The organism is Thalassotalea ganghwensis (assembly GCF_053485795.1).
Map to the genome: position 1 here is coordinate 1 of NZ_JBQRUM010000020.1, position 57671 is coordinate 57671.

At 40.3% G+C, this 57671-nt stretch carries 51 protein-coding genes and 1 other RNA gene (1 of these 52 running past the window's edge); 12 read left to right on the forward strand and 40 right to left on the reverse strand.

The window, feature by feature from the left end; genetic code table 11:
• Positions 1–223 precede the first annotated feature (223 nt).
• The 25 genes from ACSLUH_RS16710 to ACSLUH_RS16830 form a co-directional block, all read right to left on the reverse strand.
• Positions 224–592 carry a hypothetical protein gene (locus ACSLUH_RS16710; RefSeq protein ID WP_448569090.1) on the reverse strand — a complete coding sequence of 123 codons (369 nt, stop codon included), beginning with the start codon at positions 590–592 and terminating at the stop codon, positions 224–226.
• Between the two features lie 112 nt (positions 593–704).
• Entirely contained in the window at positions 705–1133 is a 429-nt protein-coding gene (locus ACSLUH_RS16715) for a hypothetical protein (protein WP_448569091.1), read from the reverse strand.
• Positions 1134–1252: 119 nt separating this feature from the next.
• Complete coding sequence (locus tag ACSLUH_RS16720) at positions 1253–1567, reverse strand: hypothetical protein (RefSeq protein ID WP_448569093.1); 315 nt, start codon at positions 1565–1567, stop codon at positions 1253–1255.
• A 117-nt stretch (positions 1568–1684) separates the two neighbouring features.
• On the reverse strand, positions 1685–2182 hold the full coding sequence (locus ACSLUH_RS16725; protein WP_448569095.1) for a hypothetical protein: 498 nt from the start codon (positions 2180–2182) through the stop codon (positions 1685–1687).
• Positions 2183–2260: 78 nt separating this feature from the next.
• A complete protein-coding gene (locus tag ACSLUH_RS16730) occupies positions 2261–2563 on the reverse strand; it encodes a hypothetical protein (protein ID WP_448569097.1) in 303 nt (100 codons plus the stop codon).
• A 616-nt stretch (positions 2564–3179) separates the two neighbouring features.
• On the reverse strand, positions 3180–3923 hold the full coding sequence (locus ACSLUH_RS16735; protein WP_448569099.1) for a PepSY domain-containing protein: 744 nt from the start codon (positions 3921–3923) through the stop codon (positions 3180–3182).
• Complete coding sequence (locus ACSLUH_RS16740; RefSeq protein ID WP_448569101.1) at positions 3923–4630, reverse strand: PepSY domain-containing protein; 708 nt, start codon at positions 4628–4630, stop codon at positions 3923–3925. The genes ACSLUH_RS16735 and ACSLUH_RS16740 overlap by 1 nt, the downstream gene beginning before the upstream one ends.
• Positions 4631–4690: 60 nt before the next feature.
• Positions 4691–7852 (reverse strand): efflux RND transporter permease subunit, encoded by a 3162-nt coding sequence (locus ACSLUH_RS16745; protein WP_448569103.1) that lies wholly within the window; start codon positions 7850–7852, stop codon positions 4691–4693.
• Positions 7853–7866: 14 nt separating this feature from the next.
• The gene (locus tag ACSLUH_RS16750) at positions 7867–9621 is read right to left on the reverse strand and encodes an efflux RND transporter periplasmic adaptor subunit (RefSeq protein WP_448569105.1); all 1755 of its coding nucleotides are present in this window, start codon (positions 9619–9621) and stop codon (positions 7867–7869) included.
• Positions 9621–10994 carry a TolC family protein gene (locus ACSLUH_RS16755; RefSeq protein ID WP_448569107.1) on the reverse strand — a complete coding sequence of 458 codons (1374 nt, stop codon included), beginning with the start codon at positions 10992–10994 and terminating at the stop codon, positions 9621–9623. The genes ACSLUH_RS16750 and ACSLUH_RS16755 overlap by 1 nt, the downstream gene beginning before the upstream one ends.
• The gene (locus tag ACSLUH_RS16760) at positions 10994–11479 is read right to left on the reverse strand and encodes a DUF411 domain-containing protein (RefSeq protein WP_448569109.1); all 486 of its coding nucleotides are present in this window, start codon (positions 11477–11479) and stop codon (positions 10994–10996) included. Before ACSLUH_RS16760 ends, ACSLUH_RS16755 begins: the two co-directional genes overlap by 1 nt.
• A 102-nt stretch (positions 11480–11581) precedes the next feature.
• Complete coding sequence (locus tag ACSLUH_RS16765) at positions 11582–12028, reverse strand: hypothetical protein (protein WP_448569111.1); 447 nt, start codon at positions 12026–12028, stop codon at positions 11582–11584.
• Between the two features lie 125 nt (positions 12029–12153).
• Entirely contained in the window at positions 12154–12981 is an 828-nt protein-coding gene (locus tag ACSLUH_RS16770; protein ID WP_448569113.1) for a class II glutamine amidotransferase, read from the reverse strand.
• Between the two features lie 181 nt (positions 12982–13162).
• Complete coding sequence (locus tag ACSLUH_RS16775) at positions 13163–13843, reverse strand: hypothetical protein (protein ID WP_448569115.1); 681 nt, start codon at positions 13841–13843, stop codon at positions 13163–13165.
• A 149-nt stretch (positions 13844–13992) separates the two neighbouring features.
• Positions 13993–14544: a hypothetical protein gene (locus ACSLUH_RS16780; RefSeq protein ID WP_448569117.1), complete on the reverse strand. Its 552-nt coding sequence runs from the start codon at positions 14542–14544 to the stop codon at positions 13993–13995.
• 186 nt (positions 14545–14730) lie between these two features.
• A complete protein-coding gene (locus ACSLUH_RS16785; RefSeq protein WP_448569119.1) occupies positions 14731–15516 on the reverse strand; it encodes a GNAT family N-acetyltransferase in 786 nt (261 codons plus the stop codon).
• A gap of 159 nt (positions 15517–15675) precedes the next feature.
• Complete coding sequence (locus tag ACSLUH_RS16790; protein WP_448569121.1) at positions 15676–16299, reverse strand: LysE family translocator; 624 nt, start codon at positions 16297–16299, stop codon at positions 15676–15678.
• A gap of 55 nt (positions 16300–16354) precedes the next feature.
• Positions 16355–16516, reverse strand: a complete 162-nt coding sequence (locus ACSLUH_RS16795) for a YceK/YidQ family lipoprotein (protein WP_448569248.1) — start codon at positions 16514–16516, stop codon at positions 16355–16357.
• Between the two features lie 89 nt (positions 16517–16605).
• On the reverse strand, positions 16606–19497 hold the full coding sequence (gcvP, locus tag ACSLUH_RS16800; protein ID WP_448569123.1) for an aminomethyl-transferring glycine dehydrogenase: 2892 nt from the start codon (positions 19495–19497) through the stop codon (positions 16606–16608).
• An 84-nt stretch (positions 19498–19581) separates the two neighbouring features.
• On the reverse strand, positions 19582–19971 hold the full coding sequence (gene gcvH / locus ACSLUH_RS16805; RefSeq protein WP_448569125.1) for a glycine cleavage system protein GcvH: 390 nt from the start codon (positions 19969–19971) through the stop codon (positions 19582–19584).
• A gap of 82 nt (positions 19972–20053) precedes the next feature.
• On the reverse strand, positions 20054–21142 hold the full coding sequence (gene gcvT, locus ACSLUH_RS16810; RefSeq protein ID WP_448569127.1) for a glycine cleavage system aminomethyltransferase GcvT: 1089 nt from the start codon (positions 21140–21142) through the stop codon (positions 20054–20056).
• A gap of 367 nt (positions 21143–21509) precedes the next feature.
• On the reverse strand, positions 21510–22727 hold the full coding sequence (locus ACSLUH_RS16815; RefSeq protein WP_448569129.1) for an FAD-dependent monooxygenase: 1218 nt from the start codon (positions 22725–22727) through the stop codon (positions 21510–21512).
• 39 nt (positions 22728–22766) lie between these two features.
• A complete protein-coding gene (gene ubiH / locus ACSLUH_RS16820; protein ID WP_448569131.1) occupies positions 22767–23981 on the reverse strand; it encodes a 2-octaprenyl-6-methoxyphenyl hydroxylase in 1215 nt (404 codons plus the stop codon).
• A 36-nt stretch (positions 23982–24017) separates the two neighbouring features.
• Positions 24018–25349, reverse strand: a complete 1332-nt coding sequence (pepP, locus tag ACSLUH_RS16825) for a Xaa-Pro aminopeptidase (RefSeq protein WP_448569133.1) — start codon at positions 25347–25349, stop codon at positions 24018–24020.
• A gap of 8 nt (positions 25350–25357) precedes the next feature.
• Positions 25358–25927, reverse strand: coding sequence for a UPF0149 family protein (locus tag ACSLUH_RS16830; RefSeq protein ID WP_448569135.1), 570 nt, complete (start codon positions 25925–25927; stop codon positions 25358–25360).
• A 232-nt stretch (positions 25928–26159) separates the two neighbouring features.
• Here ACSLUH_RS16830 and ACSLUH_RS16835 point away from each other — a divergent pair, with 232 nt between their 5' ends.
• The 4 genes from ACSLUH_RS16835 to metK all read left to right on the forward strand — a co-directional run bounded on the left by ACSLUH_RS16835 (position 26160) and on the right by metK (position 29346).
• Positions 26160–26468 (forward strand): cell division protein ZapA, encoded by a 309-nt coding sequence (locus tag ACSLUH_RS16835; protein WP_448569137.1) that lies wholly within the window; start codon positions 26160–26162, stop codon positions 26466–26468.
• Between the two features lie 133 nt (positions 26469–26601).
• A non-coding RNA gene (gene ssrS / locus ACSLUH_RS16840) (6S RNA) lies at positions 26602–26783 on the forward strand.
• Between the two features lie 389 nt (positions 26784–27172).
• Positions 27173–27970, forward strand: a complete 798-nt coding sequence (gene murI / locus ACSLUH_RS16845) for a glutamate racemase (RefSeq protein WP_448569139.1) — start codon at positions 27173–27175, stop codon at positions 27968–27970.
• A 188-nt stretch (positions 27971–28158) separates the two neighbouring features.
• Positions 28159–29346 carry a methionine adenosyltransferase gene (gene metK / locus ACSLUH_RS16850; RefSeq protein ID WP_448569141.1) on the forward strand — a complete coding sequence of 396 codons (1188 nt, stop codon included), beginning with the start codon at positions 28159–28161 and terminating at the stop codon, positions 29344–29346.
• Between the two features lie 123 nt (positions 29347–29469).
• On the opposite strand, the gene ACSLUH_RS16855 is transcribed toward metK, so the two are convergent.
• The 5 genes from ACSLUH_RS16855 to fabB form a co-directional block, all read right to left on the reverse strand.
• Positions 29470–30753 carry an APC family permease gene (locus tag ACSLUH_RS16855; protein ID WP_448569143.1) on the reverse strand — a complete coding sequence of 428 codons (1284 nt, stop codon included), beginning with the start codon at positions 30751–30753 and terminating at the stop codon, positions 29470–29472.
• A 124-nt stretch (positions 30754–30877) separates the two neighbouring features.
• Entirely contained in the window at positions 30878–34495 is a 3618-nt protein-coding gene (locus ACSLUH_RS16860; protein ID WP_448569145.1) for a FimV/HubP family polar landmark protein, read from the reverse strand.
• A 378-nt stretch (positions 34496–34873) separates the two neighbouring features.
• Complete coding sequence (locus tag ACSLUH_RS16865) at positions 34874–35893, reverse strand: aspartate-semialdehyde dehydrogenase (protein ID WP_448569148.1); 1020 nt, start codon at positions 35891–35893, stop codon at positions 34874–34876.
• A 12-nt stretch (positions 35894–35905) separates the two neighbouring features.
• Entirely contained in the window at positions 35906–37039 is a 1134-nt protein-coding gene (locus ACSLUH_RS16870; protein WP_448569150.1) for a 4-phosphoerythronate dehydrogenase, read from the reverse strand.
• 79 nt (positions 37040–37118) lie between these two features.
• Positions 37119–38330: a beta-ketoacyl-ACP synthase I gene (fabB, locus tag ACSLUH_RS16875; RefSeq protein ID WP_448569152.1), complete on the reverse strand. Its 1212-nt coding sequence runs from the start codon at positions 38328–38330 to the stop codon at positions 37119–37121.
• A gap of 442 nt (positions 38331–38772) precedes the next feature.
• Between fabB and mnmC the strand changes: the two genes are divergently transcribed.
• From mnmC to ACSLUH_RS16890, 3 genes are all read left to right on the forward strand, one after another.
• On the forward strand, positions 38773–40758 hold the full coding sequence (gene mnmC, locus ACSLUH_RS16880; RefSeq protein WP_448569154.1) for a bifunctional tRNA (5-methylaminomethyl-2-thiouridine)(34)-methyltransferase MnmC2/FAD-dependent 5-carboxymethylaminomethyl-2-thiouridine(34) oxidoreductase MnmC1: 1986 nt from the start codon (positions 38773–38775) through the stop codon (positions 40756–40758).
• A gap of 323 nt (positions 40759–41081) precedes the next feature.
• Entirely contained in the window at positions 41082–42137 is a 1056-nt protein-coding gene (locus ACSLUH_RS16885) for a hypothetical protein (RefSeq protein WP_448569156.1), read from the forward strand.
• 90 nt (positions 42138–42227) lie between these two features.
• Positions 42228–43058 carry a hypothetical protein gene (locus ACSLUH_RS16890; RefSeq protein WP_448569158.1) on the forward strand — a complete coding sequence of 277 codons (831 nt, stop codon included), beginning with the start codon at positions 42228–42230 and terminating at the stop codon, positions 43056–43058.
• A gap of 222 nt (positions 43059–43280) precedes the next feature.
• On the opposite strand, the gene ACSLUH_RS16895 is transcribed toward ACSLUH_RS16890, so the two are convergent.
• The 4 genes from ACSLUH_RS16895 to nhaA all read right to left on the reverse strand — a co-directional run bounded on the left by ACSLUH_RS16895 (position 43281) and on the right by nhaA (position 46489).
• Positions 43281–43550: a YfcL family protein gene (locus tag ACSLUH_RS16895; protein WP_448569160.1), complete on the reverse strand. Its 270-nt coding sequence runs from the start codon at positions 43548–43550 to the stop codon at positions 43281–43283.
• Positions 43551–43569: 19 nt separating this feature from the next.
• A complete protein-coding gene (locus ACSLUH_RS16900) occupies positions 43570–44697 on the reverse strand; it encodes an ATP-NAD kinase family protein (protein WP_448569162.1) in 1128 nt (375 codons plus the stop codon).
• Positions 44687–45238, reverse strand: coding sequence for an elongation factor P hydroxylase (locus ACSLUH_RS16905; RefSeq protein ID WP_448569164.1), 552 nt, complete (start codon positions 45236–45238; stop codon positions 44687–44689). Before ACSLUH_RS16905 ends, ACSLUH_RS16900 begins: the two co-directional genes overlap by 11 nt.
• 78 nt (positions 45239–45316) lie before the next feature.
• Positions 45317–46489 carry a Na+/H+ antiporter NhaA gene (nhaA, locus tag ACSLUH_RS16910; RefSeq protein WP_448569165.1) on the reverse strand — a complete coding sequence of 391 codons (1173 nt, stop codon included), beginning with the start codon at positions 46487–46489 and terminating at the stop codon, positions 45317–45319.
• Positions 46490–46708: 219 nt separating this feature from the next.
• Between nhaA and ACSLUH_RS16915 the strand changes: the two genes are divergently transcribed.
• Positions 46709–47179: an Lrp/AsnC family transcriptional regulator gene (locus ACSLUH_RS16915; protein WP_448569167.1), complete on the forward strand. Its 471-nt coding sequence runs from the start codon at positions 46709–46711 to the stop codon at positions 47177–47179.
• A 13-nt stretch (positions 47180–47192) separates the two neighbouring features.
• Here ACSLUH_RS16915 and ACSLUH_RS16920 read toward each other — a convergent pair whose 3' ends face one another.
• The 4 genes from ACSLUH_RS16920 to grpE form a co-directional block, all read right to left on the reverse strand.
• Positions 47193–47861 carry a hypothetical protein gene (locus tag ACSLUH_RS16920; protein ID WP_448569169.1) on the reverse strand — a complete coding sequence of 223 codons (669 nt, stop codon included), beginning with the start codon at positions 47859–47861 and terminating at the stop codon, positions 47193–47195.
• 206 nt (positions 47862–48067) lie between these two features.
• Positions 48068–49204: a molecular chaperone DnaJ gene (gene dnaJ, locus ACSLUH_RS16925; protein WP_448569171.1), complete on the reverse strand. Its 1137-nt coding sequence runs from the start codon at positions 49202–49204 to the stop codon at positions 48068–48070.
• A gap of 220 nt (positions 49205–49424) precedes the next feature.
• Positions 49425–51356 (reverse strand): molecular chaperone DnaK, encoded by a 1932-nt coding sequence (gene dnaK / locus ACSLUH_RS16930; RefSeq protein WP_448569173.1) that lies wholly within the window; start codon positions 51354–51356, stop codon positions 49425–49427.
• 187 nt (positions 51357–51543) lie between these two features.
• Positions 51544–52182 carry a nucleotide exchange factor GrpE gene (gene grpE / locus ACSLUH_RS16935; protein WP_448569176.1) on the reverse strand — a complete coding sequence of 213 codons (639 nt, stop codon included), beginning with the start codon at positions 52180–52182 and terminating at the stop codon, positions 51544–51546.
• A 161-nt stretch (positions 52183–52343) separates the two neighbouring features.
• Here grpE and nadK point away from each other — a divergent pair, with 161 nt between their 5' ends.
• From nadK to ACSLUH_RS16955, 4 genes are all read left to right on the forward strand, one after another.
• On the forward strand, positions 52344–53225 hold the full coding sequence (nadK, locus tag ACSLUH_RS16940; protein WP_448569178.1) for an NAD(+) kinase: 882 nt from the start codon (positions 52344–52346) through the stop codon (positions 53223–53225).
• A 110-nt stretch (positions 53226–53335) separates the two neighbouring features.
• Positions 53336–55000, forward strand: a complete 1665-nt coding sequence (recN, locus tag ACSLUH_RS16945) for a DNA repair protein RecN (RefSeq protein WP_448569180.1) — start codon at positions 53336–53338, stop codon at positions 54998–55000.
• Between the two features lie 81 nt (positions 55001–55081).
• Positions 55082–55429: an outer membrane protein assembly factor BamE gene (locus ACSLUH_RS16950; RefSeq protein WP_448569182.1), complete on the forward strand. Its 348-nt coding sequence runs from the start codon at positions 55082–55084 to the stop codon at positions 55427–55429.
• A 211-nt stretch (positions 55430–55640) separates the two neighbouring features.
• The gene (locus tag ACSLUH_RS16955; protein ID WP_448569184.1) at positions 55641–56150 is read left to right on the forward strand and encodes a cytochrome b; all 510 of its coding nucleotides are present in this window, start codon (positions 55641–55643) and stop codon (positions 56148–56150) included.
• Here ACSLUH_RS16955 and miaE read toward each other — a convergent pair whose 3' ends face one another.
• A complete protein-coding gene (gene miaE, locus ACSLUH_RS16960; RefSeq protein ID WP_448569186.1) occupies positions 56151–56915 on the reverse strand; it encodes a tRNA isopentenyl-2-thiomethyl-A-37 hydroxylase MiaE in 765 nt (254 codons plus the stop codon).
• 120 nt (positions 56916–57035) lie between these two features.
• Positions 57036–57671: the 3' end of an ABC transporter substrate binding protein gene (locus ACSLUH_RS16965; RefSeq protein ID WP_448569188.1), read on the reverse strand. The gene runs 1071 nt beyond the window's last position; 636 of the gene's 1707 nt are visible here — the last part of the coding sequence; its start codon lies beyond the right edge, outside the window; the stop codon is at positions 57036–57038.

Genomic DNA, 57671 nt, shown 5'->3' on the forward strand with positions numbered 1-57671 from the left:
CAATAGCATGACAATGTTTACAATAAACGACGCCCACAGGAACGCCCACATAACTCAGAATAAGGCGAGCTCTAGAAATACTATTTTCTTTGCAATGAGGACAATCCATAACTTAAACACATAACGCCCTGTTAATGGGCAAAATATAGTTGGCTAAAATTAAGCGACGAAGGAGCAAAAGCCAACTGTATTTTGTCCTTATTAAACAGCTTGTTAGCCAGATTTAACCAAACCTAATGGGGTCAGGTTTTTTATAGCTTTGACCTTTATATTTTGAATCACACTCATTGCATTCCCAAAAGTCATTTTTACCATTTTGTAATCTAATTAGCTTTTCATCAGCATCATAGCAACGCTGACAAAATGGACCATCACGAGTTTCGTTTTTAAGAACATAGTAATGTGGTTTTTCCCATTCAACGGACTGCTTAAAATTGATAGCTTCATTCAGCTTTTTTATTTGTTCTTTTAGAGCAAAGTTTTCTTCTTGAAGCTCTAATGCGCCTTCGCGTAACTCCATTATTTTTTCTTGTGCTTCAACAGTCGCGCCCTTTTTCATTAGGTCGACAATATCCTTGTACTTTGGAATCATGCTTTCTCCATCTGGCTAACGCCCCATTCAGGGGCTGATAATAGCTTGCTAAACTTGTGAAGCGAAGCGGAACCGAGCAAGCTGTTAGCAGTCCCGTCACTGTAATGGCTTGTTATAAGCACTGCTTCACGTTGGCTTCAATATACTTAACAATTGAAGGCACGCTGTAACTTTTTAAATAGTTTGTTCCACATTTACTAGTGCATTGGTATGTAATCAACACTGCTGCATCGCCGCCCGAATGAATAGTTTCATAAAACCCGAGAATTACAGTTGTTTTCTGCTCATTTATTTTTTCAAAATTGGTTTTTGTAATAAATATTGGATTTTCATTTAACCTGTACTCAACCATTGTTGAAACAGGAATCCACTTTCCTCCAATGACTTTCGGGAAATTTAAACCAACATATTCATCGGTTGGGCGATCTAAAGTGAAACCAAGGCAAAATGCACTTTCTGGTGTTAACTCAACATCTGGCGGAATCATATCTGCCAAAGAAGCAAATGAGAATAAACAAAATATTGTTAAAATATTACGCATTGATTTCCCTGTGCTTATAACGCCGCAATATGGGGCGCATAAATGCTTGGCTAAAATTAGCGAAGAATGAGCGCCAGCCAAGCTTTAGGCGTCCCACACATAATTGCCTTGTTATATGGCTACTTAGCTAAACCAAAACCAACAATTATTAGTAATGAAAATATTAAGCCGCCTAAGAGAATGTCCCATATTTTTGATAACACTCTAATATGAAAATACCTGAATTTCCGTATATCAGGTGACTTTTTACGCGCCATTGCTAATTCAATATAAGGCTTCAAACATTTGCTATATTCAACCTTATCTCTTTTAAATTGAGTAGCGGTAGTTTCATTATTTGATATGTAACGTTCAGGGTTACTAAAGTTAACCTTGATAGCTTCTACCTCTTCAAGCTCGACTTGATTGAGATATTTCTTCCATTCATCTTCCATCGACTACGTTCCCTGAAAGCCATATAACGCCGCAATATGGGGCGTATTAAGCTTGGCTAAAATCAGCGAAGAATGAGCGCCAGCCAAGCTTTAGACGTCCCATCCATGATTGCCTTGTTAGCAACGACCGAATTTAGCTAACTTAATTGTTTCTAATATTTCAGAATCTGTATATGGTGAAAGCTTAATGCTAAGAAGTATACTTGCTGTATCTACTGCCTTAGAGCCATTTCTTGATAACACATTTCTATTATATTTAACCTTTATTTTTAAAAACCTTCCATTTTTCAATCTAAACACGGAAGCATCTATGATATCCTCCCAAGGAATTAGGTTTTTAAACCCATACTTATCCAATCCTTTCTTAAATATTCCTTCTTCGTGGATTTCAACTCGTGCTGAAAGAAGAATTACAAAAACAAATAAAATACTTAATACATATGGAGCTAGAAATATCACAATGAGCGACTCCCCCATATTCAAAATATCTGTCATGTTTCCAGCACTATACAATAAAGCACCAAAGAAAAGTGCGTTTATCATCAAGCTTGGATATAAAATAAAATTTCTGATTGTAGTTTTTGTAGGCTTTAATTTAATAGGTAGCTTCATCATAAAGTTGCTAACGCCCAAATAATGGGCTAAAAATTGTTGGCTAAAATAAGCGACGCAGGAGCAAAAAGCCAACTGTTTTTAGTCCTGATTAATTTGCTTGTTATGTTTTCTCTGCACTAAGTAACTAATAAGAGCGAAGTTACCAGCTATTTGAAATATCCATAATTCAATTCCAAGCATTTTATCATCGTAACCAAGCAAAGATTTTAAGCCAAGATATAAAGATGCTGGCCACCAGAGAATACAACCTAAACCTAGCTCTATTTTTTGGTACAAAGTCATAGAGCTTGCTTGGTCGCTAGACATCCCTGCATCTAAAATTAGTAAATAACCAACAATAGAAATAAGAAAAATAAAGCCAAATATTTTGAGATAATACATGCGGCTTCCCTGAAACATAACGCTTATTATCGAGAAGTACACTTTTGCATTTTGTGTAAACCAAAATCAAAATTAAACGCATCGATAATAATATATTGATTTATATTGAAATATTCCATCACATTAATTCCATTCTTGCAAACTAATTGAAAAACAAAGCGAGACCTTATTTAACGAGACTTGGTTTACTTCCTATTAAATACTAAAGCAGCCTTAATTTATAATTATAAATCAACAAGTTGTTAATTTTCATAGAAACAAAGCGAGAACTAGAATATTTATTTAATAGGAAGGTAATTCTTGCTGTTTGTGAAACCCTTATTATACCTGTATGTCAGTACAGTGCGTTAAAAGGTCATCCCAGTCGCTAAATCACCTTTTTATTGAATCAATTCGAAAACACTTTTCGATAAGCGTTACGGTCTGCCAACTGAAAAAGCTTACTTTTATTGAATTAGGAATTTCATCTAAATTATTTGCCGTTATTTACAAATAAGAACAATATTTTCAATGCACTTACCCGAATCATCGCTGCTAATCAAAAACTAAGCTGTTTAAACTTCTCCCTTTTTACTTTTGTTCTGACCTATTCAATAAAAACTCTCAACCTAAATTCTTAGCGCAACTTTTTGTTTTTTCGACTTCGATTAAATGATAATAAACCGTGGCGATAATGTTGTATTAACCAAGTGATACCGGTTATCGACAACAATAGCGTTGCAATAGCAAACGCTATGATTAACCAATGATTAAAACCACCAGAGTCTGCATAATCCATAAAATGAAGTTTCAACATCAAATCTTTCAACCGAGCATCATCATTAACGTGGCGCAATACCTGGCCGGTAACACTATCTAAGTAGATGGTTGTCATGTTTTCATCTTCAACGTCTATTTTCCACATGGCATTTTGTTGTTTTACATCATCCGCAAATGGCGGCTGAGTGAGCTCTGTCGTCATTAATCGTCCAGTTCCTGAATAAGACTGTTGAGCTAAGGTCAATGCTTGCTGTTTTGACAAGCTAAATTCTTGCCCCGTTACAGCATTAAATAAAATTGAGCGGCGCTTTTGATAGCTATGCTCGCCTTGTTCAAAAATAAACTGATAGTATGGCTGTGCTTGAATCCATATAAGCTTTACTTCAATCGGCGAATCAACGTCAATGTCGCTTAACGCAATAAGTTCAACTTCAGCATTGCTGATAACCTGTTCAGCGTAAATTCTATTTGCATTGCCACTGGCTTTACTCTCATCCATCAGGTTGAAGTACAAGCCGGTAACTAACCAGATCAATAATTGCATACCGACAACTAAAGATAACCATTTGTGCACGGTAGTATTTAATTTAAACAATCGCATTACATCACCTTACGTTTTTTGGGTGAAATAACACGAAAATAGGTCAACATTGCACCCGATAACGCTGCCAGCAGTGCCAAACTTGCCACTAACAATAACAACCAGTTAGCAATGTTTTCACCATCATCGTAGTCCATAATGTGAAAACGCCACATCCAGTCAAACAAGCGCCAATAATCATGACGTTTGGCAACTAAGCTCCCGGTATGCTGACTGATATAAAATGTTGGTGTGATATAGCTATCAAAAGTAACACGCCACACAGGTAGGTGTCTTGGCGATAACTCAGCTGGCAGTTCGGATACGGCACTAATAAGCGATACGCTATCAATGCCGTGTGCATGGCTGTAATAAAAGTTAGCAATCTCTTTTGCTCTAGTTTCATCAATTAGCGGCTGAACTAAACCAGTGTTTGCATCGATAACGACTTTGCCGTTTTCGCTATCGATAAAGGTATATACTGGCACTCCCAATCGTTGACTGAGCGTAATACCTTTGGCTTTCGGATAGTTGGCAAGCAGATCAGCAAATGAGTAGCTTAATGATGTGACATCGACCTTAGCTTGCTCATCCGTAGCCAAAGACTCACCATGGATATAGTGAATATCCATACTCACCATATACACGCCCGTTATTGACCAAAACAGAAACTGTATGCCAATAAACGCCATCAACCATTTGTGATACTTTCTAACTTTATTACGCATTATTTGACCGTATTATTCGACTTTATTATTTGACCTTACTATTTGACCTTACTTTTTGACCTAGTCTATTGGTAAGGCACGGTTAAATCTATTTATTTCAGGCTTTTTAACGAGCGAATAAATCGCTGGAAGCACAATTAAAGTCAGCAATACCGCACTGGTCATTCCCCCAACCATTGGTGCAGCAATACGGCTCATCACCTCAGAGCCAGTGCCGGTACCATATAAAATCGGTAACAACCCGATAATGATGGTAGCAACGGTCATCATCACTGGACGAACCCGCAATCCCGCGCCATGCAGCAATGCTTCACGATATGCTTCATCTGATATCTGCGCTCGGTTCGCTTTAGCTTGTTCTTTAAGCTCGTTAAGTGCTTGATTTAAATAAACCAGCATGATCACACCAATTTCAACGGCGACACCCGCTAATGCGATAAAACCGACACCAACAGCAACAGAAAAATTAAACCCTTCCAAATACATCAGCCATAAACCACCGATCATCGCCATTGGTAATGTCACAATAATGATGGCTACTTCACTAAATGCTCGGAAATTAAGATAAAGTAAAATAACAATAATGGCGAGCGTTAACGGCAATACATAGTTGAGTTTATCTTTAGCTCTTTCCATATACTCGTATTGACCAGCCCAGTTAATCGAATACCCTACCGGCAAGGTTAGGTTTTCTGCTAAATACTGTTGAGCATTTTTCACATAAGTGCCTACGTCAACGCCATCAATGTCGATAAAGGTCCAACCGTTAATACGAGCATTTTCACTTTTGATCCCAGGAGGGCCACTTTCTACGCTAATCGACGCGACATCACCGAGTGCAATTCGCTGTCCGTTGGGTGTCACTACAGGTAACCTTGATAGCTGCTCAGGAGAGTCTCGGTAATCTTGTGGGTAACGCAAATTAACCGGATAACGCTCTTGTCCTTCAACCGTTTGCGTAACGTTCATGCCGCCAATTGCAGTAGACACCACTTGCTGAACATCTTCAATGTTTAAACCAAACCGACTCGCTTTTTCACGCAATATATCCACTTTAATATAACGTCCTCCGGCAACACGTTCAGAGTAAACCGATGCGGTACCTTCAACCTGAGGCAATAATTGCTCTATTTGCTGACCAATATCTTGAATGGTATCAAGATCAGCGCCAGCCACTTTGATACCAACAGGTGTTTTTATCCCTGTGGCGAGCATATCGATCCGCGTTTTTATTGGCATCACCCAAGCGTTGGTCACCCCTGGAAATTTGACCAATTTATCGAACTCGGCTTTTAATGATTCGGTGGTTACCCCTTCACGCCATTGCCCTTTCGGCTTTAACTGAATAAAGGTTTCAATCATGGTCAATGGTGCAGGATCCGTTGCTGTCTCAGCACGCCCCACTTTACCAAATACATTGTCAACTTCAGGCACAGTACGAATTAACTTATCGGTTTGTTGAAGTAGTTCTCTTGCTTTCCCAATTGATATACCAGGATACGTAGTTGGCATATACATTAAGTCACCTTCATCGAGCGGAGGAATAAACTCACTGCCAATCTTATCTACTGGCCAAAACCCGACAACCGTCACAAGAAGCGCTGCTAGAATTGTTGATTTAGGAAAACGCATCACCTGTCTTAGCACAGGTAAGTAGAGTGCTATCAGTAATCGGTTTAAGGGGTTTTTCTTTTCTGAAATTACCTTACCTCGAATAAAATATCCCATTAACACTGGAACTAAGGTAATTGCTAGACCCGCCGATGCCGCCATTGCATAGGTTTTGGTATAGGCTAGCGGCGAGAACATTCTGCCTTCTTGCGCTTCTAAAATAAACACCGGCAAAAATGAAACGGTAATAATTAACAAGCTGAAAAACAGTGCTGGCCCGACTTCACTGGCAGCCTTAGCGACCACTTGCCATCGGTTTTCATCATTAAACGGTATTCCCTTTTTATTAAGCGCTTCCATATGCTTATGCATATTTTCGATCATCACAATTGCGCCATCGGTCATCGCACCTATGGCAATCGCTATGCCTCCAAGCGACATGATGTTGGCATTGATACCTTGCATATACATGATGCTAAAAGACACCAAAATACCCAATGGTAGGGTTACTACAGCGACAATGGATGAACGAAGATGAAACAAAAACGCGACACAAACCAGCGCAACTATCGCAAGCTCTTCAACTAACTTACTCCACAGGTTATCGACGGCACTTTCGATCAACTTTGATCTATCGTAAACCGGAACAATCTCGACCCCCTCTGGTAACGACGATGTTAGCGATTCAATTTTCGCTTTAACGCCATTAATCGTTTGTTGTGCATTCTCACCAAAGCGCATTACAACAACGCCACCAACCACTTCTCCTTCACCATTGAGTTCGGCAATGCCTCGACGCATTTGTGGCCCAAGGTTGACGTTCGCAACATCGCCAATCCGTAGTGGTGTTCCTTGGTCATTAATACCCAGAGGAATTTTCTCGATATCTTGCACCGACTGAATATAACCTGTCGCGGTAACCATGTACTCGGCTTCAGCCATTTCAACCACCGATGCGCCGGTTTCTTTGTTTCCCCGTTTAAGCGCTGTTTGGATATGGCTTAATGGCACGTTAAACGCCCGTAATTTGTCAGGATCAACTTGTACTTGATACTGTTTAACCATACCGCCAACGGCTGCAACTTCAGAGACACCCTCTACCGTTTGAAGTTCGTACTTTAAAAACCAATCTTGAATACTTCTTAACTGGCTTAAGTCATGTTTTCCAGATTTATCGGTCAAAGCATAAATGTATACCCAGCCTACGCCTGTGGCATCTGGACCTAATTGTGGTTTTGCCGAATCGGGTAAGCTTGAGGCGACTTGACTTAAGTATTCGAGTACTCGACTTCTTGCCCAGTATAAATCAGTATCATCGTCAAAAATGATATAAACATAAGAATCGCCAAAAAACGAATACCCGCGAACCGTTTGTGCACCTGGCACGGACAGCATAGCGGTGGTTAATGGGAAGGTTACTTGGTCTTGAACTACCTGTGGAGCTTGCCCTGGATAACTGGTTTTTATGATTACCTGAACATCAGAAAGATCGGGTATCGCATCAACCGGAGTTTGTTTTAACGAATACATGCCACCAAAGGCAATAATCATGGTCACTAACAAGACAAAAAAGCGATTACCCACCGACCATCGAATAATTGATTCAATCATTACTTGTCTCCGCCTTAATGATTTGAATGGTCTGCGGCACTATCTTGACTGTGCTGCGTTTGTTGGCCAGATTCAGAGGAAATTTCGGTGATAATAAAATCGTCCCTCACTTCAAAGGTAAACGTCACCCTATCACCTATTTTTAACTGAGATATATCGACAGCGTCTGCAAAAATGAAATCCATCGTTGCCGCCGGTCTATCCCATTTTTCAATCGGGCCACGACTAATATTTGCCACTCGACTTTCAACATCGAGTGTATTGATCAGCCCATCAACAGTTGCAGAAGAAACGTGTGGCTCGGCCATAATATGAATGGTGGTCACCTGATATTCTCCTTGTTCAGATTTTGTTACTTCAAAGTGCAGCGATTGCCCCGCTTTTAAGGATTCAATATCAACACTTGGTGCGACGGTGAAATCCATGGTCATCTCTGGCCAGTCCCAGGCTTGGGCTGGGCCATGAGAAATGTTGACCATACCGTGCTCAGCCATGACACTATTTACCTCGCCCTCCATCCATACAACGTTTGGTAATTCGTTTTGAGCCATGCGCTTAAAATCAGAGCTTTTGCTAGATTCTGAATCAATCAAAAATTGAGCCGAGGTAACCACAACATCATCCTGATTAAGCCCATCTAAAATTTCGATACTATCGCTCGTCACTCGGCCAATAATCACTTCAATTGATTTAAACTGGCCTGCACCTAAAGCAAGTACGACACGATCTTGTTTGCCCGTTCGAATCACCGCTTCTTTAGGTACTAGCAAGGTGCGTTGAGTCTGATTGGGGTGGATTGATACTTGCGCAAACATATTGGGCTTTAATTGATAATCTGGGTTATCAAACTTTAATCGCACCCTCAGCGTACGCGTTTTATTATTGAGTGTCGGATAAACGTAATCGACTACCCCAGTCCATTGCGTTCCGGGTAAATAATCTAAACGCATGGAAACAGGCAACCCTATTTGAATTTGCGCAGCATCACGCTCAAATACCTCTGCTTCAACCCATACCTGATCGAGTTTAGCAATACTTAATAAGGTATTGCCCGGCTTTACATAAAAGCCTTCTCTGATCTTTAGTCCATCAACCACACCATCTTGCGGCGAATAAAAGGTAATAGTTTGCTGTACTTTTCGAGTTTTTTCTAACTGCTGCATAAGCTCGGGGGATAGCTGCAAAGCTTTAAGGCGCTCTCTTGCGGCACTAATTAACGACCTGTTTTCACGCTTTAAGGCAATTAAGAACTCTTCTTGAGCATTCACTAGTTGTGGAGAATACAAGGTGTAAAGTGGTTGACCTTTTTTAACAGGGTTTCCCGCGGCTTTCACATAGAGCTTTTCTATCCAACCATCAACACGTGGATGAATATGAATAAGCTCATCCTCGTCATATTGTACATAACCAACCGTTGATATTTCGGTATTCATAGCCTTGAATTGCACTGGCGCAGTACGAACCCCTAAATTATTCACCACATGAGGAGCGATAGTAACAGCGCCGGGGCCAAAGTCTTCACTGGATGATTCTTCATAAACAGGAATTAAATCCATCCCCATCGGCGATTTACCCGGCTTATCTCGACGATAGTTTGAGTCCATAGGGGCAACCCAATAGAGCGGCTTTTTATCACCTGTTGCCGATGTTTGACTACTGCTTTTTGGTGGTGTTGTTTGAAAGACATTAACAGCGACGACCCCAACCATAGCGCCAAAAACAACCGCTGCGATAAGCTTAAAACCTGGTGTATTGTTATCAGATGACATTACTTTTCTCCAAATGACGGGGTGGATTGCGGCATAGCGTGTGCGAAGAAATAGTTGATGCGCGCGACGGTTTTTAGCACATCAACGTCAATACGTAAGGCTGCAATTCTGGCATTTAACTCTGCAATTTTTGCCCGCACCACTTCAGCAAAATCGCCATCATCGTTGGTGTAAGCGGTTAATGAACTTTGTGCTTGATCATGTGTCTGTTTAAGCAATTGTTCTTGATAAATTGATTGGCGCTCGGATAAACGCTTAAGTTGTTTAATTTCTTTTTCTATTGCGCTGATCATTTGCTTTGTCAGTAATAGTTTTTCTGTTTTAACCGCTTCAGCATCGGCAATTGAGGCGACAACTTGTTTATCTTGCTTGTTTTCTGTAAAAAGTGGTAAATCAAAGGTTACCCCCACCGAAAACAGATCCGCTCGACTATCACCAGAGTGCATATTATCGCGATAAGCATAGCTGGCATTAACGCCCCACTGCGGCTGATATTGTTGTTTAGCCAGTGCTATCCCTTTTTTTAAAGCCTGACTTTTTACCTCAATAGCTAAAATAGCTGGATGATTTGCCAGCGCCTTTGCTAAAACATTTCGCGAGTAGTTGGCCGGTTTAATAGCGTTAGGGTTAATTAATCGAATCACTGGTAACGCTTTTGAAACGCTATACTCCATGGGTTGAGCGTCAAAATCGAACAATTGATTGTCAACATTGGCATCATAGATGTGCAGCCACTCATTGAGTAAAGCTAAGCTCGTTTCAAGCTTTTGCTGCTGTGAAATTAGTCGATCTTCTAATTGGACGATTTCTAACTGAGCTCGAATGACATCTTGTTGCCGAGTTTTACCTATCCCGCTTGAATAATTCGCTTCTGCCACTTCAGCAATTTGTTCAAACAGCGCCCAATCGTCTTTAATCAAGTTAATTGTTTGTTGCGCTAAGTAAGCCTCTAACCATAACTGAGAGACTTCACGCTTTAGTTGCGCTTTCCTGTTATCACGTAACAGCGGAAATTTAGACGATTCTATTTTTAATTGCGCTTGCTTTAACGCTAAACTGTCTCCTCTTGGAAACATTTGCGAGATCCCAACTTTAAGCTGAGTCATGCCTTCTTGACCCAAATCCCAAGTATCTGTGGGCAGATTCATAATCCCTAACGATACTTTAGGATCGGGCATGGTGCCGGTGGCGATACTTCGGTTTTCAACCGCGCTTTGTTTTAACTGATTACCATGTAGCCACGGATCATTTTGTATTGCTAAATCAAGGGCTTGTTCTAGTGAAACAACCTTTTCAGCTTGCACAGAAAACACCGATAATCCCAAGATTAACGCCGAAGAAAGTAAGGTTAAATTTGACACTTGCAACTTCATTAAAATTGCTCCTTATAGCTATTGATGTCTGCATACACTTTGCTAGTACCATCGTTCAGCAGCATTAACACTTTATATGGCATAAAGCGCTCACCAACTTCCATACCGGGAGAGCCAACCGGCATTGCAGGTACAGTTAGTCCAATGGCATTAGGGTGTTGTTCTGACAAGAACTGCTGAATATATTTAGCCGGCACATGGCCTTCAAAGACAAAGCCATTAGCGCTGATTGCTGTATGGCAAGAGCGATGATTGTACGGAATGCGATATTGATTTTTTATGCTATCAATATCATCTATGTTTTTTGAATACACGACCAGCCCTTGTTCTTGAATATGGCTGATCCATTTGTTGCAACATCCACAACTTGGTGTTTTATAAACTTTTAGTGCTAAAGTACTTAGTTCGTCGGTGTACTGTGTGGCAAAAGCAAATTTCGTTAAGCACAATAATGCTATGGCAATTTTACAGTATGTATTGATCATTTTACCCCCAGATATCACTGGAAATTTTTCACGGTTAAACGCTTAAATAATTAATGGAATCGTTATTTGATAGGCGCGAATTTTGGGCGCACTTGTCCTGTTTTAGGCAATAATCGGTGGACGATATAAAGAAGTAGAAACAGATTTGGGCTGTTGAGTAGTTAATGTAATCACAACGTCGCTTAACGATTGAATATTACTTAAATCAATAGGAGCATATAAAAGCGTTGTTGATGTACAAGCATTGGCTGGGCAATGACAATCAACCTCACAGCAATCATCAGATTGACTAAGATCGCTCATTAGCTGATGATTCATGCGTTGGTGGTCAGCTGATAGGTCATCAGTCATGGAGTGTCCCATCGTTGCATGCTCCATCATATCGTGAGCCATCGTGTCGTTATCAATCATGTTATTACCCATCATCTGATGTGACTGATGCGTACCTGTTGCCATTTCACAAGACATAGCAGCATACGCCAATGTTTGCCCAACAAAGGCAATCAGCATAAACGTAATGACTATAACTTTTGACAAAGGCTTTAACATAATTATCCCGAGCTAGATTCCCGCTTATCCTATAGCAATTGCAAAACAATGTAAATTTTAAAGAATAATGTCATCAAATGGAGTCGAATCAAAGGGATCAAAAATAATTGACCATTTTTATCGGTTCAAGTTTGAAAAGACACCGGTATTTTTTCAATCAAAACTGAATTATCAGAGCCAATGATCACCGCATGGTTTCGCTCAACCTTTATCCATCCCTCGGATGTTTCCGTTAGCGGCTCTGAACAGACAACGACATCACTACCCAAACCTGGTTCAATGCTAATATCATCGAAGGGCTGATCAAAATTAAACATCCCTTTGGTGTAATATAATGAGGCAGGTTGGCTAGTAGAATCCGTGGCAAAGCGAGTGACAATCGTGGTCGAGCCGTCACTCACTGCAAAATTGATATAAGCATTGGTATTGGCACCATGAGCAATTCTAATTTGAATAATGCGCCTTATGGTTTCATAGAGTGCTTGCTTTAACTCTTGCGCTGATAATTGCTCGGCAAAATCAACGACGTCCATCAATAATGCAAATGCGTACTCTGAATCTGTATTACCTTTAATTAAATTAAACGCCCGATCAGATAAGCTATTTAACATCGCTCGTTTAAACTTACAAAATTGATCTAAGCGGCCATTGTGCATAAAGAGGTATCGGCCATAAGTAAAAGGATGGCAATTACTTTGCGATACCGGCATCCCTACTGAAGCATCACGTACGTGGGCAAAAAAGTGTTGGCTACTCACTTTAGCGGCCAATTGAAGTAGGTTTTGATTACTCCATGCTGGCTCAATACTCACCATTCGAGCAGGTTCAGGATCGTTGTGTAGTGGATACCAGCCAATACCAAAACCATCACCATTAACCGGCACCGCTCTTTTTTTGGCGGTCTTACTTTGGATAATTAGCGAGTTCGCCGGTTCAATCACAAGTTTATTCATTGTGATTGCTGATCCCTTATAAACTAAAAAGCGACACATATTCCTTCCACCATAAGTTTACCCAACAACATGTTGTGATGAGTCTGCTATATATTATATAGATGAGTCGCTAACCAATAGTCAAAAGGAATAACAGAAAACCACAGTTTTTCTTAAGGGCAGAATAGACTTATGCTAATAATTACCTTTCATCAAAGTGATAAGGCTGGATTTCAAACGTGCCCATATGTCGACGGTAAACTTGTTCAACAGAGACATATGCGTTTATCCTCCCTTCTTCGGGCGGGTTAAGCAACAGGTGTAACTCGCCAACACTGCGGATTTTTCTATCGACATCATTACTCATTCGTCTGGCAACAAAGTAGAAAATTGCCGATGCTAACGGTAAAGGCAGCAATTGCATTAATACGGCGGTACTGGCGGTCATCGGATCAAGTGATTTTACAATCTCCATATCAAGCCCAATAAGAAATAAGGCACAAACTGAATAGAGCACAACCACAAGCGATAGAAAGGTTATTACACTTAAAATACGTTTTAATATCCGGATCTGGCCGTTAGTGTTTTGCAATAATTCATGCAAGCGATCAAGCACCTGATTATTAAAATCTAGCCATTGCGGGTTTTCAATATGGCGATAAGCAAAAATCAGCTCAAACTTTTCTCCTGACTCTTCCGTCCAACGCTGGCCATCAGCAATTTCTCGCCTAAATTGTTCAATGGCTTTCACCCTTGCGTTAATCCTGTCAACGCGAACCGGAAGCTCGCGAGCATATATGCGATCGATAAAAGCAACGGCGAAATGAAGTGCAAAGCCAATTTCAAATAAACTCCCGAATTGGCCTAAGTTAATCAAAGACATAAAGATAGCTCGTATTTATGTGTTTTTTATTATTGAGTAGCAGTTAAATAATATGGCGGAAAAATATAAGCCGTGCAAGACGTTATCTCTTTTTAGCTAATTCAGAGTCAGAATAAATATAAATTGCTCTGCCCTCTAGATTTTCTTGTTTAAAATACTAAGTTATCTAAAACAACGATTGAGGTGACTATTATTGACGCCATTAGATACGACAATAGGTTTCCTTTCCATCCCACATTTAGTTTTTCGCTGCCCCAATAAGTTAAGGCAAATAAAAATACTACTGAAATAGAAGGCAGCACCCACATAGGTAAGTCATAAAGTAAACTAACGGAAGCTTCATCATTAGGTTTTGACGTGTAGCTAATCCCCATGGCTACCAATCGCATATATAAAGGCAAAAATAAGAATGAATACCAAAAGAGTTGTTTACGTTGGTTAATTACTATCACGGCAATGATAGCTTGAAACCACGTTATCATTGGGCCAGCAAGACCAACAAGAGCTTGATGCCAGGTGTTTGCATAACTACCACTGGCAAGCCCTGCAGTATTGAAAGTGATGAACATGTCGTAGCCAAGAAGCTTTCCTATACCAAAATGAGCGAACTCATGAATCCCCCAAGTCAGTATCGCTGCTGGAAAAAACCACAGCGCAAGCGTCACGTAGTCAGATTTTTTCCATTGTTTTAACTCACTCATAATATAGATCTATTATTTTTATTGTTATCAGCACAAGGTTAATAATTAAGGTAAAGACTTTTTACTATAAAATCTATCAGTTAGTTAACTCTTGTTTATATTTGAAATAAACTACGCCATAGGTAATGTGCTACTTTGTTCGCTCTTACTAATATCATCTCGATGAATAGGAGCAAAGGCACTCTGCTATGCCTGATGAGTTTCACCTGACACCCAGACGCGAGCGGTACAAACAGTCTCAAAGCCTAGCTGCTGGTAAAGGCGGTAGCCTGCAGGCGTTGCACCAAGGAAAAAACGTCGGCTCCCATTATTGCGTGCCTGCGCCAGCGCTGTCGTCAAAAGCCTAAGACCGATCCCGCCACGCTGTTGTGATGCAACCGTCCCCATCGCCCAGATACCGCAGGTATCGCCGTGATGGGTCAGCGTAACACTTCCCACTGCTTCGCCATTAATGCGCGCAACATAGACATCAACACCTGTCGAATCGAGTAAAGACGCAGGCAGTGCTCGAAGTACGCTGTCCTTGTCCATGCTAAAGGCTGAAACCAGCACATCCGCGCTTGCATCAGCGTCATCGGCGCCAGACGCACAAACAATTTCAACGTCTGGGTTACCGGATGGCTCAATAGGCGCATCTTTACGCACCATAAAAGGGAAATCCACGGCGTAGGCCAGCCCTAAATCGGCTGCAATATCGTCGAGTTCCTTGCCGGCTTCAGGAAAGATGATGACAAGAAATGGAAGTTGTCGTTCCAAGCAGGAATTCAACATCCCCCTAAAGTGATTAGCATCAGCACCTGCGCCAACAACCAACATATTCATGTCTGCAATTGCTTCATTGCACAAAGCTAACTGTAATCCGGGTCGAGCCGCCGCCTCGTAGCTTTTCGCCTCGCCAAGAAGCGTAGTGATAGCGTCATTGGTAAGACGGCGTAAGACCGACTCGCTCAGTACTTTCGGTGTAGTATTCACAGATTTCTCCCCATTTTTTGGTAGTTCCAGTCACTCGCTCTCGGACTTATATGCCATCTAACGTTTGCTTGTCCAGCAGAAAAGGCTTGGCTAAAAATTGCGTCGAATGAGCAAAAACCGATTCTAATTTGCCATGGGAATTTGCTTGTTAGCTACCTATTACTCTGGAGTCGTTGCAAGAATACATCCTGCACCAATAAATGTAGCACCAAATATTTTTCCAAGTAACTTTTGTACTCGAGTGTTTTTTGTACGTGCTTTAGCACGCTGCGCTATTAGTGCATAAAATGACAAACAAATGAATGATAACAACATGAAACTAAACACTAAAATTGAAAACTGAAACATTAGCGGATCATCAGCGACAATAAACTGAGGAAATAATGCGGTAGTAAAAATAACGGCTTTGGGATTGGTTAATGCCACTAAAACCCCTTGTTTATATAGGCTTAAAGAACTACCTCTAGATAGCTTTGTTGAGCCTATCTCTATACTACCGATACCATTTATCCAAAGCTTTAAACCTAAATAAACCAAATAAGCAGCCCCGAATATTTTTATAACAGTAAATGCTACGGTTGAATGTAAAACAACGGCACTTAACCCAAGTACCGAAAATGTTGACATAATAAACAGCCCCGTAACATTGCCTAGCACTGTTACAAGAGATTTTTTAAAACCAAAAGACAGACTATTGATTGAAACAAGTAATGCTGCCGGACCAGGTGTAGCGGTAGCCAACAAAGCGATAGAACAAAACATCAACCAATTATTGAATAGCACAAAATTTTCCTTAGTTAACAAATATTATTTACTGTAGTCCTTTTGATTCTTGTAATCAATTAACCTTTATGGAGCCTTTGTCCGCTTGCATAACTATTGTGTAAGGTAAAACAACAGTATCCGCAACAACTGAAAAAACAGAATCAATAAAGACTAGAGGAAAGCCATTAAGTGCGCTACCTAAATTGACATCTTTGCTTGGCTCACCATATGAGATTTATTCAAGGCAAAAAAATAGACAAACCGAAGTTTGTCTATTTTTAAATACAAATGTCTAATTTTTTAATAATAGACTACACAATTAACTTAATCTTTATAAGTATCCGTTGCTGGACATGAACAAATTAAGTTACGGTCGCCGTATACGTCATCGATACGGTTAACTGTTGGCCAGAATTTGTTTGCCGCTGCGGCAGGTACTGGGAATACCGCTTCAGCGATGCTGTAACCACGATTCCACTCGCTAGTGATGTCAGCAAGGGTATGTGGTGCATTGTGAAGTGGGTTATCTTCGCTAGTCCACTCGCCACTTTCTACTTTACGGATCTCATCACGAATGCTCGTCATTGCTTCGATAAAGCGGTCAAGCTCTACTTTAGACTCTGATTCAGTCGGCTCAATCATTAACGTACCCGCTACTGGGAACGACATGGTTGGCGCATGGAAACCGTAATCCATTAAACGTTTAGCAACATCCATTTCAGTGATGCCTGAGCTTTCTTTTAATGGACGCAAGTCAACGATACATTCATGTGCCACACGACCATTTTTACCTGTGTATAAAATTGGGTAGTGTTGGCTTAATTTCTTCGCTAAGTAGTTAGCATTAGTAATAGCGTATTTAGTTGAATCTGTTACACCTTTACGGCCCAATAAAGCAATGTATAGGTAAGAGATACATAAAATACCAGCACTACCGAAAGGCGCGGCAGAAACTGCTCCGTTACCTTTAGTTTCTTCATTAACGGTCACTAATGGGTGATCTGGCAAGAAAGGCGCTAAGTGTGCTTTAACGCCAATCGGTCCCATACCTGGGCCACCACCACCATGCGGGATAGCAAAGGTTTTGTGCAAGTTTAAGTGAGATACGTCAGCACCAATAAAGCCTGGTGATGTCAAACCGACTTGTGCGTTCATGTTGGCACCGTCTAAGTAAACCTGACCACCGTGCTCGTGAACGATATTACAAATTTCAGCAATCGTGGTTTCATAAACACCATGCGTTGATGGGTAAGTGATCATGATACAAGATAGGTTGTCAGCTAACTCGCTTGCTTTGGTGCGCAAGTCGTTCATGTCAACGTTACCTTGCTTGTCACAATCAACCACAACCACTTTCATACCAACCATTTGCGCTGACGCTGGGTTAGTACCGTGTGCTGATGATGGGATCAAACAAATGTTACGGTGCCCTTCACCACGGCTTTCGTGATATTTATGAATGGCAATTAAGCCTGCGTATTCACCTTGTGCACCTGAGTTAGGTTGCATTGAAATGTTGTCATAACCGGTTAACTCAACTAACGCTTCACCTAATTCGTCGATCATTTGCTTATAGCCTTGCGCTTGATCGATTGGCGCGAATGGGTGCATGTTAGCAAATTCAGGCCAAGAAACTGGGATCATTTGTGCAGTCGCATTAAGCTTCATCGTACATGAGCCCAATGAAATCATTGAGTGATTTAACGCTAAATCTTTATTTTCTAACTTTTTGATGTAGCGTAACATTTCTGTTTCGCTGTGGTATGAGTTAAAGACTGGGTGCGTTAAAATTTCAGATTCACGAACCAATGATTCAGGGATTGAAATATTACCTAACGCACGTACTTCAGCGTCGATACCTTCAATATCTAAACCGTGCTCTTCACCGAATAAAATATCGAATAAATCTAAAACATCATCACGAGTTGTGGTTTCATCAACAGAAAGGCTAATTTGACTGTCTACGTCTGTACGTAAGTTAACACCTTTAGCTAATGCACGAGCGACAATTTCCGCTTTTAAGTCAGTTGATACATTAAATGTTAAGGTATCAAAGTAAAAACCGTGTAATGGCGTTAATTGTTTAATGTTTGCAGCATGAGCAATAATATCAGCGAAACGGTGAATACGCTGTGCGATAGTTTTTAAACCTTTAGGGCCGTGATATACCGCGTAGAAAGCAGCCATATTCGCGAGCAATACCTGTGCTGTACAAATATTTGAGTTCGCTTTTTCACGACGAATGTGTTGTTCACGCGTTTGCATTGCCATACGTAATGCAGGATTATCACGAGTATCTTTAGAAACACCGATAATACGGCCAGGTAACGAGCGCTTGTATTTATCAGACGTGGTAAAGAATGCAGCGTGAGGACCACCATACCCCATTGGCACACCAAAACGTTGGCTCGAGCCAATAACGGCATCAGCGCCTAACTCACCTGGTGCTTTTAATAGCACTAAGCTCATGATGTCAGCAGCTACGGCAACAATACCTTTGTTTTCTTGAATTTTAGCAATTAAGCCGCTGATGTCAGATACTTCACCAGTTGCACTTGGGTATTGCAATAATGCACCAAAAATATCATGCTCTGGCGCTTGCTCTGCAGGAGCGATAACGATATCAAAACCAAACATCTCAGCACGCTGTTTTACCACGTCAATAGTTTGCGGATAAACATCACTTGAAATAAAGAAAGTGTTTGATTTTTTGTTCTTAGAAACTCGTTTTGCAAGTGCCATCGCTTCAGCGGCAGCGGTACCTTCATCTAACAATGAAGCAGAAGCCAATTCTAATCCGGTTAGGTCGATACACATTTGCTGATAGTTTAATAACGACTCCAAACGACCTTGCGCAATCTCTGGCTGATATGGTGTATATGCCGTATACCAACCTGGATTTTCTAACACGTTACGTAAAATAACATTAGGCGTTAACGTACCGTAGTAACCTAAACCAATGTAGGTTGTATTTACTTTGTTTTGACTGGCAATCGCTTTAAGATCTTTAAGCGCTTTAACTTCTGTTTTACTGGCTTCAATGTTTGGTAAGTCAGCTAAACGGATGTCGCTAGGCACAATTTCATCAATTAATGCGTCGACTGATTCTGCACCAATGTCATTTAACATTGCTTGTGTTTGCGCTTCATCAGGACCAATATGGCGACGAATAAAATCTTCAGTTTGCTCTAAGTCAAACAATGATGGAGTAGTCATAAAACAGCGTCTCTATAATATCTTGCAAAATAAAAGAAAGCCCTAAACAAGGTTCAGGGCTTCTAACAATATGTTAATTAACAATTAATCTTCGTCGATTGAATTCTCATAACCTTCAGCATCTAGAAGGTTTTCTAATTCACTCGCGTCATCTAATTTAATTTTGAACATCCATCCGTCGCCGTAGGCGTCAGAGTTTACGAGCTCTGGAGAATCTTCTAAGTCTTCGTTAACCGCGATAACTTCACCTGAAACTGGCGCATAGATATCTGAAGCTGCTTTTACAGACTCAGCTACTGCGACATCATCACCCGTACTGACACTTTCACCAACTTCTGGCAATTCAACAAATACCATGTCACCTAATAACTCTTGTGCGTGCTCTGTAATACCGATGGTTACTGTGCCGTCACCTTCATTACGAACCCATTCGTGTGATGAAGCGTATTTTAATTCTGAAGGAATATTGCTCATTTTTATTGTTCCTAATATTTAATATTTAAATCTGCTTAACGCTCGTTTTAGCTACTTTACTATAGAGCATCAAATAAAATTATTACAATTGGCTTTGACCGTTACGAACAAAGCTTGGTTTAACTACGTCTACCTTAACGAGTTTTTTACGCATTTCAACTTCAACAGTATCGCCCACTTTAACACTGCGCGGTACACGAGCCATTGCAATTGAATGTCCTAACGATGGAGAGAACGTACCTGAGGTAATTTCACCTTCACCATCGGTTGTCACTACTTTAAGGCCTGTACGAAGTACGCCTTTTTCTTTCATCACAAGTCCAACTAACTTAGGTTGGTCACCTGCTTCACGCTGTGCGCTTAATACTTCACGACCAATAAAGTCACGATCTTCTGGCTCCCAGCTAATTGTCCAAGCCATGTTCGCTGCCAATGGTGATACGGTTTCATCCATGTCTAAACCATAAAGGTTCATACCAGCTTCTAAACGCAGCGTATCACGAGCACCTAAGCCACACGGTTTTACACCAGCGTCTAATAACTGTTGCCATAAATCAGCCGCTTGCGCTTCTGGAACAACAATTTCATAACCGTTTTCACCGGTGTATCCCGTTGTTGCGATAAATAAGTCACCTGCTTGCACACCAAAAAATGGCTTCATACCATCAACAGCTTGCGTTTGCTCAGCATCTAAAATTGTCGCCACTTTAGCTTTTGCTTGCGGGCCCTGCACGGCAATCATGCCAAACTCTGGACGTTCAGTGATGGTAACGTCTAAGTTTTGTGCTTGTTCATTGATCCACGCTAAGTCTTTTTCGCGCGTTGCTGAGTTAACCACTAAACGATAGTCAGTGTCAGTGAAATAGTAAATGATTAAATCATCAATCACACCACCTTCATGATTACACATACCTGTATAAAGCGCTTTACCAGCAACAGTTAGTTTAGCCACGTCATTGATCACTAAGCGACGTAAAAATGGCTTAGCATCAGCACCTTTTACGTCTACGATGGTCATGTGTGATACATCAAACATACCCGCATCTTTACGAACAGCGTGATGCTCTTCGATTTGTGAACCATAATTAATTGGCATTTCCCAACCGTGGAAATCAACCATTTTAGCGCCTGATTCTAGGTGCTTAGCGTGCAATACTGTTTTATTGGTCATAATCATGAACTCAGTTATCAGGTGAACCTTTGTCTAGCCTAGCGATACTAGCGCTAAATCAAGTGAACACGCTTTATTGGAAAAATTGGCAGGGATTATACTCCTGCTCTGCTGTTGATTCAACAAAGAAAATACACATATAAAAAATAAAAACCCATATATTAGATTTTTTTAAAATATTATTTTTTAATAACGCTTTTTAAAAAATAATTTACGGAGATGATGCAAATATTATCCAGTTCAACAAAGATAATTTTGTCAATTCTCATTACGCAGCAGAGAAAAAAGATTTTTATTAAAAAATTACAATAACTTAAGTTAAAAACCTTTTTTATTGTTTAGATATTTTTTCCGCGGGCTACCAAGCTTAATCCAGTGGTGCCTTGGTCAGTATGGGTTGGTGGGAGCGTTGACCTAGCGCCTGCTTAATCAACAAGCTTTTTATTGGCTTAACTTGGTTGAGCATACTCATGCCCATTCCCCTTAGTGCATCAACTACTGGGTGATGTGGCTCAAAGGTTTTCTTTATTATTGCCATGGCGGTGATCATCTCTAGCGCATCTGACTTACGCCAGCGCTCAAAATGTGCTAAATCGCGCTGGTTAAATTGATTCGCCTGCTCTGCTTGAAATGCTTCGGCTAATGCTGCAGCATCAAGCAAGCCGAGATTAACCCCTTGGCCTGCCAGAGGATGAATGGTATGAGCAGCATCTCCAACAAGGATCACTTTGTTTTTAATAACATCTTGCGCATAACGCATGGTTAAAGGAAAGCTTTGTCTTTCACTTACTAAAGCTAGGTTACCTAATTTAGCGTCACTGGCAGCGGTAAGTTCTTTAGCAAATTGCTCAGCTGGCAATGCCATTAGGCGCTTGGCTTCACTTGGCGAGGTCGACCACACAATAGAGCATTTATCGGGCTGATATAACGGTAAAAACGCCAATGGTCCTGTTGGTAGAAATACTTGCCAAGCGGTTTCTTGATGACCTTGAGGACATTCAACGGTCGCCACTATGGCATGATGATCATAATCACTAAATGTGAGGTTCATTCCCATATGCTGGCGCACCCATGAGTGCGCACCATCTGCGCCAACGATATATTTTGCAATAATAGGCGGCTGAGAAGTAAAACTGGCAAACACTTCACTGTCACCGACAGAAATGTGATTAAGCTTTTCTTGGGTAAAAAAGGTAATGCCTTGATCTTGTTTTGCCTTTTGCCACAAGGCATTGCGAATTACGTTATTTTCAATAATCCAGCCAATTTGCTCAAGCGGTAAACGAGAATCAACGTCGCTAACATTAAAATCCAATTGCCCCAAACCAGCCTTGTCCCAGACATGCATGTGACAATAGGGCTGAAGCCGTTGTTCAGTGATTAATGGCCATACTTCAAGCTGCTTAAATAATTGCTGACTTGCAACGTTAATCGCACTAACGCGAAGTTCTGGTTGCTCTGATAAGGTACGAACTTCATTGGTATCAACGATAGCAACCGTTAGCGAGGTAAGTTTACGAATAGCAAGTGCCGTGGTTAAGCCAACCATACCGCCACCCACAATTAAAATATCAAACTTTTGCATAAAAACTCGCTATATTTAAAATCTTGCTGCGATCAAACATTAATACCCCATGGTTTTATTAACAAAGCGCTGCTTTAGCGGGCTGACATAGTTCATCACTTTTAGCCCTATATTGCGACCAATAACCAAAGGGTCATAGTGATTCGAAAAGATACTGACCAATGAATCTGTTAGCTGAATTATATGTCGATGGTCTTGTTGTCTTTTTTGGGCATAAGCCATTAGTACACTTAACTGACCGATATCACGATTGTCACTTAATGCCTGCTCTATTGCACACACTAAATCAGCGACATCACGCAAGCCTAAATTAAAACCTTGTCCTGCAATGGGATGTATGGTGTGGGAGGCATTGCCAATTAGCACCAAACGATGATTGACCTGCTCTTGGGCTTGCACCAAGTTTAACGGATAAACATGGCGTTCACCTACTTTCTTAATTGCCCCCAGCCAAAAGCCGAAAGCACGATTAAGTTCTTGATTAAAACGTGATGCAGATAATCGCTTTATTTTTTCTGCCTGTGAAGGAGGCAATGTCCAAACCAATGAACATCGGTTTTCAACGCCATCTAATTCAGATAATGGCAACATGGCAATAGGGCCATGCTCAGTAAAGCGCTCAAAGGCAATATTGTTATGTGGTTTACTGGTGACAACATTAGCGATCAAAGCGGCTTGCTGATAGGGCTTTTCTCTAATTGCAATATTCGCTGCGTGTCGACATTGAGATTGAGCTCCATCACAACCAAGCAGTAAACTTCCGGTAAGTTGTTTTCCAGACGATAAGGTCAGGCAAACTTGTTGTGTCGTCCAATGAATATCTTCAATAGCTTCAGGCGTAAACCAGCTAACATGCTGACAATGTTTTAAGCGCTCAAGCATAGCTGCCCCAATGGCAGCCATTGGAGCGACATAGCCCAACGCCGAGACCTGATGCGATTCGGCGCTTACTCTAGCTTTACCATAATAGCCGCGATCAGAAATATGAATATCTTCAATTGGCTGGCTATCACTGGCTAATAACGACCAAACATCTAAACGTTTAAAATATTGAACACTCGCATGAGACAACGCCAAAACACGATCATCAAAAGTCAGCTCCGGGCGTTGTTGCAATGGGTGTTTATCAATAATGGCAATCGATAAACATTGACCATCAGGCTTTTTGCATTGGGAGAGCGCTATCGCTGATAAAGCACCAGAGAGTCCGCCACCGGCAATGACAATATCAAAATGTTGAGCAGCACTAGCCATCACTATTCGCCATAATTAATTACAGGAACCTATCCATTAGCGTTGAGCATTTCGCATAAGCTGCTCAATATCTTCAACAGATTTTGGCACACTCTCACTAAGATTTTCATGACCCAGGTCAGTAACGACGATATTATCTTCAATTCGAATACCAATACCTCGCCACTTTTCCTCAACGCTATCATCGTCTAGAGGGATATAAAGCCCAGGCTCTATTGTTAACACCATCCCTGGCTCAAATAAACGAGTTTGGCGTTTATCTTTCACCTGATAATTGCCAACATCATGTACGTCAAGCCCTAACCAATGCCCCAAACTATGGATAAAGTATTTTTTACACGCTTTTTCGCTCAAAAGCGTTTGATAGTCACCACTTAAAATACCTAATTCGAGTAAGCCTTGAGTGAGAATTTCACAGGCTTTATCATTAAGTTCAGCAAAACAAATGCCAGGTTTAACCATTGCAACCGTCTGCTCTAACGCACTATGCACTAGCTCATAAAGCTGTTTCTGCGGGGCGGAAAACGTACCTGACACAGGGAATGTTCTGGTGATATCAGCAGCATAACCATTTAGTTCACCGCCAGCATCAATTAAAATTAACTGCCCTTGTTCAAGGCGATCACTACAATCGGTGTAGTGAAGGATATTGGCATTGTCTCCACAGGCGACAATGCAATTATAAGCAGCATGACGAGCACCATGACGCGCAAATTCATGCAGTAATTCGGCCTCTAATTGATATTCATAAAGCCCTGGCTGAGCTTTTTCCATGGCACGCACATGTGCCCCACCACTAATTTGATTAACCTTACGCATAACAGCTAGTTCAGCTGGGCTTTTAATCAAGCGCATTTCATCGATTATGGCTTGGCAATCAAATTGAGTCGTTGGCGCTTTTATACCTGAGCGAGCCTTTGCTCTGATGTTAGCTAATGCTAAAGCGATATGGTTATTCTCTGCCGTTATTTGACCAGAGCAACTCCAAACAGCCGTTTTATCAGCAAGAAGCTCTTCAAGTTTTGTCGTTAACTCAGTGAGCTCGTAAGCTTGGTCAAATTGATAGTCTTTTATCGCATTATCAACGCCAATACGTCTACCATGCCACACTTCTTGCAGGCTATCTTTTTGACGACAGAACAAAATACTTTCGTTTGTTTCGGCTTTAATCATCACCAAGACAGCATCTGGCTCAGGATACCCCGTCATGTAAAGAAAGGTTTTGTCTTGGCAAAATAAATATTCGGTATCATTACTGCGCGTCTGCTCGTGTCCGGCAAAAAAAACCGCAACAGAGTTCGCTGGCATTTGCGCGAATAAGCGCTGACGACGAGTGACATACTCATCAATCGTTAAAGACATACTCATAAACAATCCTAGTGCAGAGTTTGAGGTTTATCGTTTGGTTCGGGTGGTGTACCTAGCTCTGTAAAACATAACAAAGCTGACATACGCACATATTCTAAAATTTCAAAGTACGCTTGCTCGGTTGCTTCATCGTGGTCAAATTCATCTGAAAGATTCGCAATTTCGCCAAAGTCTTTGAGAACTTCTTTGACATCATCAGACAACACCGCCCGATTTTTTTGCTGTAAACCAAAGCCAAGATTATACCCTTGAACCCAAGCGGCAATAGCATTACCACGCTCTTCAATTGATTCATCATCATCAGGGACAAGCAAGCTAAATGAATAACTATCATCTAAAAGATTTTGCCAAATCTGACTAAACATCAACTTGATGGTCACTTTGAGTTTATTCGGCAAGCCTTCGCCATTGTTCAACATATCATTGACCAATGACAGGTAGTCGTTACTTTCGAAAGAATATCCTGCGCAGATTAACCCTGTTAATACACCATGAATTTCAGCGCCATGTGCTTTGACATTTTCCGCAGTAATAATGGCTTGTACAGTAGCAAAATCGATTAAAGATTCGTCAGACATTAAAAAATATAAACCTTGTTCTATTATGCCCTATATCGTACCACTGCCTGTAAATTGAAGCTAGACAGGAAAAGTGCAATATTCGCGTGTTATTGCTTGCATCTGAAGATCGTCCTCGTTATAGTTTCCACAAAATGCGTGTTATCAAATGCAAAGATGTTTTGCTAATTAATTTAATAACATAGCACATAAATGACCTTTTATTGTTTTACTATAGAGATGTTATCTGATTATGAGTTCGCATAGCGTAACCATTGAAATTGCTAATCGCCGTATGAAAGTGGCTTGTCCTCAAGGACAAGAATCAGCGTTGTTGCAAGCAGCTCATGAAGTAGACACTCGAATAAAACAGGTTCAAGAACAAGCAAGCACCACGAAAACCCCAGAACAAACCTTGCTAATGACTGCGTTAAACTTAGCTCATGATTTGTTACAATCTAAACACCAGCTTGAACAAGAAAAACTCGCCATGCAAAATCAAATCGATTTGCTACAAAATACCATCAAGCAAGCCGTCAGCAACACCAAGAAGAAAGCGTAGTACAGGCAAATTTGTCTAACTTGCGGTTTACTTGACAATTAATCAACGAAATTCGTTTACTATCCAAGCAAACAACACAAACATTGATTTAACCCCTTAAAACTCTCATTAAGTTTAGCTATACTATGGGTTAAGTCTTCTGGGATGTTTGTATGTTAACTATGTCCCTGAGCCGATAAGTTTTACCTAAGGAAACTTATTACTGGCTATTGAGCAAGCCCAGCTCGTACTGGGAAGCCTACGGCCAATATGCAGTTTCCGCCCTGAACACACGGTGTTCAGGACTAATGTTGACGACGGCATTCTGGAAGTCTTACTCATCACGTTAAGGTGATCACCTTAAAATGAATTAATAACACATTTCTGAACTTACTCCTTTTCAGCAAACTCAGGTTATGCACAGTGATCTTCATTCTTATAGTTTTTTGATTATTAATAACCTCAGCTCTGCATAATAAATGCATTTCTAACACCTATTTTTAATTACTTCTGCGTTATATTGTTGTGAAATAGCTGACTATTCCTACAACAATACGCCTTGAATTCAGTAAAAAGTAGCTTGCTAGAAAGACGTAGCTAGCTTAAATGTATGATTTTATTGCCTTCTTGCTAATTCTTATACAAACCTAAGGTTAAATAATTTAACTCGATTTCTTACTTTGGTATCATCAACACTTTAAAGCATGTTGCGAGCCACATAGAATTTGACTTATCACAACAAATCGATTGGATTATTTGATTCAGGTGTCGGTGGACTATCAATCACTAAACGTGTTCATGAGCTTATGCCGAATGAATCGTTAATTTATTTAGCAGATAATCAATTTGCACCTTATGGAAGGTTGTCAGAGCAAGAGATCATTAATAGAGTTAACACTATTGCTGATTGGTTTGTTAAACAAAATGTTAAAGCGCTTGTGTTGGCGTGCAACACCGCAACAGTAAATGCGATTGATCAGTTAAGACGGCGGGTTTCAATTCCTATTATTGGTGTTGAACCAGCGATAAAGCCTGCAGTAAAACACAGTAAGACACAACATGTCGCGATATTAGTTACCCAAGCGACATCCACCAATCAACGTTTTCTTTCATTGATAAAGCAACATCAACATAACGCCAAGGTGCATATTATTGCATGCCCAGGTTTAGTTGAGATTGTAGAACAAGATAAAGTGGGTAGTAATGAATGCCATCGCTTATTGCAACAATATCTTGCTCCTATAGAGCAATACGATGTTGATACCATTGTCCTTGGCTGTACCCACTACCCCTTTCTAAAACATGAAATAATCAAACGTATTGGTGAAAATATTGAATTGGTTGAAACGGCAACACCTGTTGCAAAGCAACTGGCCCGGCAATTAATTGACCATAAAATTGCCACCGTTACCGCTAGTACTGGCAGAATATCTTTTTATGCTACCAACACCAATATCGCTCAAGAAAAAATATTTTCGCATTTGTGGCAAAACAAAATCACCTTGAAAGACGCAACTATCTAATTGAAATATAAAGATTAAATAGGGAAATTTACCTTTCACACAAATAAAACCATAAAGACATTTAGACGTCTAGGCGTAAAAAAACTAGCAAAAAAAAATTATCACGTTAAAATTGAATTTAATAAAACTTGTGGCAAGTGCTTTGCATCTTGGCATCACATTCGTTTTTACTATTTTACTGAGGTTATATGTCTAGACATTACTTTACATCTGAGTCCGTATCTGAAGGACACCCAGATAAAATTGCTGACCAAATTTCTGATGCAGTACTAGATGCAATTATCGCGAAAGATAAGCATGCTCGCGTAGCTTGCGAAACTATGGTTAAAACCGGTGTAGCAATTATTTCTGGTGAAATATCAACATCCGCTTGGGTGGATTTAGAAGATTTAACCCGTAAAGTCATTTGTGATATTGGCTATACTTCATCAGATGTCGGTTTTGACGGCGAAACTTGTGGCATTATGAACTTAATCGGCCAACAGTCGCAAGAAATCGCACAAGGTGTTGACCGTGCAGCTCCCGAAGAGCAAGGTGCTGGCGACCAAGGGCTAATGTTTGGTTACGCAACCAATGAAACAGAGACATTAATGCCTGCGCCATTATACTACTCTCATCGTCTCGTTGAGCGTCAAGCCGAAGCTAGAAAGTCTGGCGTTTTACCTTGGTTACGCCCTGATGCAAAAAGTCAGGTCACGTTTATTTATGAAGATAACAAACCAGTAGCCATTGATACGGTTGTCTTATCTACTCAACACAACCCTGATATCAAGCAAGAAGATTTGCACAATGCGGTAATGGAAAACATTATCAAGCATACACTTCCAGCAGAGTTACTAACGCCTGAAACCAAGTATTTTATCAACCCAACAGGTAGTTTCGTTATTGGTGGACCTGTCGGCGATTGCGGCTTAACGGGAAGAAAGATTATTGTAGATACCTATGGTGGTATGGCTCGTCATGGTGGTGGGGCATTTTCTGGTAAAGATCCGTCAAAGGTTGACCGCAGTGCTGCTTATGCAGGGCGTTATGTTGCAAAAAATATCGTAGCCGCGGGTTTAGCCGATCGTTGTGAAATTCAGGTCAGTTATGCAATTGGCGTTGCTGAGCCAACGTCTATTTCAATTGAAACCTTTGGCACAGGCAAGGTATCTGAAGAAAAACTGGTAGAGCTCGTCAGACAAACGTTTGATTTGCGCCCTTACGGCATAACCAAGATGCTTGATTTGCTGCATCCAATGTATCGTCAAACCGCGGCATACGGCCACTTTGGTCGCGAACCGTTTGAAATGACGGTAGGAGACGACACCTTTACGGCTTTCTCATGGGAAAAAACCGATAAAGCAGACGAATTAAGAGCCGCTGCTGGCTTATAATCCTCAGCATATTAATCTAAAAAACCTCACTTTGTTTATAGTGTAAAAAGTGAGGTTTTCTATTCAAACTATTTTACCTAAACAAAAAACTTACCTAACTGACGATAATTGATACAGCGTGTATTAACTATTGTTTTGTTGAGCTCTAGTATTTATCGTTGTTAAAAAATAAAAAGCAGTTCCAACCAATGCTACACCAGCAAGTGCTTGCCAATGAAATACGTTGGTTTGTGTTACCGCCCAAAGGCTAATAAAAATGGCTATTGGGGCCATTAAAATGATGGCAGTGTTGAAGGTTACCATGCCAGCTTTTTTACGCAGTATTGGCAGCGCTGCTATCGAGCCTATATAAGCAAGTAAACGCGCTAAGGTACTTACCGCAGCTAGCGCCAAAAAATCGTCCCAAAGCGAGATTAAGATAGCTCCGACACCATAAAATACGATGGAATTAGCTGGTGTACCCCAACGAGAAACAGCGCCAAACCAAGCAGGTAATAAACCATCATCAGCCAAAGCTGGCGGCATACGACTTGCCGATGTGTGACCAGCGGTAAGATTAGCGAGCACACTCAAAACAATCGTCGCAGCAATTAGCAACGCACCAACATCGCCCCAATATTCCCCTGCTAACGATTTAAGGGGTGCTTGTGAACCGGCTCCTGCAATTGCGCTATGACTATACGCCCATTGCAAACCAAAATAGATCAGCGTAACCAAAGCGAAACCTAATACCAGTGCACGTGGCATAGTACGTTTCGGATCTTTAGTTTCTCCTGCAGGAACCGTTGCATTCTCAAAGCCAACAAAAGCGTAAAGTGCCGCTAAAGCAACGCCCTCGACTGCGCTAAATTGAGGAAGGATTATAGCCTCCTGAGACGAAGCGGCACCAATACCAACTAACATTAACAGTAACAATGGCAAGAGCTTAAATATTGTCATCGCACCTAGTACAACGATAACTCGTTTGATACCGATGACATTTATCAAGGTAATACCACCAAGTACGCAAACAATTAACACCACTTTCGCTGAGCCTTCACCTACTGCGGGCCATAATGGAGCCGCGTAAGCGACTAAAACCAAGACATTCGCTCCTTGACTAATTAGTCGAGCGGCAAAAAAACTCCAGCCAACCACAAAGCCAGGATAAGCACCAAAAGCATCACCAACATAACGCTGAGGTCCACCAGAAAGTTCAGTCACTTTTGCCAACTCAGCAAAACATAGCACAATTGCCATTACCAGTACTCCACCGAGAAGTAATAGCCACGGTGAAAACATGCCAACAGCGTTATATAGCACTTCAGGCAAGCCAAAGATGCCAGCACCAATGAGTCCATTAACCACAATAAAAAGCACGCCAAACGTCCCCATATCACGACGGTACTTAGCATGTAACTTCTCCATCAAGATCTCCTTGTTGTGGCTAGAGGTGCTCATAAACGTAAAAGACTGTTAGCTTTGATAAAAAGCTAACAGTCTTCAAGTGAAATTCCAATAACTATATATGTAAAATACAAGCCGATTGGTGCTAATTGTTATTTAAGTTATCCAATAATTGCTGTGCTTCAAACTGCTGTTGTGCATCGCCCATTTCGACAACATCGAGCAAAATCACTTCAGCATTCTCATTATCACCTATTTCAATGTATACCTTAGCAAGATCTAACTTAGCCGCGATACCGTTATCATCTTCATCATCAACGTCAAGTTCATTGCCGTCCATAGAAAACTCTGGAAATTCATTTAAGCCAACATCAATGTTTTCTTTTTTATAAGGTTCTGTTTCCGGCGCATCCAATGAGTCCGATAAGAGAGAATCAACCGAAATGAAATCTTCTTCATTTTGATCGTCTGCTTGCTGAGTCTCTTGTACCTCATCAATTTCATCACCAATATCAAATGTATCAGATAAATCTTCTTGCTCATCTTGTCCTGCTGGTGCTTCTTCTTCAATATTGGCGAGCAACTCATCAAAATCTAAATTGTCCAATTCTTCGATATCGTCGATTTCGTTGCTGGTATCCTGCTGCGTTTCAACTTCTTCACTGTCATTGAGTAGGTCAGCAATGACGGCTTGATCATTAAAATCAGGATGTTCTTCTAATGTTTCGTGCTGGTCAGCCTCTTCATCAAGCAACTCTGATAATGCCGACTCATCAAATGTAGCCTCTAACCCTGCTAAAATATCATCGTCTGATTCTTGCTCACTGATTTCATTTGACGACGTTATTTTTTCGCCATCGTCATTGTCACTTGTGTCACTACCTTTAGACGAATGGCTTTCAACATCAGCAAGAATTTGTTCAATATCAATCTCTTGATCGTCTTCGCCTAATGTGATTTGTTCAGATTCTTCTAACGCATCAGTCAGTAATTCGTCTACTTCATCTACTGCAGGAGTTGCTTCTGTCTCTTGATTTTCACTTTCCGCTAAAATTGCATCGATATCAATGTCATCAGTATCTTCAACATCATCAGTGCCTAGCTCATCAATTTGCTCCTCAACCTCTTGAGCCTCCATTGATTCGCGTTGTGCGATAACATCACTAAAATCCATCGCTAAAAATGGCGCGACATAGTCTTCGGTGAAGTTATTAATTAACTCAGCATTTTCGGATTGAACTTGGTCATCAGTATCACCTGTCGATTCTTCATTAACGTCAAGGTCACTAGCAAGTAATGCATCGATATCATCAATATCTTCTGTGGTAAGTTCTTCGTCGTCTACAGTAGTTTCTTGCTGAGCATTACTTTCTTGCTCAAACGGCTCTGGCGCTGCACCAGCAAGTAATGCATCAATATCATCGGGATCTGAAATTTCTACTTCGCCACCAATGCCTTCTAACAAGGCATCAATATCATCAGGGTCACTTAGCTCTGCTTGGCCATCATCTTCAGCTGGAACCTCTATTTCGGGCTCAGCGGCACTAACCGAATCCATTAACGCATCAATATCATCAGGGTCACTTAGCTCTGCTTGGCCATCATCTTCAGCTGGAACCTCTATTTCGGGCTCAGCGGCACTAACCGAATCCATTAACGCATCGATATCGTCCGGATCACTAAGCTCTGCTTGACTATCATCTTCAGCTGGAGCCTCTATTTCGGGCTCAGCTGCACCAACCGAATCCATTAACGCGTCAATATCATCTGGATCGCTTAGCTCTTTCTGACCATCGTCTTCAGGGTCAGGCTCAGCTGCACCAACTGAATCCATTAACGCATCGATATCGTCCGGATCACTTAGCTCTTTCTGACCATCGTCTTCAGGATTAGGCTCTGGCTCAGCTGCAGCAACTGAATCCATTAACGCATCGATATCGTCCGGATCACTTAACTCTGCTTGGCCATCATCTTCAGGCTCAGGGTCAGGTTCAGCTGCAGCAACTGAATCCATTAACGCATCGATATCATCTGGATCGCTTAATTCTTTCTGACCATCGTCTTCAGCTGGAACCTCTATTTCGGGCTCAGCCGCACCAACCGAATCCATTAACGCATCAATATCATCAGGGTCACTTAGCTCTGCTTGGCTATCATCTTCAGGTTCAGGCTCAGCCGCACTAACCGAATCCATCAGCGCATCGATATCGTCCGGATCGGTTAAATCTTCTAAATCATCGCTATCATTTGACTCTGGTGCGGATGCCATTGAATCCATCAGCGCATCAATATCATCAGGATCTGTTAACTCTGTTGTTTCTTCTTGAATATCTTCGATGGTCTCTTCAATATTCGCACTGTCGTTGAGCAGATCATCAAGCGAGTCTTGATCTAGTTGCCCACCTTCTAGCGCTTCATTATCACCATCTGTTGTGTCACTATCCGGCTTTTTTTTGTTATCCTCAGCATCATCACCTAAATCTGATAACAATGAATCTAAATCATCTTGATCAAGCTGTCCGCCTTCTAATGGCTCACTATCGCTATCTAGCGATATTTCTTCTAAATCATCGAGATCATCTAAGTCATCAAGATCATCTAAATCTCCTAGATCATCATCTAAATGAATAACGTCATCTTCAAGTAATTCGGAGCTTAGCGAATCAAGATCATCGCTGAACAAATCACTGTCATTGTCTTCATCATTTTCTGATAGATCAATGGCAAGCTCATCATCAAGTGATAACTCATCATCAAGCGACAATTCATCATCGAGTGATAATTCATCGTCTAATGACAACGAAGCATTTTCAGGAACTTTTACTTCAACATCAGCTTCTTCTGATTCTTTTACCGATTTACTCGCTGATTGTTCTGATTTCGTATCACTTGTTTTGCGTCGCGCTAAAAACCAATAACCTAAGCCTCCGACCAGAGATAGTGGTAACAGGATCATCAACGCTAAAAAGGTGTTGCTAGCTAAAAAGCTCTGATTTTCTAATTCAGCTTTTTGCTTTTCTAATAACAGTCGCTGCTCTTCAGCCTCAGCTTTCTCCAATAATGCTTGCAACATTTCATTGGCATTATTCATTTGAACTTCAACTTCTTTGCCTTTTGCCACTTCATCCTTCATCGTGGTTAATTGATCATCAAAGTTGTTGAGTTTCTCTCTTAATTCTTGGTTTTCCCTCAAGATAGCTTGCAGGCCGTCAATTGAATCAAGAACATCGTTTTGAATCGTTTCTAGCTTTTTACTTTGGCCACTGCCAAACTCTTTGAGCTGTTCATTAATTTCACTTTTCGCAGCTTCTAAATCTTTCTTATTAACAACAAGTTGCTCAGGTTTTGGTTTTTTAACCACCTTACCTGTCGTCTTATCTAGACTTTCATCATGTTCTTGCGCCTGTTTTTTGGCATAAAGCGGATCAATTCTGCCGATCTCGACAATAGACGGCAATAACAACATCTCCCCATCTATCATCAAATTAATATTGTTATCTTTAAAAGCATGCGGGTTTTTAATAAATATTGCCTGCATGACCTGATAAACCGTAAATTTCGGATCTGGCCGATTGGTTATCGCAATATTCCACAGGGTATCTTTTGAAGTAATAGGACCGTATTCACCAAAGGCATAAGCATCACTGCTTTGCGCACCGCGAATTTGTACTCCACTGTCTTGAAACGCAATAGTTGATGCGCTGAATACGCTAATGCTGATAAATAGCACCTGCCACAGGCACAGGTATAACAGTCGTTGCATTAATATTTCCCAAACATAATCGTTTCATTGCCAATTATTTGGCAACACTTACCAAAGGTATTTGAAGCAATCTTTATTCCAACTATCACTATCATACCAATTCTATCGAGAATGTCTTTCAAAAAAAGTGACTATAACCATAGTGGTCTAGTTGACCTTTCATATTGACTTTAGCTTCCGATAAAATGAATTTTCAACAAGTACCAAACGTGTAGCATCGCAAGACGGTAATATTTCCTAAAGGGATATCGCACTATAAAATACCGTTCATGCTCCAATGCCAAGGTACTAGGCCATTAAACAAAAAACCTGTCGTCATTATAACGACAGGTTTTAAAATTTCTTTAATATTTCTGAGTGTTAGCTAAAAAATAAGCGTTAAGATAAGTGCTCAGAAATAAGTAATTCAGCGATTTGGATACTATTAGTCGCTGCGCCTTTACGAACATTATCAGCAACAATCCACATATTAATGCCGTTGTTATGGCTAACATCTTCACGAATACGGCCAACAAACGTAGCATCAACACCACTTGCTTCACCAATTTGAGTTGGAAAATCTTCGTCTTTTTCACAAACTTCAACACCTGGGGCTTGCTTCAATAACGCTTTGACTTCTTCTGCTGAAATAGGTTGTGCTGTCTCTATATGAACGGCTTCTCCATGCCCGAAAAATACAGGGACACGAACAGCGGTAGGATTAACACGAATAGTGTCATCACCCAATATTTTTTGAGTTTCCCAAACCATTTTCATTTCTTCTTTGGTATAGCCATTATCAAGAAATACATCGATCTGCGGAATAACATTAAACGCTATTTGACGAGAAAAAGCTTTAGGCTCTATCGGTTTACCACTGAGTAAATCCGCACATTGCTTGGCTAATTCATCCATTGCTTCTTTACCTGCGCCTGACACTGACTGATACGTACAGACGTTAATACGTTCAATACCTACAGCATCATGAATAGGCTTAAGCGCTACCAACATTTGAATGGTAGAACAGTTAGGGTTAGCAATTATGTTGCGGTTACGATAGTCAGCCAACGCGTGTGGATTTACTTCTGGAACCACTAAAGGAATGTCTTCTTCGTAGCGAAAATGTGACGTATTGTCGATAACAATACAGCCCGCATCAGCAGCGATCGGAGCAAATTTTGCTGATGTTTCACCACCAGCCGAGAAAAAGCCGATTTGCGCTAAGCTAAAATCAAAGGTATCAGCATCGATAACTTCGATACTTTCACCATTAAATTCAATTACTTCGCCAGCTGAACGCGCACTTGCTAAAGGGTATAATTTATTAATTGGAAAGTCTCTCTGTTCTAGAATTTCCATGATGGTTTTACCAACCAAACCTGTTGCCCCTAGTACGCAAACATCAAATTTTTGTGCCATGCTCCTCTCTCTTTACTCTTCACTATACTTTGTTTGAAATCCAAGGTGATGCCAAACATCACTTTGCGCTTTTAATGTCATGTTAACGGTCACTGCGGAGAACTCTCTACGAGCGGGATAAGTCTTCCGAATGTGATCAAAACCATGACGCTCTATCTGTTGTCTAAAAATACCATCATCGCGGCGGACATCGTAAACTAATTTTACTAATTGGTTTAGTAAAATATCATTAAATTGCTGATTAATTGTCACCAATGGAATGGTGGCAGGCATTAAAAAATCAGCCAATGATTTCGACACTGTTTTACCTAACTGTTGGCATAATGCCTGATACAACATTTCTGTGCCACGAGCTTTTCCTTCTAAGCTATAACCAGCTATATGGGCAGTGGTTATATCACAGTAAGGAATCAGTTGTTGGCAAATATCTGGTTCACCCTCCCAAACATCTAATACCACTTTTAGAGAATGACCAGAACGCTTTAATGCTAAAAGGGCCTGATTATCAACAACCTCTCCTCGACAAGCATTAATTAAAATTTGTTGCTCAGAAAGCCGATTAAGCTGTTCTTTACCAAGTAGATGAAACGTAGGATGCTCTCCCGATCGGGTCAAAGGAACATGCAATGAAATAACATCACAGGCTAAAACATCGTCCAAAGAGTGAAAAACGCGATTATCTACACCACTTTTGGCGCGAATGGGATCGCATAACTTATACGCTATTCCAAGCGCATCTAACTTCTCTGCTAGGCGTGTACCGGTATTTCCTGCGCCAACAATGCCAACCGTTAACTCGGATAATGATAGGGTGTAACGTTCAGCTAACACCACTAATGCACTGAGCACATACTCTGCAACCGAAACCGCATTGCAACCTGGTGCAGAGCTAAAACGAATATTACGGTCGTTGAGATACTGTTGGTCAATATGATCAACACCAATTGTCGCTGTGCCAACAAATGATAAATTAGAAGACTGCTTTATCAGTTGGCGATTAACTTGGGTAATAGATCTCACCAGGAGTACGTCAGCTTCAATAATATCCTGTTGACCCAACTCACGCCCAGAAAAAGGCACAACGTCACCAAAACCTTGAAAAAATTCTACCGCATAGGGCATATTTTCATCGTAATAAATCTTCATATCACTTTAAATTCACATAGTAATGGGCAAAAAAAAGCCGCTAACTTTCGTTAACGGCTTTTCGATAGACCGTTAACGTCTATTTGTATTTCTTCATCACTAAAGTTGCGTTCGTACCACCAAAACCAAAGCTATTAGACATCGCCATATTGATTTCAGTTTCACGAGTTTCAGTGACAATATCCAAACCTTGTGCTTGCTCATCTAACGTTTCAATATTAATTGAAGGGGCAACAAAGTTGTGCTCCATCATTAACAATGAATAGATTGCTTCATGAACGCCAGCTGCACCTAAAGCATGACCTGTCATTGCTTTAGTCGCACTTATGGCTGGAGAGTCATTGCCGAAAACTTCTTGAATTGCACCCAACTCTTTAACATCACCAACAGGCGTTGACGTGCCATGAGTATTTAAGTAATCCACTTTACCTTCAACACCATGCATTGCTTGTTGCATACAACGCACCGCGCCTTCGCCACTTGGCGCAACCATATCATATCCATCTGACGTTGCACCATAACCAACAATTTCAGCATAAATATGAGCACCACGTGCTAAAGCGTGTTCTAATTCTTCTACAACAAGCATTCCGCCGCCACCAGAGATAACAAACCCATCGCGATCAGCATCATAGGTGCGTGAAGCTTTTTCTGGCGTATCATTGTACTTTGAAGACAAGGCGCCCATGGCATCGAACATCATAGCCAATGACCAATCAACTTCTTCACCACCACCGGCAAAAACAATATCTTGCTTGCCTAATTGAATTAACTCCGCTGCATGACCAATACAATGGGCACTGGTAGCACAAGCAGAGCTGATAGAGTAGTTGACACCTTTAATTTTAAAAGGCGTTGCCAAACACGCTGAACAGGTGCTCGACATGGTTTTGGGTACGGCATAAGGACCAACACGTTTTACGCCCTTTTCACGTAACGTGTCTGCAGCTTTAACAACGTTATCTGAAGAAGCTCCGCCAGAGCCAGCAACAATACCCGTTCTAAAGTTTGACACTTGCTCTTCTGTTAACTTGGCATCTTCTATCGCTTCTTGCATTGCCACATAAGCATACCCTGCCGCATCGCCCATAAAGCGAATTGCTTTACGATCAATGTGCTCTTTAATATCAAGTGTCGGGTAGCCCCACACTTGACTTCTTAAACCTTTTTCTTCGAAACTTTCAGATTTTGTGATCCCTGAACGTCCTGCTTTTAAAGACGCTAGAACTTCTTTTGCGTTATTTCCAATACTAGAGACAATACCTAAACCGGTAATTACGACACGTTTCATTCAATATACCATTAAAATTTTTTAAAAATACGGGCGTATCATACAGACATTTTAACATCATACTGGTCTGTCCAGCGTACACTTGTACACTGATTTTATCTAACCCATGACAAAGTAAGTGAATTATACCAATTAAATTAAATATTTGCTCATTCAGCGAGAATTAAAAGGCTTAAAGGCTAGGCATTGAATGAAGGGAATGGTTATTCCCTTGTCAAAATCAATAACGCTGCATCTAAGCCTTTTAAACTCGCCCTTTGGGAGCTTGTCAGGAAAATGAAAACTTCACAAATTTCTTTGTTGGAGAATGACTACAACTGCATCAATTTGCCTTGTTATAACTTCCCTGACACAGCTCTGAATTGGTTAAATATTTATTTCAATTGGTATTATAGGTAAAATGTCCACTGTGTTATAGCTCTTTTTTAATAAGTTTTATATTTTGATAAACAAACCCACTATCAGCTTTCAAGAAGATGGCTCACCATTTTCAGAAACCTTTAATGACATTTACTTTGATACGGAGTCTGGCTTTTTACAAAGTAAACAAGTGTTTATTGAAGGCAATAATATTGAAGATAAGTTTAAAAGCTGTCAGGGAGTCTTTACCATCGGCGAAACTGGTTTTGGTACCGGGTTAAATTTTCTCTTAACACTAAATCGCTTTATTACGTTATTAAAAACATTTCCAAACATTTCATTACATTACATCAGTGTTGAAAAGTACCCGCTTAATCAAGTGCAACTTACAAAAGCACTTTCTGCAATGCCTGCATTAGCAGAGGAAGCAAAATTACTGCTCAACTGCTACCCCGATGAATTCAATCAAAGCTTTACGACCGAAATATTACAAGGCAGAGTAAAACTGACCCTGCTTTTTGACGATGCAACCGCCGGCTTATCAGCGTTACGTTGTGGAAAAAATGGCTTAGTCGATGCCTGGTATCTCGATGGTTTTTCACCCGCAAAAAATCCAGATATGTGGCATGAAAAACTTTATCAACAATTAGCGCGTTTATCTAAACCACAAGCGACAATTAGCACGTTTACCGTTGCAGGTCATGTCAGAAGAGGTTTGCAGGCAGTCGGATTTAGGTTAGTAAAAAAAGCTTATAAAGGTAAGAAAAAAGAAATCCTTACCGGCGTTTATCAACAAGGTACAACTACGGGCAAAGGCTATCAAATCAGGCCGCTGATAAAAAAACCGCAGCATGTTACTGTCATTGGTGGTGGTATTGCTTCGGCTTGCGCTGCCTATGCGCTAACAGAGCAAGGCATCAAAGTGACGGTGTTGTGTAAAGATGAGCAAATTGCTCAAGGGGCTTCAAGCAATAAAATTGGCGCCTTGTATCCGTTGATTCACCAACAACAAGATGAAATTAGTTTGTTTTATCAAAAAGCGTTTCGTCATGCTAAATCTTTTTACCAGCAGCTTTTAAAACAAGGATATCCATTCGCACATCAATGGTGTGGGTTATTAGAAATAGCCTACAAAGAAAGCTTGGTTAAGCGCCAACAGCGCTTCGAAGACCTAAATGCTTGGCCTAGAGATCTCATTCATGGAGTCAATGCTCAACAGGCCAGCAAGTTGGCCAACCTGTCGCTACCTTTTGGCGGCTTATTTATGCCACAAGCGGGATGGATAGCACCAGCGGATCTAGTCGAACAGATTTTTAATGCCGCGCTTGCGACCAAGCGATTAAAAATCAAAACTAATTTTCATGTAAATAGCGTTAATCAGTTGAATGACAAAGAATGGCAAATAAATACCACTAAAGGAGAGCTTCACACCAATGTTTTAATCATTGCAGCTGGAGCTGATTCAATTGCGATTAATGCCTGCGAAGCGCTACCACTCAGTTCTGTTCGAGGGCAAGTAACGGCAGTTAACGCATCAAGCCAGTCACAACATCTTTCTACGGTAATTTGTCATAAAGGTTACTTAACACCAGCCCACCAAGGTGAACATTGCTTAGGAGCAACCTTTGATAAAAACAGTTTTGATACAACCATAAACCCAAAAGATGACCAGTTTAACTTAGACATGTTAGCGAAATGTATGCCCGAGGTTGTGAGCTTTTCTAAAGAAGAAATCAGTGACAGTAAAGCTAGGTTAAGGTGCATGACCCCAGATCACCTACCAATGGTAGGCCCGGTTCCAAATATTTCTAAGCATATCTCTACCTATGGACATTTAGCTAAAGACAAAAATTGGCGATATCAAACACCCGCCCCTGTTATTGACAATCTTTATGTATTAACAGGATTGGGCGCAAGAGGGTTATGCACGGCACCATTACTGGCCGATATTTTGGCAGCCGATTTATGCGGGCATCCCTATCCTGTCGATACTGAGCAACTTTTTAACATGGCACCTAATCGATTTATTATTCGTGATATTATTAAACGAAAAAATGTTACTGAGTAAATGCCAAAGAGACGCTTTATCTTCATTTTCCATAGTTTGTTTTGAGTAAGTTAAAGCCCCCTTATTGATACTCTTGCATATCCTTGTATCTCCCTACATATTCTTGCAATAAAGCTAGAGTATCTATACCCAGATAGAAATCCCAAAAAATCAAACCTGAGAAAAACTGGAATTTATTACATCTATATCATCATCTATAAACCATCTTTTAAAATAGATTAAGATACGGAGTTTGACTTTAGACAACTGTATAACTAGAATCAAGGTTTAAACATTTTATTTTCTTATTTTTAACAAAAAAAATACAATTTAAGGATAAAACTATGCTTTATGGAAAATTAGCACTAGCGGTGACTGTATTATCGCTTTCAATAACTACACAGGCAGATGATTTTAATTTTGTTTACGAACCTGAACCAACATTTTGGGATAGATTAATTGATGCTGGCAACAGCTACGTCAGGAGACAAATTAAAAAACGTGAAGATAGTCAATCAGCAGAGTATTTTGGAGTCTCTCCAACATTGAGTCAGTGGCGTCAAGGTACGCGTAATTGGGAGCCTGGTGCATGCTTGGAGTCAAATGCTAAAAATTCTGGAGTCTGGTTAAATGGTGATGTAAAAAGCACTTCACATTCAGGTCAATTTCATTCTTCTCCTGATGGCAGTATTATCACCACACCTTATAAAAAATTTACAATTAGTTCAGGTACTCCATATGAATTAGAGAGTAAAAATTTTAAAAGGGCTGGTTTAAAACGTTTTGCCAAATACTACTACTCTTTTAGAATTGATAATGAGAGGAGAGACACATCTACCGTTATTGACAATAAAAAAAGCCATGACTACTCAACGACACATACTTTTTCACCGGGTATTAATTGGATACACAGTACAACATTTTCCGACTTTGAATGGTCAATAGGAGTTAAAAATAACACAGGAGACTTTAACTACATTCAAGAATGGGCTGATCCCAGTAATTATAGTGTTCGAGGAAGTTGGGGCGGTGATATTTATTTAAGTGATTGTGGTTTTGCTGAGGTAAGCGTTGAACAAAACACTCGTCCAGTGATAAACGGTATTGATTATAAAGCTATTGGGACAGATGGCGGTTATGGTGCTATGGAAAACTATTATGAACTCCACCCATATGTTGAGGATAGACATACGCCAAGTGAAAAATTGAACTATTACTGGGAAGTAAACCTTTGGGATACGGATCGAAACTTTTCTCTTACAGGCACAATGGTCGCAAGAACTAGAGTTTTCAAATTAGAGCTACCCCATCGTTTAATACAAGGTAATAAAGCAATTGTGAAACTTATTGTAAGTGATGGTGCGTTATCTTCTACTTTTGAAGATACGATGTATTTCTAACTTCATATTATTTTTCAAATTATATAGAGCAAAAGGATTAGTTATTTAATTTAGCTGATCTTTTTTGCCATCATGTGACCACTTCGCCCTATGAATACTTTTATAAAAACTTGTATATCTGTTATTGCAATAACTACCTTAACATTTGTTATTTACAATTTTCTAATAAAGGCTCCCCAAAAAAAAGATACTAAACAAGATCTAAACAGCACTTTGCCAACTATAGAAATAGAAAAAAATTCACTTGATGCTGTAAATTATCAACAAGTGCAAAACCAAATGAAAGATAATGCTACTGTTCCCTCAAGCGAATCAGCCCTTTCTTATAAAGACATTTATAATGAAATAGAAAACAACAACTGGCAACTATTAACAAAATTTCATGATATAAATATGAAATGCTCAACCACTATCGGCTACTCCGATGAATCAGATTTTTTAGCAAACTATTCTCAGCATTCAAGAATGAACCAGCTGAGTGCTGAAGTATTATACAAACAATGTTCAACAATTGAAGTTTATTCATTCAGTAAACTAGAGAAACTCTATAAAACAGCTTTTCAAGCAGGTAGCAAAGAAGCCGAATATGCACTAGGAATATTATATCCTTCGGGCTTTAAGCAAAAGTATTATTGGCTAAGCAAAAGCGTTACATGGAAAAAAGGTATATTGCCCGAGTTATTTGACGCTATTACTAGTATTGAAGATTTTCCTGCTGACTTAGGTTATTTTTGGTTCTCTGTGATGTTAAAAAAAAATATGGAGAATCAGAATCATACACTAACTAACTACTTGCAAAATTTTGAAAAATCACTAACAAACACTCAAAAAGAGAATCTTAATGAATTATCTAATCAATGGGTAACAAATACTCAAGAAGAAATACGACGAGAGTTATTATCTAGAATAGATTTCCTTTGAGGAAAATACCCCCAATAAGAAGTATCTACATATATGTCCAGCTAAATAAGCCACATATAGAATAAAGCATACTGCCCTAGAGCCAAACTTAACAATATTACTGTCCTCTTCCCGGTTAGTGATGCACCTCTAAACTAGAGTTTTCTCTTATGGAAAGGAATTTATTTTACTATCGCTATTTTTCTGACTGTATTATTAAATTGCCTTGAGATTAAACCTTCGCTACTCAAATACTTGTTTTAGCGATTGCCAATAATCATTAACGATAACTCGATCGGCGGGCGTTAATTCACTGCGCGCTTCAGCAATTTTTGACGAAATATCATCGGCAAGCGCATGACTTAACGGCTGGGATTCGTCACCATACTGGCTAGCCGCAAGACTAATAAAGCCGCGAATATAACTACTGGCAAAGAGTTCATCACTGCTCGCGCCATTGGCAACCAAATCGTCTAAATATTGATATAAACTAGCTAAATTTTCAAACTGCACAAATCTCTCCAAAAGGTGGTTATTGCGGACTAGCGACTGGGTATAAAACTTGATCATTATAGCCAGTGGTCACCGCCATAAATCCTGACAACTCCTGATCTAATTCTGCATCCCCAGTATCAGCGATGAGCGGCCTGCTATCGAGCGCTAATAACTTAGTTTTAGTGGCAATAATAATAATATTTTCTTTTCCGATCGCGCGAATAACTCGTGGACTAAGTTGTTGATTTCCTCGACCGAATATATGACCTTGACCACCTATTAAGGTGATCACTAATTTTATCCCATGCTCGGCTTTATTAATAAACTGCCACAACTCAGGTTCGGTGACATCATTTTTCACCAAAGCTTGTTGATGAATAACATCAACGCCGAGCAAAGTGTTATCGAGTCCTAATTCTTCCATCAAATACGCCGTCGTCGAGCCTGAGCCGATAACAAAGATTTCATCATCCATTTTACTGATAACATCGGCGGCGATATCTTGCAGCACCAATTCATCAGATTCTTTGCCACCAGATTTTACCGCTTGAATATAACGTAATTCAGAAGGAACTTGCATTTCACCATAACGTTTAGCTTTAACGATTCCTTGACGAAATAATGATTCGTCAATATCCATCACATCAGCTTCTGTCAGCGTCACTAACTGATTATTAACCATCATTTCGACAACACGTCCAGCCGCCTTAGGAGTTACCGCATAGACTCCCGAATGAATTTTACAGCCCGCTGGAATACCTAATACTGGGAAATGCTCGCCAACTCGATGGGAAATATTGCGCGCAGTTCCGTCGCCCCCCGCAAATAACAACAGATCGATACCATGAGCCATTAGTGCATCAACTGTTGCTTCGGTATCCACTGCTGTCGTTTGGTCACTTTGACTGTGATAAACCACCTCAGTGTCAAAGCCAAGCGAAAGTGCACAGTGCTCTCCCATTTCTCCGTTGGCAGTGAAAACCTTAATATTGTCTGCATAATCGGTAAGTAATTCGAGTGCCAAACGTGCCCTATCATTTGATTTTGCCACAGCACCTAGCGCTTTCGCTTGTTCTGCAACCCCTTCACCATCACTTCCTTTCAATGCAACACTACCGCCTATGCCAGCGATAGGATTAATGATCAGACCTAATTTAAACATCATGAAATAACTCTTTATCTAACTCAAACTGCATAGCAGACAACGGTAAATCCACCCGATAAAATGACGCTAAAGCCTCTATAAATTGTTGAGCACGTGTTGGAAAACCAAACGCTAAATAATCTAGAACTTGTTGATGCACGGCCCGTGTAAACGGCCTAGCATCAAGTTGACAACCGTTTAGGTTGTCAACGGAGACATTAAATTTTTTCTTGCTCGCTTGGCAAAAAGCCCATTCTATAGCCTGCGGCTTAATTTCTACCTGTTCAAACGCTTTTTGCTGCGCTTGATCACGTCCATCGGGCACGTACCAATAGCCAAAATCTTCTAACTGTCTTCTCGCCGGTCCTGCTAAACACCAATGGGCAATTTCATGTAACGCACTAGCGAAGTAACCATGAGCAAAAATTATTTGATGATAAGGACAATGTTCATTGGCAGGTAAATAAACGGGTTCATCATCCCCTTTTACCAAGCGGGTATTATATTGTTTAAAAAATGTCGCATCAAACAGTGTGATCAGGTCTTGGTACTGATGTCGCATCTACAATCGAATCGAAATTAATTTGGCGCGTATTCTAACGAAAAATGGCGATAAAAACATCGCCATTTACTAAATATGTTATACCGTCTTATTAACTTGCGAACGTACCAACAAATACCCCATGATTCCGGAAATAAGCGAGCCAATAATAATCCCAAGACGGTCTTGAAAAACAACATTAGCGCTAGTTTGCTCAAACGCGAGAGAGCCAATAAATAAGCTCATGGTAAAACCAACACCACATAAGGTCGCAACACCGTACAATAATGCCCAGTTAACGTTTTCCGGAAGCTTGGCAATCCCCAATTTAATGGCGATAAAACAAAAGCCAAATACCCCTAATTGTTTACCTAAAATTAAGCCAACAATAATCCCCATTGGCACGGGCGATAAAACTTCATTAATACCCACATTGGTTAGGTTTATCCCTGCATTAGCGAAAGCGAAAATAGGCAAAATGATAAATGCCACCATAGCATGTAAATTATGCTCTAATGATTTCAATGGGGATGGCTCTCCTTCTTTACCGTGAATTGGAATAAATAACGCTAATACGACCCCAGCTAATGTAGCATGTACGCCAGATTTCAAGACCGCTACCCATAAAACGATACCAAAAAAGATATAAGGTGAAGTGTCCTTTACCCCCTTACGGTTCAATATAAACAGGCCAATGATGACGAGCGCAGACACCACTAAAGACGTTACCGAGAGCTGCTCAGTATAAAAAAGCGCAATGACGATAATAGCGCCTAGATCATCAAAAATAGCGAGCGACGTTAAAAAAACTTTTAACTGCAATGGAACTTTAGAGCCAATCAATGCAAGAATACCTAATGCAAAAGCGATGTCTGTTGCTGTAGGGATCGCCCAGCCATTTAAAGCTTCAGGGTTATCGTAATTAAAAGCAACATAACAAAGCGCAGGAACTACCATCCCTCCGACAGCGCCTATGGCAGGCAAGGTAATTTGTCCTGGTTTTGATAGATCCCCTTCCAAAAACTCTCGTTTAAGCTCTAAACCAACTAAAAAGAAAAACAATGCCATCAGACCATCATTTATCCATAGCAATAATGGCTTAGCAATGATGAAGCTGCCAACAGATACTTGTACTGGGATATCGAGAAATAAATCGTAATAGCTCGACAATGGTGAGTTAGCTATGATCATAGCGGTAAGCGCCGCAAACATTAAAATAATGCCACTCGATGCTTCTCTTTTTAAAAACGTTTGAATTGCAGAAATAGCCATAATACTCTCATAGGTACTTTTAAAAGATAGACATAATATGTCATGAAGATAATTTTTACCAGATTATTGTATAAAATAACCTAGTAATTAGTGAATTATTCGGAAAAAAGTACCATAATCGACAAAAATTTACATTTTTATTAAAACTGGCTACTTATAAATTTTAAAGTGTAGTATCATCCGAAGATATGAGCGAGTTATTTTAAGGATTGAATTAGAATGAAAAAATTAGATGATATCGACCTACGCATTTTAACCATGTTATTTAAAGATGCCGATATTACCAATAAGGAATTGGCAGCTCAAATAGGTATTGCCCCCTCTACTTGCCTTGAGCGAGTAAAAAGGATGAAAGCGAAAGGGATCATAAAAGGCGCTCACATCGATATAAACTTTAAGAGTATTGGTGGAAATATTGAAGCGATAGCTGCAATTAGATTACAGCCCTATTCCGAAGAAATCGTCAATCAATTGCGCGATGATCTGTTGAAGCTACCGGAAATTGTTAGCTTGTATCATATGGGGGGTAATTACGATTACTTTATTCACATGTCAGTAAAAGACAGTGAGCACCTGCGTCAGTTTGTCTTTAATGCGATCACTTCAAGAGATGAAGTACAAACGGTAGAAACCTCTCTAATTTTTGAACATAGTCGTAGCGGTGTACTTCCGTGTTTTGAAGACGAATAAACGAATTGATTAACTACAGTGCGCTTTTCTTAGCATTGAAATCACTTGTTTCAAAATAAAGTGGTTTCATCGTTCCGCAATTAATAAATTTATACTGTAATTCATTAACATTAGGCACGGGTGAACTCGTTCTAAATGTTGATAAGCAGCCCGCTTCAATATCAATATGAATGACATGATCAAAGCTCGGAGCTTGTTGTATTTGATGAATGTAAATACGTTCAGTGCCTCGAATATTTACCACATCGTATTTCTGAACATTATTGGATTCATCTAGATCCGTTAATTCACGAACATATAGCTGTTTTGCAAAATTCAACGGTTTTTGCTGATGAACCAGCATGCCATCTCGTTCAAAATGCCCCATATAAATATCAGCATTAAGCACCATTTTTTCACCACGCATTAATCGTTGCAGGTTAAACAGCTCAGGCTTAATGGTAACCAATTGTGCATCTCTCACTAATTGTAATAAAGGTAGTTCTTTAGTGTCTATTTTATAGAGTAACTGGACGTTGTGTGGCATTTCATACAGGGGCAAGTGGTAAGCATAGACATTAGAGTTATGAGTGAATAACACCATGCCGTGTGTTCCATTATAGCGAGGATCAAGTGGCGGAAGTTCTTGTTGTTCGACTGCTTTAGCCTGAGTAAAAAATACGGTAAAAAAAAATAGAAACATCAATGAACTTTTAAGCATCTCAACCCTAAAAAAATGTGAACTACGTGTAATAAGTTAAGCGTCTAATCGAGATTTTTGCCACTTAAAAATCATCGTTCGACGCTGATTTACTGATTTTTAAATGAAAAAATTAAATACGATGATTACTTAAAAAACAAAAAGCCTCGCTTTGACTGCAAGGCTTTCATTATTTCTGGTTATGAAATTTAAGATTTTAGATCATCAAAAAATTTCTTCACACCGTCAAAAAAACCGGTTTCTCTAGGGCTATGCTTTTTTGAACTTTTGCCCATCTTTTCATCCAGTTGGCGAAGTAAGTCTGCTTGATCACCCGACAGATTTACCGGTGTTTCAATAACCACTTTACACATTAAATCACCCACTGAAACACTGCGTACCGATTTAACCCCTTTACCGCGTAAGCGGAACATTTTTCCTGTTTGGGTTTCTTTTGGTATTTTAAGTTTTACCTTGCCTTCAAGCGTTGGTACTTCGATTTCACCACCCAATGCAGCTGTAGTAAAACTGATCGGTACTTCACAATATAAATTGTTCTCATCACGAACAAATATCTTGTGATCTTTGACGTTCGCCTGCACATATAAATCGCCAGCAGGAGCACCATGCTCACCCGCTTCACCTTCACCGGCTAGACGGATGCGATCACCGGTATCAACACCTGGTGGAATTTTTACGGATAGAGTTTTAGTTTTCTCTACTCGACCTTGGCCACGACAAGAAGGACAAGGATCTGAAATAACTTTACCTTTACCAGCACAACTTGGACACGTTTGCTGTACGGCAAATAAGCCCTGACGCATTTGAACTTGGCCATGGCCGTGACAGGTGCTACAAGTTGTCGCACTCGTACCTTTTTTGGCACCAGAACCACCACATGGATCACAGCTTACATAAGTTGGTACTTTTATTTCTAACGTTTTGCCTTTAACCGCTTCTTCTAACGTCAATTCAACATTGTAACGAAGGTCCGAACCACGACGAGCTCTTGATTGGCCGCCACGGCGTCCACCACCAAAAATATCGCCAAAAACATCACCAAAAATATCACCAAAATCTTGACCGCCGCCAAAGCCGCCGCCACCGCCCATACCGCCTTGTTCAAAGGCTGCATGACCGTATTGATCATAAGCGGCACGTTTTTGATCATTGTTAAGTACTTCGTACGCTTCTTTAATTTCTTTAAACTGCTCTTCTTTCTCTTTATCACCCTTAGTTCTATCTGGATGAAACTTCATTGCTAAGCGTTTATATGCTTTTTTAATATCGCGTTCACCAGCATCTTTAGCGACACCGAGCACTTCATAATAATCACGTTTGGACATAGTTAATTTACTTCACTTTAAATGGTACCAATTTGCTTAATCGCTGTGGTTAAACGGCTAGGCAAATAAATACCGAAAATCATCGTTTTCTGACACAATAAAGCGCCGTTACCGACGCTTTATTCCTTATTTTCATCACACTGCAAATCAGTGAAAGCGTGGTTTGAAGGTTGGTCGCCTACGTTGACAACCAACTTACTCCACCAACAAGTATTACTTTTTACTTGTCGTCTTTTACTTCTTCAAACTCAGCATCAACAACATCATCTGCTGCGGCTTTCGCGCCAGCATCTTGAGCTTGGCCTTCAGGGGCTTGTCCCTGACCTTGCTGTGCTGCTTTAGCTTGCGCAATTTCCATCAACTTCGCTGATGCTTCGATTACCGCTTGAGATTTAGCGTCAATTGCTTCTTTATCTTCACCTTTAATCGCGGTTTCTAATTCAGCAATCGCCGCTTCGATCTTCTCTTTATCTTCCGCAGGTAAATCATCACCAGCTTCTTTTATTTGAGTGCGAGTTGCGTGGATCATACCATCCGCTTGGTTACGCGCTGTAACCAACTCTTCAAACTTGGCATCAGCATCAGCATTGGCTTCTGCATCACGAACCATTTGATCAACTTCATCATCCGATAAACCTGAAGACGCTTTAATCGTGATTTTCTGCTCTTTACCAGTGTTCTTATCTTTTGCTGATACATGCAAGATACCATCAGCATCAATATCGAAAGTTACTTCAATTTGCGGCATACCACGAGGCGCGGCGTCAATACCTTCCAAATTGAATTGACCTAACGACTTGTTCGCAGATGCTTGCTTGCGCTCACCTTGAAGTACATGTACCGTTACTGCCGCTTGATTATCTTCCGCTGTTGAGAACGTTTGCGACTGTTTCGTTGGGATGGTTGTGTTCTTATCGATAACTTTAGTCATCACACCACCCATGGTTTCGATACCTAATGATAATGGCGTCACGTCAAGTAATAGAACGTCTGTTACATCACCCGCTAAAACACCTGCTTGAACCGCTGCACCTGCTGCAACCGCTTCATCAGGGTTAACATCTTTACGTGGCTCTTTACCAAAGAAGTCAGTTACCGTTTTTTGAACCAACGGCATACGAGTTTGACCACCAACTAAGATGATGTCATTAACATCGCTCGTTGATAAGTCAGCATCTTTAAGCGCCATTTTTAATGGTTCAAGAGTTGCTTTAACCATATCTTCAACTAATGACTCTAATTTAGAACGAGTCACTTTAATGTTCATGTGCTTAGGACCTGAAGCATCAGCGGTAATATATGGTAAGTTAACATCTGTTTGTTGTGCAGAAGAAAGTTCACATTTCGCTTTTTCAGCCGCTTCTTTCAAACGCTGCATCGCTAATGGATCTGTAGTCAAATCCATGCCTTGATCTTTCTTGAACTCTTCAACTAAGTAGTTAATTAAGCGGTTATCAAAATCTTCACCACCTAAGTGAGTGTCACCGTTTGTCGCTAATACTTCAAACGTGTGCTCACCTTCAACTTCATCAATTTCAATGATTGAAATATCAAACGTACCACCACCTAAGTCGTATACCGCGACAACTTTATCGCCTTTTTGCTTGTCCATACCATAGGCAAGCGCAGCAGCTGTTGGCTCGTTGATAATACGCTTAACTTCTAAACCTGCGATACGACCAGCATCTTTGGTTGCTTGGCGTTGTGAATCGTTAAAATATGCAGGTACAGTAATAACAGCTTCAGTGACTTTTTCACCTAAAAAGTCTTCCGCTGTTTTCTTCATTTTCTTCAACACTTCAGCAGAAACTTGTGGTGGTGCCATTTTTTCATCTTTGGCTTCCACCCACGCATCACCATTGTCAGCTTTAACAATACCAAATGGCATGATTTTGATATCACGTTGAACTTCTTCGTCTTCAAAACGACGACCGATTAAACGCTTAATCGCAAATAATGTGTTTTTAGGGTTAGTTACTGACTGACGCTTAGCTGGTTGACCAACTAACGTTTCGCCTTCTGCTGTGTAAGCAATAATTGATGGAGTTGTACGGTCGCCTTCAGCGTTTTCTATAACACGTACTTTGTCGCCGTCTAAAACAGCTACACATGAGTTTGTTGTCCCTAGGTCAATACCAATAATTTTGCCCATCTTGAGGATCTCCGAATACTTTAATTAAATAAAAACTGTCGATGACCTTTTAGTGGGGGCTGGAAAATCTGATTTCAATAGAAAAACTAAAAAAATTTTAAAATTTATCAGAATGATTTAGTCAAGCCCGCCACAAAAAAGGCCAGCAACAACGCTGGCCACAATAAAAAACTTAGTTTTTCTAAGGTTAAGCTGATGTATCAACCGACGGTGCAGCTTTAGACACCATGACCATCGCCGGTCTAACAAGACGACCATTAAGCGCGTAACCTTTTTGCATTACAGCAATAACGGTATTCGGCTCGACTCCTTCAACTTCTTGCATTGACATTGCTTGGTGCAATTCTGGATTAAAAGGTTCGTTTTGAGGATCTATCGCTTTGATATCAAACTTATCTAAAGCTGACAAAAAGCTTTGCAACGTGAGTTGAACACCTTCAGCAATGGCTTTTTGCGTATCATCTTCAACATTAATACTTGCAATTGCTCGCTCAAGGTTATCAACAACGGGTAGTAACTCTTGAGTAAATTTTTCTAGTGCAAATTTACGGGCTTTCTCAACATCTTGCGCCGCTCGACGACGGACATTGTCAACTTCTGCCTTAGCTCTTATCACACTATCTTTTTGATCGGCAACAGTAGATTCCGCTGCAGCTAGAGCGAGTTCTAATTCATTAATTTTTTCCTGAGCTTCACCGATGTGACTCGCAGCAAAATCAAATTGTGTTTCAACTTGTTCTTCTGCTTGTTCGATGATTTCTTGTGCTGCTATTTCTTCAGGGGTTAATTCCCGTTCATTTTTATTTTCGTGTGACTCGTTCGCCATGAAAAACTCCAAGATAAAGATTAATGGTGCTAATTATGGGGGCTTGTGCCAATGATTCAAGTTCAAATTGCTAACAAAACGCAAAAACCTTACTTTACAACTGATAAAAATACAGCGAAACTTGATTTATCAGTGAATTTTAACATTTTTTTGATAACCTTATGAGCAAGCTGTATTCAACAATAGGATTGATCGGTAAACCTAATCATGAAGGGGCAAGTGCCACCATTTCTACCCTTTACCAGTACCTCATTGACAATGATTACCATGTTGTTATCGAGCAGTCTGTTGCCAATTCATTAAAAATTGAAAATATAGAAGTCATGTCACTGACTGAAATCGGTGAAGCAGCGGATTTAGCTATTGTTGTTGGTGGCGATGGTTATATGCTTGGCGCAGCTCGGGTATTATCTTGTTATCATATCGGCGTAATCGGTGTAAACAGAGGTAACCTTGGCTTTCTAACTGATCTATCCCCAAATGACTTAATCGCCCCTTTAGAGCAAATTTTAAAAGGCGAGTCACGCTCAGAGCAGCGATTTTTAATCGAGGCAGAAGTATATCGTCATGGCAAACTAAAAAGCTGTAATAGTGCTGTCAACGAGGCAGTGCTTCATGCAGGTAAAGTTGCCAGTATGATTGAGTTTGAAGTTTACATTGACAATAGCTTCATGTTTAGCCAACGCTCAGACGGTTTAATTGTTTCAACTCCTACAGGTTCTACCGCGTATTCAATGTCTGCGGGTGGCCCAATTTTAACGCCTAACCTAAATGCGTTTTCTCTTGTACCAATGTTTCCTCATACGTTAACGAGTCGCCCTATTGTTGTTGATGGTAATAGTGAAATTAAGTTAGTTCTGGCCAATGAGAACTACGAAAACCTTCAAGTCAGTTGTGATGGTCACGTCATTTTAGCCGTCATGCCAGGCGACGAAGTAATTATTCGAAAAAGTGAACACACACTCAGATTAATTCATCCCCTAGACCACGATTACTTTAACGTACTACGAAGTAAACTGAGTTGGGGCAATAAACTTTATTAATCAAATCAATAATTAACAAAATACTACAATGTTATCGATTCGTAGTACTTGCATATAAATAAATTACTGTATAAATTAACACCTATATTTATATACAGTGAGTTTATGTGATGCTTGTCCATTTAAATATTCAAAATTTCGCCATTGTTCGTGCCCTAGAAATTGATTGGCAAAAAGGCATGACAACGATCACCGGCGAAACCGGTGCGGGTAAATCAATCGCTATTGATGCGTTAGGGCTTTGTCTGGGAGATAGAGCGGTAACCAATGTGGTTAGACCCAATAGTAAGAAAGCTGAACTGTCTGCTACCTTTGATATCGAGCACAATAAGGCGGCAAAATCTTGGTTGGCTCAACATGATTTACTCGATGAAAGTGACTGTATTTTAAGACGTGTTATTTCAGCAGAAGGCCGTTCTAAAGCTTATATAAACGGCTCACAAGTGCCGCTTGCCCAATTAAAAGAAATTGGACAACGGTTAATCAATATTCACGGCCAGCACGATCATCAATTGATAACAAAAGCAACTGAGCAACGAAATATTCTCGACCAATATGCTAAGCACGGCGATTTACGTGAAGCGGTTAAACATTACTATCAACAACACGCTGAATTAACGAGAGAATATCACCGCTTAATGGAAGATAAAACGCAGCGTGATGCCAAACAACAATTATTACAATATCAAGCAGAAGAATTAAGCGAATTTGCGATTGAAGCTGGCGAGTTTGAAACTCTTGAAATGGAGTATCAAAAACAAAGCAACGGACAACACTTATTTAATGAAACGTTACTTAGCGTGCAAAGATTAAGCGAAGATGAACAATTTAATATTGTTGATCAATTAAGGAAAGTGAGTGACCAAATTGCTGAAATTAGTGGTATTGATAAATCTTTATTACCGATTTCAGAGCAACTAACTGAAGCACTACTTCAGGTTGATGACGCTGCCTCTGAGCTTGCTCGCTATGCGGAAAAACTAGAGTTAGACCCCCAGCATTATCAATTGATCGAAGAGCGTTATTCACAAGCAGTGCAATTAGCGAAAAAGCATCAAGTTGCGCCAGATAAACTATACGAACTTCATCAGCAATTGCTCAGCGAATTAGCACAAATTACCAGTGATGAGTCGCGAATTTCGCAAATTGCTGAAGAACTTGATCAAGTTCAACAACACTATCATGAAGCGGCGCAAACCCTTTCAGAGTCACGAACCAAGGCAGCAGAGTTACTCAGTGAAAAAATCACCACAAGTATGCAAAACCTTAATATGCCGCATGGGCAATTTCAAATCAGGGTTGTTAAAGTAAGTTCAGATAAACTATCCATTAACGGTCTTGATAATGTCGAGTTTTTAACCAGTTTAAACCCGGGTCAAGCATTAGAAGCGATGAATAAAGTTGCCTCTGGTGGTGAGCTTTCCCGTATTAGTCTTGCAATGCAGGTGATCCTATCTGCAAATGTGGTTACACCAACGCTCATTTTCGATGAGGTAGACGTCGGTATTAGTGGTCCAACCGCAGCGATGGTAGGAAAACAGTTACAGTTATTGGCAGAAAATACTCAAGTAATATGTGTCACGCATTTACCACAAGTAGCTAGTAAGGGTAACCAACAACTATTTGTCGCCAAATTAACCGATGGTGAACATACAGAAACGACGGTAACGGAACTAAGTTCGGATGGCAGAGTCCAAGAAATTGCTCGCCTGCTAGCTGGTGATAAAGTAACCCAAAGTAGCTTAGCGAATGCAAAAGAGTTGCTTGCCGGTTAAGAAAACACAAAATTGTTTTGTATATAGTGGCAGGCTTAGTTATTATCCCTTTTCATTTATTTGAGGATGCCAATTAGTATCATGTTATCTCGTTTAATTATCGCAGCACTATTTATTACCTTATCTGGTTGTTCAAGTTGGGTTTACCGTATTGATATCCCGCAAGGAAATTACCTAGAGCAGAAAGATATTGATAAGCTTCAAATTGAAATGACAAAAGACCAAGTTAAATTTGTCTTAGGAAGTCCTGTGGTCATTGATACCTTTGATAATGATGTATGGCATTACGTTTACCGATTTAAATCTGGCCGTAGCACAGAGTTTGATATTAATAAGAAATTTATCGTGCGCTTTGAAGGCGATAAGTTAGTTGAAGCTAAAGGTGACTTTACCCTACCAGAAAGTTTCTACGTGCCAATGGTGAATTAGCACACGACTAGCGCAAGGTTCGAAATGGAGAACGCCTCCATTTCGAAATCTAGATTGGATACAATTTAGCCTGATACGTTCCACCTCCCCGCACATACTTCCCTTTACCATAACGTTATCTACCAATCGTCCATGTATTTGAATAAAAGGTCGATTATTGGCAAAGCGTGTAATAAAATCCCAACGCAATTTCCATTTATAAGAATCAAAAATGAATGCAAGAACAAGCTATATCGTAGACAGAGTCCTTCATTGGCTATCCGTTGCTGCGATTTTGTACTTATTGCTCAATATGGGATCAAGTATCCATAATATTGATTACACAATTAAAGGTGCAATTCAACACAAACAAGATGCTATTGCACTGCATATGAGTATTGGTGTTGTTTTATTCTGTACCTTAGTTCTGCGTTTAATCTGGTATCGTTTTTTTCTCGACAAGCGTTATTGGTTAACCTACGAAAACGTTAAACACAAATGGTTAGTTAGAAGCATTCATGGTGCTTTTTATGGTGTTTTATTGTTAATGATGATCAGCGGGTTAGTCATGATCAATCACTACGAGCACCCGCTCTCTATTTTTAATTTGTTTGAATTTTCTCAACGTGTGGAAAACAGATCATTATTTTTCACTGCTAACGACTGGCATTTAACCTTCGAAAGCCTAGTTTACTGGTTAATTGCACTTCACCTTGCTGGTGTAATTTACAGTAAACGTTAGCTAATGCTTGTTAGGCACACCACTGTGAAACTTAAAATCATCATCTAGCGATAAAATCAGCTCTGCCTCACATTCACCAAAAAACTTCACTCGTTCAGAAATATCACATCCAGCTATTTGTTCTGCGAGGGTAAGATAGTCTTGGTAATGACGGGCTTCAGAGCGCAGTAGTGACACATAAAAATCCCCCAGCCGTTTATCAACATGAGGAGCGAGCTTGGCAAAGCGTTCACACGACCGAGCCTCGATGTAAGCGCCAATTATCAGCTTGTCTATCATCGCATCGGGTTCAAACGTTTTAACGTGACGTAGCATCCCCTTTGCATAACGACATGGGGTAATGCTTCGATACTCAACACCATACTCGTCCATAATTTCAAGCACTTGATAGAAATGATGCAACTCTTCTTTAATTAATAGCACCATCTTATCAATGAGTTCTTGTCCGCAAGGAGAATCAGATTTAGGGATAACAGACTTGGTTAAATTATTTTTTGATGGCAATATTCGCCAATCACCTTCCCTTTTATATATTAGGGTTTCAAACGGTCGCAACCACTCCAACAGTGCATCGCCACTTTCCTTATCTACCGCATATTTGCGTATTAAGAACATCGCTGATTGGGCAGCCTTCAATTCACAAATCAGGTGATCGATTAACACTACCGGTAAGTTTTCTTCCTTTACCGCTTCAGCAATCCAGTCTTGGGGAGTTTGGCATTTTAAAAAGTTATTGATTGGCGTCAATAAAGATTCAGTTGACATTGAAAAACTTCTATCACTACAAAATAAAAGGTTATTTTACCACAGTTAGCGATAAACAAAATCCTACTTACGGCGCTAGTCTTGCCAGAGCACGAATAAAGTAGACTAAATAGATCACAGTTAATTTACAACGACCTGATCTCGTCCACGCTCTTTGGCTTGATACAAGGCAACATCGGCTTTTTTCACTAAGCTTTCAAAGTTATCATTTTGATTAGAACCGGTAGCACCAATACTGATTGTCACCTTAGGAACACCGTTTACTTTGATTGTTCTAACCCCTTCTAATAGACGCTGATAGAAACTGGTTAACTTATTAACGTCTGCATCTGTGATCACGATTAAAAACTCTTCTCCCCCCCAACGATAGCAATAGTCACTAGGCCTGATACAATCATTTAATGTTTTTGCGACACCTTTAATCACCAAATCACCGACATCATGACCATGCTGATCATTAACCGATTTAAAGTTGTCGATATCAACAATCAATAACGCTAGGGTTTGGTTACTTTGACTATAACGTTGTAAATAAGGCGGAATATCACGGTATGCACTGCGACGATTACTTAGCTCCGTCAGGCTATCGGTATACGCCAGCTTTTGCATGCTATTGGATATCTGGGTTAATTCTTGGTTGCGTTGCTCTAACTGCTCAGTTCGCTCTTGAACCAGCTGTTCAAGTTCTTGATTAAAGCCAGCTAACTTATTTTGTGCCTTGACTCTACTTTTAATATTAATGACCAAAGAGACAAT

Coding starts and splice junctions, on each gene's coding strand:
- ACSLUH_RS16710 (WP_448569090.1), bottom strand. CDS start 592: ATGATTCCAAAGTACAAGGATATTGTCGACCTAATGAAAAAGGGCGCG.
- ACSLUH_RS16715 (WP_448569091.1), bottom strand. CDS start 1,133: ATGCGTAATATTTTAACAATATTTTGTTTATTCTCATTTGCTTCTTTG.
- ACSLUH_RS16720 (WP_448569093.1), bottom strand. CDS start 1,567: ATGGAAGATGAATGGAAGAAATATCTCAATCAAGTCGAGCTTGAAGAG.
- ACSLUH_RS16725 (WP_448569095.1), bottom strand. CDS start 2,182: ATGATGAAGCTACCTATTAAATTAAAGCCTACAAAAACTACAATCAGA.
- ACSLUH_RS16730 (WP_448569097.1), bottom strand. CDS start 2,563: ATGTATTATCTCAAAATATTTGGCTTTATTTTTCTTATTTCTATTGTT.
- ACSLUH_RS16735 (WP_448569099.1), bottom strand. CDS start 3,923: ATGCGATTGTTTAAATTAAATACTACCGTGCACAAATGGTTATCTTTA.
- ACSLUH_RS16740 (WP_448569101.1), bottom strand. CDS start 4,630: ATGCGTAATAAAGTTAGAAAGTATCACAAATGGTTGATGGCGTTTATT.
- ACSLUH_RS16745 (WP_448569103.1), bottom strand. CDS start 7,852: ATGATTGAATCAATTATTCGATGGTCGGTGGGTAATCGCTTTTTTGTC.
- ACSLUH_RS16750 (WP_448569105.1), bottom strand. CDS start 9,621: ATGTCATCTGATAACAATACACCAGGTTTTAAGCTTATCGCAGCGGTT.
- ACSLUH_RS16755 (WP_448569107.1), bottom strand. CDS start 10,994: ATGAAGTTGCAAGTGTCAAATTTAACCTTACTTTCTTCGGCGTTAATC.
- ACSLUH_RS16760 (WP_448569109.1), bottom strand. CDS start 11,479: ATGATCAATACATACTGTAAAATTGCCATAGCATTATTGTGCTTAACG.
- ACSLUH_RS16765 (WP_448569111.1), bottom strand. CDS start 12,028: ATGTTAAAGCCTTTGTCAAAAGTTATAGTCATTACGTTTATGCTGATT.
- ACSLUH_RS16770 (WP_448569113.1), bottom strand. CDS start 12,981: ATGAATAAACTTGTGATTGAACCGGCGAACTCGCTAATTATCCAAAGT.
- ACSLUH_RS16775 (WP_448569115.1), bottom strand. CDS start 13,843: ATGTCTTTGATTAACTTAGGCCAATTCGGGAGTTTATTTGAAATTGGC.
- ACSLUH_RS16780 (WP_448569117.1), bottom strand. CDS start 14,544: ATGAGTGAGTTAAAACAATGGAAAAAATCTGACTACGTGACGCTTGCG.
- gcvP (WP_448569123.1), bottom strand. CDS start 19,497: ATGACTACTCCATCATTGTTTGACTTAGAGCAAACTGAAGATTTTATT.
- gcvH (WP_448569125.1), bottom strand. CDS start 19,971: ATGAGCAATATTCCTTCAGAATTAAAATACGCTTCATCACACGAATGG.
- gcvT (WP_448569127.1), bottom strand. CDS start 21,142: ATGACCAATAAAACAGTATTGCACGCTAAGCACCTAGAATCAGGCGCT.
- ACSLUH_RS16815 (WP_448569129.1), bottom strand. CDS start 22,727: ATGCAAAAGTTTGATATTTTAATTGTGGGTGGCGGTATGGTTGGCTTA.
- ubiH (WP_448569131.1), bottom strand. CDS start 23,981: ATGGCTAGTGCTGCTCAACATTTTGATATTGTCATTGCCGGTGGCGGA.
- pepP (WP_448569133.1), bottom strand. CDS start 25,349: ATGAGTATGTCTTTAACGATTGATGAGTATGTCACTCGTCGTCAGCGC.
- ACSLUH_RS16830 (WP_448569135.1), bottom strand. CDS start 25,927: ATGTCTGACGAATCTTTAATCGATTTTGCTACTGTACAAGCCATTATT.
- ACSLUH_RS16835 (WP_448569137.1), top strand. CDS start 26,160: ATGAGTTCGCATAGCGTAACCATTGAAATTGCTAATCGCCGTATGAAA.
- metK (WP_448569141.1), top strand. CDS start 28,159: ATGTCTAGACATTACTTTACATCTGAGTCCGTATCTGAAGGACACCCA.
- ACSLUH_RS16855 (WP_448569143.1), bottom strand. CDS start 30,753: ATGGAGAAGTTACATGCTAAGTACCGTCGTGATATGGGGACGTTTGGC.
- ACSLUH_RS16860 (WP_448569145.1), bottom strand. CDS start 34,495: ATGCAACGACTGTTATACCTGTGCCTGTGGCAGGTGCTATTTATCAGC.
- ACSLUH_RS16865 (WP_448569148.1), bottom strand. CDS start 35,893: ATGGCACAAAAATTTGATGTTTGCGTACTAGGGGCAACAGGTTTGGTT.
- ACSLUH_RS16870 (WP_448569150.1), bottom strand. CDS start 37,039: ATGAAGATTTATTACGATGAAAATATGCCCTATGCGGTAGAATTTTTT.
- fabB (WP_448569152.1), bottom strand. CDS start 38,330: ATGAAACGTGTCGTAATTACCGGTTTAGGTATTGTCTCTAGTATTGGA.
- ACSLUH_RS16885 (WP_448569156.1), top strand. CDS start 41,082: ATGCTTTATGGAAAATTAGCACTAGCGGTGACTGTATTATCGCTTTCA.
- ACSLUH_RS16890 (WP_448569158.1), top strand. CDS start 42,228: ATGAATACTTTTATAAAAACTTGTATATCTGTTATTGCAATAACTACC.
- ACSLUH_RS16900 (WP_448569162.1), bottom strand. CDS start 44,697: ATGATGTTTAAATTAGGTCTGATCATTAATCCTATCGCTGGCATAGGC.
- ACSLUH_RS16905 (WP_448569164.1), bottom strand. CDS start 45,238: ATGCGACATCAGTACCAAGACCTGATCACACTGTTTGATGCGACATTT.
- nhaA (WP_448569165.1), bottom strand. CDS start 46,489: ATGGCTATTTCTGCAATTCAAACGTTTTTAAAAAGAGAAGCATCGAGT.
- ACSLUH_RS16915 (WP_448569167.1), top strand. CDS start 46,709: ATGAAAAAATTAGATGATATCGACCTACGCATTTTAACCATGTTATTT.
- ACSLUH_RS16920 (WP_448569169.1), bottom strand. CDS start 47,861: ATGTTTCTATTTTTTTTTACCGTATTTTTTACTCAGGCTAAAGCAGTC.
- dnaJ (WP_448569171.1), bottom strand. CDS start 49,204: ATGTCCAAACGTGATTATTATGAAGTGCTCGGTGTCGCTAAAGATGCT.
- dnaK (WP_448569173.1), bottom strand. CDS start 51,356: ATGGGCAAAATTATTGGTATTGACCTAGGGACAACAAACTCATGTGTA.
- grpE (WP_448569176.1), bottom strand. CDS start 52,182: ATGGCGAACGAGTCACACGAAAATAAAAATGAACGGGAATTAACCCCT.
- nadK (WP_448569178.1), top strand. CDS start 52,344: ATGAGCAAGCTGTATTCAACAATAGGATTGATCGGTAAACCTAATCAT.
- recN (WP_448569180.1), top strand. CDS start 53,336: ATGCTTGTCCATTTAAATATTCAAAATTTCGCCATTGTTCGTGCCCTA.
- ACSLUH_RS16950 (WP_448569182.1), top strand. CDS start 55,082: ATGTTATCTCGTTTAATTATCGCAGCACTATTTATTACCTTATCTGGT.
- ACSLUH_RS16955 (WP_448569184.1), top strand. CDS start 55,641: ATGAATGCAAGAACAAGCTATATCGTAGACAGAGTCCTTCATTGGCTA.
- miaE (WP_448569186.1), bottom strand. CDS start 56,915: ATGTCAACTGAATCTTTATTGACGCCAATCAATAACTTTTTAAAATGC.